Here is a 55,607-nt window from a genome sequence, read left to right as displayed (position 1 = left end):
CGCGGAGGATGCGCAGGCGCATTTCGGGTGGATGGCGATGTTCGTCGCGCTGGACATGCCCGCTTCCAGCGCATCGACGCAGGCGCGTCTCGGCTGGACGCCCACGGGGCCGACGCTCATCGCCGATCTCGACGAAGCGCGTTACATCGAGCAGCCTTCATGAGTCTCCCGGGAGCCGGCGCCGTGACCGCCGTGCGCGCCGATTGTCGCCGACGTTTATGATCGATCGGGCAAGAGCCTCCTTTCCAACACCCGTTCGAGCGCGAAATCATGAGCGATATTCCTTACCGCAGCGCCCTCATCATCGGCGCCGGGCCCGGCATCAGCGGCTCCCTCACCCGACGCCTGCGCGCGGAAAACATTCCGGTCGTCATCGCCGCGCGCCGTATCGACAAACTGTCCTCGCTGGTCGATGAAACGGGGGCCATCGCCCTGCCCGTCGATGCAGCCGAGGCCGGCCAGATCGACGCGCTCTTCGCCGAGACGGAAGCGCGCATCGGTGCGCCTGAAATCGTGATCTACAACGCCAGCGGCCGTCTGCGCGGACCGATCGCCGAACTCGATGCCGCGGAGGTCGAACGCGCCGTCGCCATATCGGCGCTGGGCGCGTTCTACACGGTGCAACAGGCGGCGCGGCGCATGGTGCCCGCAGGCAAGGGCGCGATCCTGCTGACGGGCGCCACGGCCGGCGTCAAAGGATTTGCGCTGTCCGCGCCTTTCGCCATGGGCAAGTTCGCATTGCGAGGACTGGCGCAGAGCGCCGCGCGCGAACTCGCGCCGAAGGGCATTCATGTCGCGCATTTCGTGATCGACGGAAGCGTGCGTGCCGCTCATCATGCCGATGCGTCCGGCACGCCGGACAGCACGCTCGACCCCGATGCGATTGCGCAAAGCTATATCGACGTGCTGCGTCAGCACCGCAGCGCATGGACCTGGGAAATGGAGCTGCGGCCCTGGGTCGAGAAGTTCTGAAGCGATCTCGTTCGCACACGCGAGACGCAGAACACGATTCTGTTTGCCGGATACCGACAGGCCTCGAATGACTTGTCTTCGTGAAGCCGACATATCGCTTGGCATCGGCGCTTCGACAATCGGTCTAAAATCGCATGTGTATCGCGGATTCCCCTTTATCGACAAGGCATTAGGTTAACCGAGCAGATCTTCTACACCCGCCTGGCACGGCTCTCGCAAATGTAGCTGCGAGCGCAACGATTGGTGCTCATCCAACCAACCGAGTGATTAGGAGATTCATCATGCTGAAGATCGACAACCTGGCCGTTAGCAAAGAACTCGACCGTGCCGAAATGGGCGCCATCGTGGGCGGTACGAGCATCTTCCAGAACAACGGCATCAACTCCAACTTCCAGGGCGGCGGCGTCTCCTTCGCCAGCCCGCAGACCAATGTCGCGCCGGTCACGCAAGTGGATGCCTCGACGCACACCGACGTCGACGTGACCAACGTCACGAAGTCGCTCGCCAGCGTGGGCAGCCTGCTCCAAGGCGTGAAGCTCTAAAGCCATCGCTTCGAAGGGAGAAGGGGCGGGGTACCTCCGTCTCCTCTCTCCAGCCGCCGCAGGATTTCGCGCTGCGCACGAAACACCGCCTCGCAAGGCGGTGTTTTCTTGTTCGGGGCATCTTAAAGCGGCGTCGCCTGATCGAGCACCGACGCAAGGATCATCGCCCCCGCATTGCACGGGACCGGCCGCGGATTCGGCGCATAGACCGCATCGCCCGGACGGATCGCGCAACCGCTCATCGCGCACACGCCCGCGTTGCGCGCGCGCATCGCTCGCCACACCTGATCGCCGTAGCAGCAGTGCGTGGCGTCGCGCCATTCGATCGTGACCGTGGTGGTCGAGGGACGCTCGATCAGCTTCACGGCGACGCGACGGTCACCGGCCTGAGCGACTGGACGCCCGAGCAACGGCGCCTCGATGCGCGCGCCTTCATGCAATGAAGTCAATTGAAAGATCGTTTGGGTCCACGGATCGAGGGCGATTGCGGCTTCAGCCATGTTTCGGCTCCTTGTAAGGATTGCTTGGATGAGTTCGCTCAGGATTTCGGCGTGGCGCCGACAAGACCGTCAACGCGATGACTCAAAGTTAATCAGCCGGAAACAACCCGCCTAGCCGTACATACGGTTGAAGACCTCGCCCAATGGTTGCGTCAACCTATATCAAGGTTTGATTCGCGCCGACTCGACGCTACCGTTCATCTGCTCAAGGCGCTCGGCCAAACGGACATCGCGAAGAGCCAACACCTTCGTATGAGCGCGTCAGCCGCCGGAATGACGGGCCTCATTCGCGCGGCGGATCCGATGCACTCCGACGCCCTCTCGATCGACACATCCGCCATGCGAACGTCTAGCCGACGCAACGTTGGTTGGTGGCCGCCCGTTCCTTCGTAGGTGTAGTCGCCGGGCGAGCGAGCCGATAAATCTCCGTCAGGGTCGCGATACGGAGATGGACCAACAAGCATCGCACGATGCGACGGCTCTCCGCCCGGTAAAGGAGTTCGACATTCCTACTTGTTTCGGATAGCCAATCATTCATCGAAGGAGTTCACCATGAAGAAGCATCTCGTTTGCCTCACCCTCGCCGCCGCCACGCTTGCCGCTCCGGCGTTGGCATTCGCTCAGTCGAACGGACCGGTCACGCGTGCGCAAGTGCGCGCCGATCTCGTCGCCGTCGAAAAGGCCGGCTATGACCCGGCGCTCGCAAGCGATCCGTACTACCCGTCCGATATTCAGTCAGCGGAAGCGAAGGTCGCCGCGCAGCAAGGCGGCAGCATCGCGGCGCAAGCATATGGCGGCACGCGGAGCGGCACGGGCGCATCGGGCGTATCGAAGCACGCCGCGACGAAGAATTCGTGCGTCGGTCCGATCGACTTCTGTCAGCCGTACTTCGGCCGTTGATCCACCTACCCGGATCGCTGATCCCTCATTCGCCCAAGCGGCGCTTTTCATGAAGCGTATCTTGCAAGCAGCCTCGGCTGGAGCGCTGGTACCACGAGCGCGCGCACAGCCACATGACGGTCATCCCGGGCGCGAGCCATTCCGTGTATGAATCGAAGCCCAGGCAGGTCGCGGCGGTCATCGAAGATGCCGCGAAGCATGCGGTGCAGTAAGAGAAGCCATCGCGCGCGGCTCTCGTGCAGGGTGCACGGCAGCCGCGCGCATTCGTCTGCGTTTTGAAGTCACGCCGGGCCGCCGGACGTTCTTGCCGTTTCTCTCGTCAATGTCATATATATTGGTTGGCCGCGCATGTCGCAATGACGCCGCCGCGCAAGGCATGAACGATCAGACGGAGAAAGCGATGGTTCGTCTCGTGATGATTCTTCTCGGCGTCGATTATTTGCGCACCCGCTGGCGCACCGTGCTGACGCTCGGGTTGCTCAGCATCGCGCTCGGCGCGGTCGTCTTCACGGATGCGCTCGACGGCGCCCTCTATTTCCCGATCATGCCCTTTGCGCTGCTGATGCTGCTCGAAGGGCTCGCCACACTGGCTGTAGCGTGGACCGGCATGGGCGGGCAGCGCACGCTGCGCTACGTAAAAGGCACGACCTTCTGCCTGTCGGCGATGCTCGTGCTGATCGGCGGCGAGCACGGCAACTTCGCGCTTTCGCTCATCTTCGGCACGCTCTTTCTCGTCGATGGCACGCTGCAGATCATCTCGGCGCGCGTGGTCCGCTTTCGCAGATGGCGCCTCGCGACGGCGGGCGGCGTGCTCGAAATCGCCATCGCCATCTTCTTCTATCAGCCCTATCCCGATCATTACGCGGGTACTGTCGCGTACTGCGTCGCGTTCGGACTCTTCTTCGGCGGCTGGAACATGATCCTGCTCGCGACGCGCGTGCGGCGCATGGCGGCGAATCCCGCTGTCGAAGGCGCCGCGAAGGCGGCCATGCAGAATGCGAATGATTCGACGCACGCGCCGCCGGCCGTCGCCGGCGTCGTCTTCGACGGGCCGCCCGCACCCGACGAAGCCGCGTTGACCGTGCACGTATGGACGCCGGTCGGATCGGCGAGAGCGCAGCCAAGGCGGCAGTTGATCGTCGATCGCTACATCGCCGCCGTGGACAGGAACGGAACCATCTCCACGGGCCACGCGGCGCTGGAAACGCCCGAAGGCGTCTATATCAGCCTTTATCCGGCGATCGAGATCGACCGTTCGCCGAACGAGTTCTCGCGCACGCTTCGCGCGACGCGCGAGAACGACGTTCCCGGCCTCTTCCAGCCCGACTATGCGACCGAATCGAGGACATGGTGTCCATCGACGCAGCAGGTCCGCATCCGCAACTACGATCCGGAACGGCTCGCGCGCTTCTGGGACGCATATCGCCGCGATACGACCTACAACCTCACGTATCGCAACTGCTCGAGCAGCGTGGCGCGGGCCCTGGAAGCGGCCATCGAGGGCGCGTCGGCACGCGTGTGGGGCAAGGGCGGAGGATGGAAGCCGCTGGTGCGCATCATGGCGACGCCTGAACTCTGGGTCGCCGCGCAAGTGCGCAAGCGCGCCGCCACGATGGCATGGACGCCGGGCCTCACGCTCGACTATGCGCGCGCGCTCAGCATGCTCGCGGACCCGCGTCCATCGGGCTGGGTGAAGATGGCGCGCATCGCCGTGGCGACGATGTATCGCTCGCGGCAACGCTGGCGCGCCGAGGAGCATGCCGCGGCGCAAGCGCGCGAGACGGCTGCGGGCACGATGGAGCGAGGTTCGCGCTGAACCGCCCTCACACCCTGCGCATCACTTCGCTCAATGGAGCGCGGCTCGTCCTGAAACCGTCGACGGGATGTCCCGGCTCACCTTTCTTTCGTCGCCGATGCCGAAGTGCGGCTTGAGCGCTTCGAGATCGGATGGCCACTACTCGTGGCGGTTCCCGAAGCGTGCACAGCCGGTGCGTGCTCTCACTGATCGCTCACTTTCTCCGCAGCCTTGCGCGAACGACCGGCGCGAGAGGTCGATTTGCGTGAGGGCTTCGCGGGCTTGGTCTGTGCAACTGCTTCCTCTATCGGCGCACTTGCTTCCGAATCTGGCGGCGCATCGACCGGTGACGGAGATTGCTTCGCGGCCGTCTTGCGCGTGCGACGCGGCGCGGTCGATTTTCTCTTCTTCGATTCACTCGGCACTTCAGGCGTCTCCCGTTCCGCGACGACCTGCGGTTCCTGTGCAGCCGCCTGCGCCGGCTGCCACGCGGCCCTGCGGTCTGCGTTCTCCGTCCCCTCGCTTTCTTTCGATGCCGCCGGCGTCTCGCCATGCCTGACATCCACCGCGCTCGTCATCACGGAGCGAAAAACGAACGCGCCGGATTTATCATCGCGTCCGACTTCGAGAAGACCGCGCGATTGCGCTTCATCGAGCAGATTGCCGAATGCCCTGAAGCCATAGTGCGCCTCGCTGAAGCCGGGCTTGCGCCGCTTGATCGCGCTCTTGAGCACCGAAGCCCAGATCTTGCCGCTCTCGCCGCGCTCCGAAGCGAGCGCCTCGAAGGTTTCGACCGCGATGGCAATCGCCTGGGACTTGCGCGCTTCCATCTCCTGCTTCGGCTGACGGTCTTCTTCGGGTGCGCGCTTCGCTTCGCGCGCGTCACGCTTGGCAATCGCGCGTTGCTGCTCGCGCACGAGATCGTCGTAAAAGATGAATTCGTCGCAATTGGCGACAAGCAGGTCGGAAGTCGAGTTCTTCACGCCCACGCCGATCACCTTCTTCGCGTTCTCGCGCAGCTTCGACACGAGCGGCGAGAAATCGGAGTCTCCGCTGATGATGACGAAGGTATCGACATGCGATTTCGTGTAGCAGAGATCGAGCGCATCGACGACGAGACGGATATCGGCCGAGTTCTTCCCCGACTGGCGCACGTGCGGAATTTCGATCATTTCGAAACTGGCTTCGTGCATCGAGGCCTTGAAGCCCTTGTAGCGGTCCCAGTCGCAATAGGCTTTCTTGACGACGATGCTTCCCTTCAGCAGCAGGCGTTCGAGCACGGGTCGGATGTCGAATTTCTCGTACTTTGCATCGCGAACGCCCAAGGCGACGTTCTCGAAATCACAGAACAACGCCATGCTGACGCTTTCCTGGGGTGCAGCCATAAGGGTTCTCCGGCCTGTGCGGCACATTTTGCAATGTGCACATGATAGCTTGCCGGCGCCGCCGCTCCCGCCTGCGACTCGTCAAATCCAGAGATCGTTCGGCACCGTGCGATCGCTCCGGGCATCGCCGGTATTCACGACGCCGCGCGGCTCGATCAGCAGTATCTTCACTTCGCCCGCCGCATACGGCTTGTGCTCCACCCCCTTCGGCACGATGCCGAGCTCGCCCGCGCGAAGATGCATCGCGCCATCGCGAAAGTCGATGCGCAATTCGCCTTCGAGGACGATGAAGGTCTCGTCGGTGTCGGCGTGACGGTGCCAGATGAAGTCACCTTCGACGCGCGCGACCTTGAACTGGTAGTCGTTCATTTCGGCGATCACGCGCTGTTGCCAGAAGCCGTCGATCTGGCGCGCCTTGTCGAGCGGATCGATCGCGATGCGCTGGCCGCGTGTGGATGGACCTGATGTCATGATGTGGCTCCGTAACCGTGACGATGAAGGAAGCCGAGGCTAACGCCCGCCCGGCGCGCGCGTCTTGAACGATCGTGCAGACGCTGAGCGCGGACCGACGCCGCGCGCGATCGTCCGCCAGCGCGCCGGCGGCATGCCGTAGGCGCGCGTGAACTGCCGCGTCATATGACTCTGATCGGCAAAGCCCGCGAGTGTACGGCCGATCGCGTAGGTGTCGTGCCGGTGCATGCCGTACGCCTTGCCGCCGAACCAGGCCTCGATCCGCTCGATGCCTTCGCCCGGCTGGGCGCGCCGCACCCAGTCCGATGCGGTCCCTTTCTTGCGATCGCTCATTTCGACTTCCGCTCCCGCGCTTTCTTCATGGGGCCAATACTAGCCGAAGCGCACCGTCATCGTGCATCGGAAGTTCCGTCTCAAGCTGCGCCTCATCGGGCCGATAGGCAAAATAGCAGCCCCTGAACCAAGGATCCGGGCAATGAAACGATTTACCTTATCGATGACCTGTCTCTTGGCACTCAGCCTCGCGCCGCACGCCGACGACGCCCGTGCGCAACTCGCGTACACGACTTCGTGGATCGGCAACACCTTCGGTTTCGGCGACGGCAAATGGATGCAGCAGGACATCCAGGCGCTGCATGTCGCATCCGACGGCACTGTCTACACCAACTCGCCGTGGGACGAGAGCGGCGCCGAGATCGCAGCGTACCGCAACGGCGACCGCGTCACGGTCGCGGGCGCGACGCACGGCTGGGGCGCGGCGGGCGGCGATGCAGTGACGTCCAATGGCAGCTATGTTTACGCCGCGATGTCGATCGGCAATCAGGGCGGCGGCCTCGTCGGCGCGGACTATCCGCCCAACGGCCATACGTGGTTCGGCATCACGCGGCGCGCGCTCGGCAATATCGCGCAGGGCGCGCCGTTCGCGGGCGGCGTGGGCAACAGCGCGAACGCGACGAAGAACAGCTTCCTGATCGTCGATACGGTTCCCGCCGGCGCCGACGCCGGCATACGCGGGCTCGCGGCCAGCGACAGCGAGCTTTTCGTCTCCGATCAATATGCGAATCGCATCGTCGTGTTCGATGCGAATACGATGCGCCGCAAGCGTTCGTTCGATGTCGCGTCGCCCGGACGCATCGCGCTCGACGCGGACGGCTCCTTGTGGGCGATCGTCGGCGCGCTGACGGGGCAGCCGGCCGTCGCTCACTATTCCGCGACGGGCGCGCTGCTCGGCGGCGCGCCGGTCCTGCCGAACGGCACGGTGCCCGCGGACATCGCGATATCGCCGTCGGGCGACCTGTATATCGCCGATATCGGCCCGGGCCAGCAGATCCTGCCCTACAAAAAGACGGCCACTTCGGCGCTCCAGGCCGCGACGCCTGTCGGCACGCTGAACGGCGTGAACCACGCGCCCGCCGGCGCGATCGATGCGGGGCGCTTCAACTTCATCACCGGCATCGGCTTCGATTCCGCGGGCAATCTTTATGTCGGCCAGAACGGCGCGGGACCGCGCGGACTGAACTCGGCTTCGGTCGGCTCCGGCGCGGTGCTGCAGGCGTTCAGGGGCACGTCGCGATCCTTGCTGTGGGAGCTCGACGGCCTCGTGTTCGTCGATGGCGCGGACTTCGATCCGGGCGCGCCGGACACCGTCTACACAGGCTCGAAAATCTTCACGATGGACTGGACGAAGCCGCCCGGCAAGCAGTGGACCTACACCGCCTACACGGTCGATCGCTTCACCTATCCCGACGATCCGCCGCTGCACATCGGACGCGGCGTGCGCGGCGAGCCGATGGTGCGGCGCCTGAACGGCAACCGCCCCTATCTGTACACGCTCGATCCGTATTCGCACGAGCTTTACGTGCATCGCTTCGACGCGGCGCACGGCAGCATCGCGATTCCGTCGGGCATGTTCGCGGAGACCTTCATTTCCGGCGGTTTTCCCGCGAATCAGCCGAGCTCGGGCGAATGGATGTGGCGCGACATCAACGGCGACGGCCGCCTCGGCGGCAACGAATTCACCGGCAATCCATCGACGGGCAGCACGGTCGGCAACAGCTTCATCTGGGTCGATTCGGCGGGCGGCGTCTGGTTCGGCACGCCGACGAGCGGCATCCGCCAGATGCCGGTTCAGGGCTTCGATGCGCCCGGCAACCCGATCTATTCGTACGCCGCGTCGAAGACCTACCCGATGCCCGCGCCGTTTACGCGCATCGGACGCGTGCTGTACGTGGCCGAGACGGACACGATGTACGTCTCCGGCTTCACGCAGGCGGTCCCTTACGATGCGGCCCGCTGGAAGGAAGCCGGTCCGTATCTCGCGCGCTACGACAACTGGAGCACGGGCGCGCCGGTCATGACATATGTGATCGCGCTGCCGTGGAACACGGCGGGCAGTCCACCCGTGACGACGGTCGGCGTCGCGACGGCGGGCGACTATCTCTTCGTCGCGGAGCTCTATACGCAGAAAGTGGACGTGTACGACGCGCGCACCGGCGCGCCGGTCGGCGCCATGACGCCGGGCGCGAACGTCGGCGGCACGAGCGGTTATGTGGATGTGGAACTGGGCATCAGCGCGACGCGCCGCGCGAACGGCGAGTACGTCGTTCTCGTGGAAGACGACGCCCGCGCGAAGATCCTGATGTACCGGTGGACGCCGTGAAGCGCGGCGCTACGCTTTTGCGTATCGCGCGGCGAGCGTGGCGAGATCGCGGCGGACCCACTCGGCGTCGGCCGCGAATTTTTCGTCCGACATGCCGGGCTGGCGAAACAGCGTGAGCGCCACTTCCGCGCCCGCGCCGTTCTGAAAGACGCGCAGCGGCACGTACACCTGATCGCCGCCCGGAAGATCGACGCGATGATCCATGACCCCGAACGCGTTGTAGCCGGTGAAGCGGATCGTCACCTCGCCTTCGGGGCCGCGAGCGCGCCAGTGATCGCCGTGGTCTTCGAGCGTCGACTGCGCGAGTCCCGATGCCCAGGTCGGGAAGACTTCGGGATGCCAGATCGCGTCGTAGAGCTCGCGCCAGTCGCGGTCGATCGACGCGCCGATGGTCATCGTTTCCATGGTCACGAAGCCGTCAGCCTTCGATCTTCGACATGACCGCCGTGGCCGGATCGTAGCGATAGCCCTTTTGCGCGAGCTGCTGCGACATCTTGTCTCCGATCAGCTTCTGCTGCGCCTCGCGAAGGACCAGCTCGTGATCCGGCTTCAGCCGCTCCAGCTCGACCGCGAGCCTGCGCATGAGCGCGACTTCTCCGGTGCTGCGGGCATCGATGAACAGTATCTTCTCGTTGGCGACGTCGAGGCGCTGGCGCAAATCCTTCGCGTAGGTCACCCACTGCTCGGCGTTGGCGCGCAGCTCGTCATAGGACTTCGAATGCGCCTTGGCCTGCGCCGAAATCTGACGCTGCAGCGAGGCGATCTCGGATTCCGCGCTCTGCCCCTGCTCGACGAGGCGCTTCGCGAGCTCGGTCGCGTTTTTCTCCGCCGCCTCGGCGCGTTCGCGCAGGCCGCTGGCATCGTTCGTTGCGCGCGCCAGCTCGGCGCTTTCCGCGGCTCTTTCCTCGGTCATCCGGTTGAGCTGCGTGCGCGCTTCCTCCAGCTCGGCGGTCATGCGACTCACCTGATCGCGCTGCGCCGATGCTTCCTCGCCGCGCGCCGCCGATGTCTCGCGTTCCGAAGCCAGCGCGGCGCGCGCTTCGTTCAACTCGGCTTCCAGCGCGGCGATGCGCGACAGGGTTTCGCTCGCCCGCGCCTCGGCGGCCTCCGCGCGCGAATTCGCGGCGCTCGCATCCTGCGACCAGCGCTGCGCTTCCTTCGACTTCTCCTGCGACGCCTGGCTCAGCGCCGCGTGTTCTTGCCGCGCCTGATCGCGCTCCTGAGCCACGCGCGCGAGTTCGTCGTCCTTGCCCGAGATCAACGTCTGCAGGTTCGCGTGCTCCTGCCGCGCCTGCTCCCGCTCCTGAGCCACGCGCGCGAGTTCCTCGTCCTTGCCCGAGATCAACGTCTGCAAGTTCGCGTGCTCCTGCCGCGCCTGATCCCGCTCCTGAGCCACACGCGCGAGTTCGTCGTCCTTGCCTGAAACCAACGTCTGCAAGTTCGCGTGCTCCTGCCGCGCCTGATCCCGCTCCTGAGCCACGCGCGCGAGTTCCTCGTCCTTGCCCGAGACCGCCGCTTGCAACTGCTCATGCTCGCGTCGAGCCTGATCGCGTTCCTGCGTGATGCGGGCGATCTCTTCGTCCTTGCCCGCCAGCGACGCGGTCAAGGTCTCGCTGGTCTGCCGCTGCTCCTCGAGCGATGCCTTCACGGCTTGCAGTTGCGATTGTTCCGTCGACGCGCGCGCCTCGATGGCCTGCACGCGCGCGGTGGCTTCCGCGAATTCCTCCCGCAGGCGCGCGACCGTTTCCTCGGAAGTGCGCAGCTTTGTCGTGAGTTCGTCCAGTTCCTGACGATGCTTCGCGGCTTCGTCGCCGGTCTTCTGGAATTCGGCGAGCGCCTCGTCGCGCTCCGAGAGTGCCGTCGCGAGCCGCTGCGTCACGACTGAAAGACGCTGACCGGACAATCGCTCGGTTTCATCCCGTGAAACCGTCCAGAGCCGCCGCGCGACGTTCACGAGCGTCTCGGCGAGGTCGTCGGGCAGCCCGCTCGGAACCTGCTGCTGCGGCATGGCGGGCTGACGCGTCTCGCGCCATCGCTGCAAAGCCGCCGCAACGGCGACGATCGAAGCGCCGCGCGCCTCCGCCCAAACGGTCATGGGGGAAACCTTGCGGCCTTCTTCGGTCAGGCGATCGGCAATCGAAGCGATCTGCTCGTCAGTGATGATGTCTACGTCGTTGGGCATAAGCGCCTCGAAAATCAGTGGCGTCGCACGCAAAAAAGCTGCGATACGTTGTTACATTTGGCGGAATCCGCGCCGGGCGGAAATGGATGATACCGATTTTCCGCGTCATCTTTCACGGCACGTCACATGCCGCGCCCGAAGGGGTTTGCCGACGTGAGTGTATCGCCTGTGCCGCCGCCGGTTCGAGGCCGGATTTGTTGCGCCGAAAACGCATCGAGCCTGAACGGCGCTTCCCGTTCAGGCTCGATGGCACGCGAAGCGAGACGCTTACGGCCTGGCGAAAACCGGGCCGAGACCGATGACGTCCGTATCCGCCGAACGCGCGCCCGAGACCGACGCGCCGTCCGTCGACACGCCATAAGCCGAAATGCCCTTCTCCGCGTTCACACGCGCCTGAGCGGCCTGGATGTTGTTCGGATACTGCGTCTGATCGCTCGCGGGGTTGTAGCCGGCCTTTTGCAGTTCGACCAGTTGCGCGCGCACTTCGGCGCGGGTGACAGGCGGGTTCGATTGCGCGAACGACAGGGCCGGAAGCGCGACAGCGGCGGCGACGATGAGCGATTGGATGACTTTCATGATTTCTACCTCCAGAGAATGTGATGGAAGGCCGTCTTGGTGATCCGGTGTGTGTTCCGGATCGCTCGGGCTTGGAGGTATTAAAACCGCGGGACGTATCTGGGTTGTTTCGGCGAACGCCGGTTATGAAACGCCGTGTGTCGGCCGCCGATGCGGATACATTGCGATACAAGCGGGCGGCCGATCAACGCGCCCCTGTCGCGCGCTGAAACAGTCCGCCGGAGAAATATCGGGGCAGGCAGCTTCAGGCAGCGACACCCGCCGCGCTCGTCGCCCCCTTTCCCCGGCTCACCGCCGCCAGCGCCGCCAGACTGATCACCGCCGTGAACATCATGTAGAAGCTCGGCGCGGCCTTGCTGCCCGTCGCGCTCAGAAGCCAGATGATGATCGCCGGCGTGAATCCGCCGAACACCGTGACGCCGATGTTGTAGCCGATCGACATGCCCGTCGCGCGCGTCGACACCGGGAAGATCTCCGACATCAGCGCAGGCAGCGCGCCGAAGTACATCGCCTTGAGCAGCGCAAGCCACGCGACGAGCGCGAACAGCGCCGGCACCGACACATGCGACACGACGTAGGCGAACGCCGGATAACCCGTCACGAACAGCAGCAACGCCGCCGTGGACATCTGCTTCACGCGGCCGATCCTGTCGGAGAGATGGCCCGCGAACGGCGTGACGAACGTCAGCATCAAGCCGCCCACCATGCTCGCCGCGAAGCCCGTCGATGCATCGAGATGCAGCTCGCGGATCGCGAACGTCGGCACGTACTGCAGCAGGTAGTTCACCGCCGTCGACACCGTCAGCGCGCCGATCGACACGAGCAGCAAGGCCTTCTGCCGCGCGAATACGTCGCGGATCGGCGTGGCCGTGTGCTGCGCTTCGGTGTAGTCGGCGGCGTCTTCCAGATAGCGCCGCAGGAACAGGCCTGCCGGCCCGATCAGCAAGCCGAAGAAGAAGGGAATGCGCCAGCCCCATGCCGCGAGCTCCGCGCCGGGCATCAGCCGGGCGAGCGCGAAACCGAAGAGCGACGCGAGCAAGGTCGCCAGGCCCTGCGTCGCGAATTGCCAGCTCGCCAGGAGGCCGCGCCGGTCGGGTGCATGCTCGATGAGCATCGCCGTCGACGCACCGAACTCGCCGCCCGCCGAAAAGCCCTGAATCAGCCGCGCGATGAACACACCCGCCGGCGCGATCAACCCGATCGACGCATACGGCGGAATCACCGCGATGATCGCCGTGCCGATCATCATCAGCCCGACCGACATCATCAGCGCCGCCTTGCGCCCGCGCTTGTCCGCGTACGCGCCGAGCACCATGCCGCCGAGCGGGCGCACCAGATACGACGCGCCGAACGAGCCGAAGGTGAGCAGCATCGACGCCGTCTCGTTCGCGGCCGGGAAGAAGTTCTTCGCGATATACACGGCGAAGAACGCATAGATCGCGATGTCGAACCATTCGAGCGCGTTGCCGACCGAAGTCGCGAGCACGATCTGCGTCAGGCTCAGGGGCTTTTTCTTCATGATGTCCGCGTATGAGTGAAGTCGCTTGTCAACGGGCATGGCGCGCAGCGACGATCGCCGCGCCCATCTCGCCCAGATCCCACCACAGGCCCGCCATCACGCCGAGCGCTTCGCGCATGACCGGCGCAAGCACGTGCTCGTTCGGCGCGTGCTGGTTGCAGGCGGGATACGAATGCGGCACCCACAGCGTCGGCAGGCCGAGCGTCTTCGCGAAGACATCGTTGGGCACGGTACCGCCCAGGTTCGGCAGCAGCGCGGGCTTCTTGCCGGTGGTGGCACGCATCGAATCGAGCGCCCAGTGCACCCAGGGATCGTCGAGATCGAGACGCGTCGCGGGCGTGCCGCGCGTCGCCTTCACCGTCACTTCGGTGAAGCCGTGTTCCGCGAAGTGGCGCTCCAGATGCGTCTGCAGGTTCTCCCAGTCCGTGCCGACCACGAAGCGCAACTGGCACACGGCTTTCGCGACGGGCGGAATCGCGTTGACGGGCGCGTCGGCGTTGCCGGATTTCATGGCGAGCACTTCGAGCGCGTTCCAGCCGATCACGCGTTCGGTCGGCGTGAGTCCCGGCTCGCCCCAGGCCGGATCGATCTCGGGCGAGCTTTCGTCGCGGCCGAGTTCGATATCGGCGAGCGCCTCGCGCACCGCGTCCGGGATCGGCGGCGGCCGCAGTCCTTCGACCGCGATGCGCCCGTTGCGATCGACGAGGCTCGCGACGGCATGCGACAGCACGACGGCGGGATTGCGCAGCACGCCGCCCCAGTTGCCCGAGTGATGGCCGCCTTCGCGCAGGTTCACGGTCAGCTCGAACGGCACGCCTCCGCGCGAGCCGAGAAAGAGCGTGGGACGCTCCGCGGACACGCGCGGCCCGTCGGAGGCGATGAACACGTCCGCCGCGAGTGCGTCCGCCTGCGAGGCGCAGACTTCGTTCAGGCCCGGCGAGCCGATTTCCTCGCCGGTCTCGAAGATCACCTTCACGTTGAAGCCGAGCTTGTCCTCACGCGCCTGCAAAACCGCCGCCAGCGCGACGAAGTTGACGGAGTGCTGGCCCTTGTTGTCGGCGGTGCCGCGGCCGTACCAGCGGTCTTCGTCGACGACGATCTCCCACGGCTTCAGGCCCGCGCGCCACTGCTCGTCGTAGCCGCGCACGACATCGCCGTGGCCGTACGTCAGCACGGTCGGCAGGTCGCCGGACTCATGGCGTTCGGCGATCAGAAACGGCGGCCCGCCCGCGACGGGATTCTCCACGACGCGCGCCGTGAAGCCGAGACGCGCGAGCGTATCGCTCACTTCGTCGGTGAGATAGGCGTTCAACGCGGCATTCGGCCCGTTCTGGCTCTCGGTGCGAAACGCGACGCGGCGCTGCAAATCCGCGAAAAACGCGCCCGAATCGAATGCCTGGCAAGCAATGGCGATGGCGGTTTCGCGAGTGTTCTGGGGTTCTTTCACGACGTCTCCGGAAGATGTATCGCTGCAACTCCGGCCCAGTCTAGAAACACCAAAAATTCGCGACAATTTCAATATTTGCGACTAGCATTGCCAAAAAGGCAAGACTCGGGGAAGCATCGTGCTGCATGGAATCGCACTCAGATACTTCGTGGAGGTCGCGCGCGCGGGCTCGCTCGCGGCGGCGTCCGAACAGCTTCATGTGGCGGTTTCGGCCATCAGCCGGCAGATCGCGAAGCTGGAGGAGCAAGCCGGCACGCCGCTGTTCGAGCGCATGCCGCGCGGCATGATCCTGACGGAAGCGGGCGAACTGCTCGTGCAGCACGCCCGCCGCGCGCTGATGGACGGCGACGCGGTGCTCGACGAGATATCGGAGATGCATGCGCTCAAGCGCGGCAACGTGCGCATCGGCTGCACGGAGGGCTTCACGCGCTGCTTTCTGCCGAGCGTGATGGCGGCGCATTATCGCGAGCATCCGCACACGCGCTTCGCGATGCGTTCAGGCTCGCCCGCGCAGGTCGAGCATTGGGTGGCGAGCGGCGAAGTCGATGTGGGGCTCGCGTTCTCGACGTCGACATCGACGGCGCTCAGCGTCGAATACAGCGTGAAGGCGCCCGTGTGCGCGCTGCTGCCGCCGACGCATCCGCTCGCGGGCAAGGAAAACGTCACGCTCGACGACATCCTTCAGTATCCGACCGCCGTGCTGGATCGCGGCACCACCGTGCGCCACCTGATCGACTGGTGCTGCTCGGCGCGCGGCGTGCATCTGGAGCCGGTCCTGACGAGCAACAACTCCAGCGCGATGCATCACTTCGCCGCGCTCACCGGCGCGATCACGCTCGGCAGCGCGGTCGCGCTCGAAGGCGACCCCGGCCCGCCGACGCTCGTCGCCACGCCCATCGACGAACCCTTGCTGAACGAGCGCCTGCTGCAGGTCACGGTGATGCGCGAACGCCGCCTGCCGCCCGCCGTCGGCCAGTTTCTGAGCACGCTGACGAATGCGCTGCGCGCGAGTCTCGCAAAGCCGGCGACGCGCGCAAGGAAGAAAAAGCGCTAGCGCGTCATTGCGTGGCGACCCGCCAGGTCGTGCCTGCGGCATCGCGAAAGCCGCCCCGGAAGTCGTCGTCACGCTTGCGCGCGGGCGCCTGCACGGCTTGCGCGCCGTGCTGCATCGCGCGGTCGCAGACGGCCTGCGCATCGCGCACATAGACGTGAATGTGCGGACCCTGCGATTGCTGAACGGTCGCGCCGCCGCCGATCATCACGATGCTGTCGTCGATGCGCACTTCCGCATGCATCGGCGATCCGTCGGGGCGGTCGAAGCGGCGCACCAATGCGCCATCGAAGACGCGTTCGAGAAAGCGGATGATGCTTTCCGCGTCCTCGCAAATGAGGTACGGACTGACGGATGGATAAGTCGCGGGCTTCCATTCGCTCATGAGATCCCTCGTGATGATCGTGGCCAGGCCAGCCGGAGTATAGGAATCCCGCGACGGCTTCAAACGCCTTCCGCCACATCCACGTCATCGAGCTTCTTCGACGCGGCCTTCGGCATCTCGGCCGTCGGCTTCGGTGCGGGCTCGTAACGATGCACGTCATGCGTGACGAAGCCCAGGTCGTGGCTCGGAATCTCGAACCACTCCGGATGCCCGAACGAGCGGCGGATGTCTTCGAGACCGCTTGCCCAGTGCTCGTCCATCGTGTCGTTGCTGAACTCGTAGTCCTTGTAGTGCCCTTCGAAGAACTTGTTCTTGTAGATGAGATGCACGACGTTCACCGCGCCGCCGTCCGCCACCTTCTGCGCCTCGCGCAACAGCGGATGCGAGCGCCGCACCTTCTCGGGAACGTGCTCGAGCAGCTCCTTGATGAGCCGCGCATGCTTCTGGTTGTGCGAAACGAAATCGGTGATCGCGCGCGTTCGGCTCGAATACTGGATGTCCTTCGTGCGCTCGCTCACGTCGAGAAAATCGCCCGGCAGCGTGCCGCGCGCGCTCCACAGATCGACCTGGAACACGAGCGTGTCCCGGTGCTGGCTCTCGCGGATGATCTCCGTCAGCGGCGTATTCGACACGAGGCCGCCGTCCCAGTAGAACTCGCCGTCGATCTCGACCGCCGGAAAGCCCGGCGGCAACGCGCCCGACGCCATGAAGTGCTCGGGCCTGAGACGCGTCTTCGTGTTGTCGAAGTAGACGAGATTGCCAGTGCGCACGTTCACCGCTCCCACCGACACGCGCATGGCGCCATCGTTGATGCGGTCGAAATCCGCGAATTGCAGCAGCGTCGAGCGCAGCGCGGAAGTATCGTAATAGCTCACTTCGCTCGGCCGCTTGCTCTTCGTGTTCGGAACGAGACCGGGCACTTGCACGCGCGGCGAGAAGAAGCCCTTCTGCCCTTCCGTCAGCGCGCGCGCCGCCGCCCACATGCTCGAGAACTTGCGCCCGAGATTGGCGAAGCCGAACGCCGCGGGCAAGAACGCGCCGACGTGGCCGATCAGGTCCGCCGGCTGGCAGATCGTGTTCCAGAAACCGCGCAGCGCGGCCACGCGGTTCTCGGGCGCATTGCCCGCGATGATCGCGGTATTCAGCGCGCCGATGGAAATGCCCGACGTCCACGTCGGTTCGACGCCGACTTCGCCCAGGCCTTCGAACACGCCGGCCTGATAGGAACCCAGCGCGCCGCCGCCTTGCAGCACGAGGCAAACCTCATCGTAGTCCGGCAGCGCGATGTGATTCGCCTGCGTGAGTGTGTTGCGTTGACTGCGGCGCATGGATTCTCCTTATTGCATGAACCAGCCATGGCTCACGACGACGGACTGGCCGGTCAGCGCGTTCGACTCGAAGCCCGCGAGGAATGCCACGGTGTTCGCGACATCGGCGACGGTCGTGAATTCGCCGTCGACCGTTTCCTTCAGCATCACATTCTTCACGACCTCTTCTTCGGAAATGCCGAGCGCCTTCGCCTGCTCGGGAATCTGTTTCTCGACGAGCGGCGTGCGCACGAAGCCGGGGCACACCACGTTGGCGCGCACGCCGCGCGGGCCGCCTTCCTTCGCGACGACGCGCGCGAGGCCCAGCAAGCCGTGTTTCGCCGTGACATACGCCGACTTCAGCTTCGACGCCTCATGCGAGTGCACCGAGCCCATGTAGATGATCGAGCCGCCCTTGCCCGATGCGTACATGTGCTTGATCGCGGCTTTCGTCGTGAGGAACGCGCCGTCCAGATGGATGGCGAGCATCTTCTTCCAGTCGGAAAACGCGTACTCCTCGATCGGCGCGACGATCTGAATGCCCGCGTTCGACACGAGCACGTCGATGCCGCCCAGCTTCGCGACCGTCTCTTCGATGCCAGCGTTCACGGCGTCTTCGTTGGTCACGTCCATCGCGACGGCGATCGCCTTCGCGCCCGTTTCGACGATGCTGTCCGCGACCTTCTGCGCATTCGCGAGATTCAGGTCGGCGATCACGACGGCCGCGCCATCGGCCGCGAGCTTGCGCGCGGTCTGTTCGCCGATGCCGCTCGCTGCGCCCGTCACGAGCGCGACTTTTCCTTGCAGTGCCATTTGCTTGTTCCTTTAGTGATGTTATTGATTGACCGCGAGCCTGAGCTCATCCGCGGGTGCGAGATAGTCGTAGGCGACTTCCCCGATATCGAGCGTGAGATTCGCGATGACATGCCGCGCGCCGACCACCTTGCGCACCGGCAGGTCCGCGATCGGCGCGAGCGCATGCGCGTGCAGTTCGAGCGCGGCCGGGCCTTCCCATGCGCCAAGCACGCTCACGTCGCGCAGAAAGAAGCGCACCAGTTCGCACACGCGCGCGGTGCCGTCCACATGCGGCAGAACCTTGAGCAGATAGTTCGGCGTATCCGCGAGCTTCTTGCGCTCCGCTTCGAGATCGAGCGGGCGGTACTTGTAGCCCATCGTGCCGGTCGCGATGCGCTGCGTACCGTAATCGAGCGTGCCGAGCAGCGTGTCCTTGCCGTCGACGGACAGACGCGGCGACGCCAGCTTCTTCGGAAAGCCCCAGATTTCACGGCCGCCCGCGATCGGACCTTCGTCGTCGAGGTACATCGCGTGCGTATAGCTGGCCTTGTTCCCGTCCGGATCGATGACGGAGATCACCTGGCCGCTTTCGGTGTAGTCGCCGAAACCGGATGAATCCGGCATGCGGATGAATTCGTAATGCACGAGACCGCTGTCCACTTCCAGCGGCTCGGGAACCACCGCGCGCAATGCGTCGAGATCCGTCTCGTAGGAGATGATGAAGTACTCGCGATTGAGAAAGCGGAACGGCGGGCGCGGGTAGGCGGGATTGTGCACAGGCATGGCGAAGGCATTCCTGCGGATGTCGTCTTCTTTCACTTTTTCGTCCCTGAGTTGAGAACAGGCACGATAGTAGATGGAGTCGATGACATTTGTCGCGGACCCCAGGCACCGCAAACCCGCCTATCGAAGCAGTGCGAAGCGACAAATATCCCGCCGGTTCAAGGCCTTAGTCAAGCGCACTGACGAATTGCATTTTTTTGTGCAATATACTGTTGCCGCAGCGGACCGCTGCGGGATAGAAAGCGCGACAGTTGCGCGCGGGTTCGATCGCACGCGCCCGATCGGGCCGGTTGTCCCCTGGCTGCAGACAGGTTTCCGGTCTTGTATTCTTGGGGTGCAAAGCGGCGGGCTGTGGGCTGCTTTGCCTTTTCAGGCCATCTCCTCAAAGCGAGTCTCCGATGAAAACGTCCTTGAAGAAGTCTCTCGTGCTTTTGGTGCTGGCGGCTTTCGCGGCGCCGACCCTGTCGTACGCGGCTGCAGAGTATCCGGACAACAAGCCGCGTCCCGCGTATCACAAGAAAGGGCAAAAGCACAAGCACAGCAAGAAGTCCGCGACGCCGCCCGCCACGCAGTCGCAGTAAAACGCCCTTTTCGTCTCTTTTTGTCTTTTCGTATAAAGCACGCGCGCGCGCTTGCGGGCGCGCGTGCTTTTCCGTTCGTGCCGCTCGCCGCACTATTCGCGCGCGATGTGCCGGCTCACGAAGAGCAGCGCCAGCGCAGTTCGGCGCGTTGTCGATGCAGGAAGCGGCGGGTTGTCGCGCGTGCTTCCTCTAACCGTTGCCCTGCCAGCAGAGCCCGTCCAGCGCCACGAAGCGCCACTGCCCAAGCTCGGGATCGAACAACGCCACCTTCGCGCCTTTCGCCGCCAGCGCAATGGCCCGCAGCGGGTTGACGTTGAATCCTGCCGAAATTGCCACGCTCATGTCCTTACCCGCAGACACCATCGCCCGATACGACGCCGCCATGCCGATGCCGGCCGGTACGCAGAGCGCCCGCAAAAAAACCCAAGTCAATAGTGTGAAGGCGATGCCCTTCCACATCATTCATTTAATCCCATGGATTCGTGTTTTATCAACCAATACAGCTCATCACATAATCCACTATCGATTCAACGATCGGTGCAACCAACTGGTAGTGGCGCAGAAGGAAGAGCACTACCATTCCAACCGCAATAACCCACGTGACAACGGTGTCTGCCGTGCTCCAGCCGCTGGGCGGAAGCAGCATGATAACCGCCCATACTGATGCGCACATGCCGAGGCGGGGCCCAAGATCGGGTTGTACCCGTATTCCTTCTTCCACGGCACCGCCACCGGATCGCGCTCTTTCGTGGCCACATTCAATGCGATACCCCGCTCATGCGGCAACGCGATAAGCTGTGCGCCCTGGCCGAAATGAGCCATCCGTGCCGCCAGCGCCTGGAGCACCCAGCGTGCCACCGGGGCCTGCGGACCAATGGCAGAGTCAAGCGCATGTGCTTCCACACTCAGGCCGGATTCCCTCAGGGCTCCAAGGGTTGCGTGCCGCGCGAGGCCCTTCAGGCTGCTATGCCAGAAGTGGCGAATGCGTGTACGCGGCACCTGTTCTGAATCCAGCAGCAACACAAGTGCCTTGCCCGCTTCGTCCGCATCCGCGACGGTCTGGCGCAACAGCCAGGCTTGGCATTTCTGGTCCGGCTTTGCCCGCATGAGCGCTGGCATGCCAAACAGTAGCGCCACGGCTGCTTCCGAAACGTCCGGTTTAACGTCCGCGCTTTCGTCATTCAGATGCCACGCCACCACGACGCGGTACTTCGGCGCTATGTCCAGCGAATGGTAGGGCCAGTAATTGGCTTTGCCCTCGAACCACGTGTCCGCAAACCCGACATCCCTGCTGTTATCCAGCCACCGCACAACAGGCTTGCCTGGCAGGCCGATCCGCGCCCAAACCGCCTGAAGGTTAAGAGACGATTCAGCCTGCTCGCACTGGATCACAATCTCGAATGAATCGCTTTTCGCCGCCAGCGCAAGCCGTGCGGCGAGCGGTGTCAATAGTTTTTCAATTACCGCGTGTTCACGCGAGGCGGCATCGGCTCCCTCGATGCTGGCGAGACGCATGACCTTTCCGGGATTCTCTGGCGGCTCGCCTTCGAGTTTCAGCATGCGCTCGGCAAGGTCCGCCTCAGGCGTGAGAATCACGCTGTCGAGCACGGCCATGCCTGCACGGCTTTGCCGCTGCCAGGTGGTTATCTGGTGCCAGCGTGACCTGTTATGCGCCGCGGCCTGCGTCGCTGGAATGTCATATGCCAGCAGCCACACAAGGCAACTGAGTGTCGTCCAGCAGAAAAACGGAATGGCTACTGCATCGTGTATGAATTTGTCCCAGGGCATAGAACCCTTTGGCAAGTCAGGCACGACCACGGCAAGGGCCACGCCCTCAACAAACACGTACAGCAAGAGAAAGAACCAGATGGACGGCGGATCCGGTGCCTTCCATTCAGACGCGAACTGCCGGTTCCAGTTAAAACTCATCCAGCCTCCGGTTACTCAGCTGTCCATTCATGCTGCGAGGCAAGCAGTCTGGGTTTCGGGTTGCAGGCACACAGGCACAAGTCGTCCTCCAGCGCGGGCACCTTGCCGTACCACATCTGCTCGAAGCGCTCGCCGTTGCGGCCAATCGTGCCGGTGGTGCCGCACGCAGGGCAGATTACGGGTGCGCCGATATAGCCCATTCTGCGTCCGTTGTAGCCGGTGCCGTTGATGCCATCGGCCACGGTCCCGCGCGCAGTGGTGCGGTCGCCTTCGTAAATATGAGCGCCCATCTCAGGCTCCCACCCATTCCCAATCGGTGGCATCGCCGGCACCCTTCACGGCCGGCATCGTCTGCCCATGCCGCATCGTGACGATGCCCGCCAGATCGTAACGATAGCCCGTGCCCCATCCCTCGCGAATGCGAGGCAGCCAGCGACCGCTACGCGGGCATACCGCCCCCGGCTTGCAGAACTGCCGGGTTTCTTCGATGGTCTCGAACGAATACTGCGTGACCGGCGTCGGCGCGCTGCCTTCCCACAGCCACTGCACGGGACCGTCAAAACTGATGCCGTTACCGTTCTCCATCAGCATCTTTACCCTGTCGGTCGTTGCAACGGCTCCTGTCTTGAACGGCACGAGCTGGAGGCTGCGGTGCGTGCTGGAGTTCGTGCGGACAGCACGGTAAAGGCCGTCTTCCGCGAACGTCTCGCCGGGCTTTACTGGCTGCCAAGACATTTCCTGGCGGTGTGTTGCCTCCCACTGCTCGCGCTCCTGCGGGGTCGAGGGATAGTCGCGGTCGAAGGTGACGCGAGTCGGATTCTTGTAGTCGGAATGAAAATCGACGCGCACCAGACTGGACTGGATTCCAACGACCTCAATATCCATGAATGTACCGGCGTTCAAATTATATTCGCCAGCAGAAAATTTTTCGATGGAATCAGTTTTTAGCTTGATCACAATAGAGCCGCGTGGCGCAAGATTAGCTTCTCCATCAGGAAATTGCTCTGGATTGACCAGAGACTGACCAGCCAACGCAAGAGCAAATTTATCTTTTGGAGAATTAACCTGCGAACCATTTACACCCAAAATAGCCATGCGCCTTCCCATTCTGACATCCCACTTATCAGGCGTCTTGAACTTGATCGGGTAGTCACCGCTATTCGTAAACCTCACGGACACTAAAAATCCGTCCTTTTCACGATCAACCGAAGCAAGCGAGAGGTCAAGCTTCACAAGCTTTTTCCCGTCCTGAATCCCCGCATTTGTGAGCGAGTCCACCAAATCAGCAATCTTGCTTGCAACGTCACGACTAAAATCCCTGACGTAGCTGCTTCTCATCTCCCCACCACATTTCGCTGTGTAAAGGTCGGAGATCGGCACACCACTTGTAGTGTCCTTCGAGGAGCAGAGTAATTCCGCAAGTTTCCTAGCACCTCTCAAGTTCTGGTTCATCAATTTCAGTTCATATATACCGACCCCATTGATATTCCGATCCAACGAGGAGTCACCGATCTGAACCCTTAAAATCTCACCCGAGACGGATATTGAATTGTTCCCATAGGTGTTGATGCTGCCATCCGCAGCACCATTCGTTGTATAGCTAAATTGCATCTCCTGCTTCTCCGGGTTCACAGTCTCAGCATGGGCATTGCTTCCAAGCAGGAAAAAGCAGAACGCCGCATTGCCCAAATAGGTAATCCATGAACTACGCGTCATAGCCGACCCTCCACAATTTGTTCGTCGCAAGAGAAAACTGACGCCGTACATATTCAAGATAATAGGGGCTAATAGTTGCGCGACCTTTATCTAATGGCGTCGTAGCGCCATAACCCATTAGATTTGACTGTGAGCGTCCTTGCCACGCGAGAATTCCCGTTTTCGCATCGACCAGCGAAAAATCGATGTGCTCGTTCTTGATATATGACTCGTGGAGCCAGCCACCCTGGTCGTAGTATTCATCCGGGAAATTGAAATAGTGTCCGCACTCATGTGCTTCGACATTCGCCATTGGATAATCGTGTATTACCTGATTTATGTCTTGCCACTTTTGCCGCTCCCCCCATGAAGATGTGTCCGCTCGAAGGACGGAGGGGTACAGATGGAGGGCAACGTGTTCACTGAATCCGCTAATGGGCACACCCCTGATCGACACGCGAAGATCAACTTTGAAATTGACCTTCACACGGCAGCCGCACGCCGCACCCTTGGAGCATCCGTCCAGGATCAGCTTGTAGTTCCCCTGATTCAGCACGGCCTCGATGCGGCCAGTCAGCGCTCTGACATCGAACTTTGGCCCGACCGCATCGCGATAGTCCATCTTGACACCCTTGCGTACAGAGCCGGCTGTCATTGTCGAATGCTGGGAAAAATCGTAAGGAACCGTTTGGTCATCAGCCGTAAGATCACGCTTTCCAATTCCATCGACCGGAAACAGTTCCATCGGAACAAGCATTACACGCACCGTGCATGTAATCGCCTTGTCCTGCTCGCTGTACGCAAACTCGAAATTCGAATATCTGGAACCACCGCCTCGATACTGCGTCGTTTTATCGTCGCTCATCCATGGCGTCCGGTTATCCAACATCCCCCAATACGATTTGGCTTCGATATGCGCCTTCACGTCGGCCCTCAGATCCGAAATTTTCCAGTCGCAAGGAACAGCGTTCACCAGCTTGATCGGATCCGGCGTCACCACGGTTTGCTTCTGGTCGTCAGGACTGTTCAGTGTGACCTTGGCTTTGGGGATGTCGGTATCCACGTTCGACGGCTTGCCATCAAACGGAGAAAAATCAGACGCCTCCGGCGGCACAGCCCCGCCAGAGAGGCGCGAGAACAAGTCGCCAAACGGCGACGGCGCGACCCCGCCCGCATCAGGTGCAGGCGCTACCGTTCCCCCGCTCCCCGACGCGATCATCTCGGGCGCGGGAGCCGGCGGCGGCACAAAGGCAGGGTTGGTACGCCAGACCTCGCAACCCGTCGTATACGGCACGAACTGCGGCGAGAACGCCGCGCCGCTCAAGTCCATCTGCGCGGGCCCGCTCCCCTTTACGCCAGCCGTGCGGTACAGCACCCCACCGCGCGAACCAATCTCGACGCCGCCCCCGTTGATTTTCACGTAGGTGCCGTTCACGTTCAGGACGATTTCCTTCGCGGCCTTCACATGAACCACGTTGTTGACCGATTCCACCGTCATGTCGTCCTGTGAGGCAAGCTGCATGCGCCCGCGCTGGGCCTGCACGATGACTGCGCCCGCCGCCGCAATCAGGCTCATGCCTTTCTGCGTGAACAGCGAAACCATATCGTGCGCGGCCACCGTAAAGCGCTTCCAGACGCTCCAGCTCGCGTCGCCCTTGGCGATGCCCATGATGTTTTCGCCGGCGACGAATTGCACGCTCTTGCCGCTCACCACGCCAGCCGACACCGGCGTGGTCACCAGTACACCGGACTGCTCAAGCTTGTAGAGCGCCTTGTTCACGGCGTGCTGACTGCCGATATCGGCCGCTTCGGCCTTCGACGCCTGAGCCGAAGACGCCAGTGCCTTAGCCAGCGCCAACGCATCCTCAAGCAGCGCAACAGTCTCCTGCATGTCGAGCTGCTTGCCGGACGCGCCGTTTCGCGCATAGGCCGACACCATCACGCCACCCCCGCCGCGCAGTGCCGCAGGCCCATCCGATCTCAATTCGGCTCCGCTCCCTCGCTCGCTCTGGCCGCGATCGACCATGTGGCCGAGATTGAGTTGCGTCTTGCCATGCTCGGTAGCCACCTTGATGTGCTCGCGCCCCTGCCGGTCATCCATCTCCAGCGTGTTGTTCGAGCGCGTGCGGATCGTGTTACGCGTGCCCCAGGGCGCGCCCGCGACGATCGGGTCCGTGTGCTGCGCGGTATGCAGCACGTGACTAATGAAGGGCAGGTCCACGCAGCCCCACAGAAAGCTCACGCCGACCACTGTGCCCTCGACGAGCCCGAAGTGGAAGCCCGTCTGGTCCGCTCCCGCGAACGGCTTCGCGAGCCGCATCGGGCAGCTTTGCAGACCCGGCACGCGCGTGTCGCGGTCCAGATGAAGATCGACAATGTATTCGCCCTGCCGGTCCAGGTAGGGGTCTTTCCAGCCGCCCGACGACGCGATCGTGCCGGTGACGACCCCGTGGACTTTGGGCCACGTTTCTTCCTTCAGCGGCAGGCGATACTGGCGATCGGATGGAATCGCGTCGAACTTCACGTGATACGGCTTCTTGCGCGATGCGCCACACGTCGCCCGCACCACCACCAATCCGTACTTCGCCTCGGGCAGGTCGCGATTCGACAGTTTCAACACACAGCCGGCCGCCAGGTCCAGCATGTCGCATTCGCCGCGATACTCGAGCTGGGCGGCCAACGCCGCCTCGCGCCGCAGCTGCGCCTCTTCCTTCGCCTCGTCCTCGCCCTGGTTCGGCGTCCCCCACGTGTACGCCTCGCCATACGTGGTGCGGTCCTCCAGGATCGGGCTGACCGCCTCGATCGGCTCCGACACCGGACTCTCCGTGCTGAACGTGCGCACCGTGTAGGCGGCCGGCAACGTCTTCGCGCACATCTCCAGCTTGCTGACCGACTCGACGCCGCTGGTTTCCAGCCCACTGTAAGGCCGATACGCGACCGTAAGACGGTCAGGCTCCCGCCGGTAGTGCGCATAGTCGTTGCAAAAGCGCACCTGCTCGCAGTGCTCCCCTTCCTCGCACACGAACCAGATCCCCGAGCGCTGGCACAGCCGCGTGATGAACGCCAGGTCGTCTTCGCCCCACTGCATGACGAAGCTGCGCTTGCGATAGGTCCGCTCCAGCTGGAACTGGAAGTCGGCGAAGATCTGGTTGAACGCGTGCTCCCGCAAGATCTGCCCGATGATCTCGGGGATCGTCATGTTCAGGAAGAACCGGCACTTTGGCGCGTTGCGCAGCAGCGCCAGGCGCGACTCCAGCACGATCTCGTACAACGACTGATCGCGGTTTGTGTCCTTCAGCGCGAAGCGCGTCACCACGCCCTGCACGCGTCGCGCGCTTTCCGGCTGACTCCAGCGCTCGCGCGGCGGCGGCTGGATCACGAGCGCGCCGATGTGATTCAGGAATTCGCTGCGCGACAGGTCGTGTCGGGGATGAGTGAACTGGATCGTGTACTTCGTCGGCTCGCCGATGCCGCGCGTGCCTTCGAACTCGTAGATGTCGGCCAGCGCCGCGGCGGGCGCGCCCTTGAGATCCAGGCTGTAGAACGGGTGGATGTCGACGCCAGCGCGCGCGGACGCGTCCGAAATGGCTGTGCTCACAGTCAACCAGTCTCCCTCTCAATCGTTGGCGGAATATCCAACGGAATCCTAAACGATTGGGGACCAGCTCATCTGGATTTGACAACAATTCACATTCTGCCATTGATGAACCCAAGCCGATCCATCCGCGGCTGCTAGTTCGCTCGAAGGACGAGAGGCCGTTGATAACGTGACTTTCCGGCTCGCGGCATGTTAGATGGATCTATCGGCACTGGGCTGGTTACAAGGACTTTCTGAAAGTGAGAGGTTTTCCGCGTTGCAACGGAAAATGCCGTACGGAAAGCAGCAATTCCGACACGCCCCAAACGGAAGACGCGCGCGCATGGCGTCGAGGCGCGCCGCATCGATGTGTCCGCGCGTGGCCATCACTTCCAGCGCCTGCAGCACAGGAGTCGCGCCGTATATCGACGCCGCCTTCGCATCCGCGTCGAGCTCCAGGGCGGCGGCGCGTTTCGCCCCATGTGCCCGCCGCATCCTCCAGCAAGCGAAGAAGGCAAGCACGAAGCCGAAGCCCGGCACGCTCACGCGCCACAGCTCTTCGTCGGGCAAGGTCGTGAACATGACGCACGGGACCGACATGAGCGCGGCTACCACGAGCGCGGTCCGGACGAAGTCGAGCAGCATCGTCTTGCGCTGCGTGGCGTGCCCGACTTCGTGCGCAATGACAATGCGCAGCAGCGGCTCCGGCAAGGCCAGCGTGCTCCTGTCGATCTCGATGCAGTTGGACAGCGCTTCATAGCACGGCCCGCCCGAGGTCTTCACGAAGCGCACGCGCGGCGGCGCGACGCGCAGCGCGGCGGCATCAGCGGCCACGAGCGACCGGATCCGGTCTTCTTCCGCGGGGAGCCCGTTCATCGTGCGAGCGCTCGTCCAAGGTCGATCATTGCGCGGGACGGTCGGTCCATGCGCTGCGCGCCTCCCCGAGCCCTTCGAGCGCGAACTTCGTCGGTGATGAACCAGACGGGCGGGTCGTTCGATGATGCGGACATTGCGGTTCTCCATGGAAAACGCGCGGCATGTCGATCATTTTGATCGAAGCGCGCGAAAAATGTTGGGATCGGAATGGGCCGGAGAGCGGCTCGGACACCATGTTGCAGCAATCGGAGCGATCACCCAGCGTGCACCGGGCTTCAAACGGTGCGGGCACGCAAGCAAACAGCGCGCCTGCGCCACTCCGCCCAGTCGCGCCATACGCGGCGTCGCAGATTGCCGCATGCGTGCAAGCCGATGTCGCTCTGGTGCTACACGGGTGTGCTTTCCCGTCCTTATAGTGAGCCGTCGATTCCGCGCAATCATTCGAGGCCAAGAGCGTGAGCACTAAAGAACTGGGCAGCACGAGTCGGGCCGACGAACGCGATACATGCGATGCGCGCGATGCTTCCGGCGATAGCGGGCTTCCCTTTGGCCGCATCGTTTCTTCGATTGCGAGCCTGCTGCTCGGGTTCGCGCTGCTCGTCATGGGCAACGGGCTGCTCGGCACGCTCGTGGCGTTGCGCATGGTTCAGGCGCATTTCCCTTCCTCGACGATCGGATTCGTTCAGGCCGCCTACTACACCGGCTTCATGCTGGGCGCATGGCGCGGCTCGGCGCTGATCGCGCGCGTCGGGCATCATCGCGCGTTCGCCGCATTCGCCGCGCTCGCGGCATGCAGCGCGCTCGGTTACGCGCTCGGCACGGCGCCGCCCGTCTGGATGACGCTGCGCTTCATGACGGGGCTCTCGCTCGTCGGCATCTTCGCCGTGATGGAAAGCTGGCTCAACGGCGTCGCGCCCAACGCGATCCGTGGACGCGTGTTCTCGGTCTATCTGATCACGACGTATCTGTGCGTGGGCGCGGGGCAGTTTCTCATCGGCCTCGCGAATCCGAACGGCTTCGAGCTGTTCAGTCTCGTCGCGTGTCTCTTTGCGCTGTCGCTTGTGCCCGCGAGTCTCGCACGCGTCTCCGTCGCCGATATCGACGAACGGCCCGCGCCCGCCGGCCCGCTCGAATCCCCGCCGAAATCGAAGTTCCAGGCGCTGCCGACGCTCTGGCGGAACGCACCGCTCGCGCTCTGGGGATGCTTCGCGGCCGGTCTCCTCAACAGCGCGTTCTACGCGCTCTATCCGGTGTACATGCGCGGCGCGGGCTATTCCGTCGAAGAGATATCGAGCTTCATGGGCGTGGCGCTGATCGTCGCGCTGTTGCCGCAATGGCCGCTTGCACATCTTTCGGACCGGATCGATCGCAAGCGCATCATCCTCGCGATCGCTTCCATGCTCACGCTCGCGAGCACGACGCTCTTCGTGTTTCATGGCGCGGCGCTCGTCCAGCCCCTCGCCTATCTCCACGTCAGCCTGATCTTCACCGTGTACGGCGTAGCCGTCGCGCATGCGAACGACAGGATCTCGTCGCGACAGCGCGTGGCGGTGAGTGCGGGCTTGCTCCTGACCTTCGCGCTCGGTGGAAGCATCGGGCCGATCGCTGCATCGTTCGTGATGGGCCGCGTGGGCCCTTCGGGCATCTATCTCTTCACGATGATCGTCACCGCCGCGCTCGCGACGCTTGCCTTTCGCAGCGTCCGCGCCCGTCGCGGCGCAGCCTCGCGGTGACAAACGCGGACAACCTGCGCATTCTCCTACATCGCTGATTCAAAAACAAAATTTCGAGTCACTCCGGCGTCATGCCGCTTTTGTGACAAACAATGTCGGCTCGATGTCAGCCATATGACCCCGCTCCGCTCTATCGTGTAGGCCACGGCAGCACCCAAACATAAACATGGCTCTCAAGAGCTCAGGAGACATAGTGGAAACCCTTGCCTTCATCTGGGACAACCTGGCGAGCATCGCCAGGATGACCGGCGAGCACGTCGAGATCGTCGGAGTGGGTGTCGGACTCGCGATCACGGTCAACGAACGGCTCGCGAAGATCGTGCTGTATGTCGCCGCGATCATCATGACCATTCCCTCGGTCGCGCTCTTCCTCTACTCGCAGTTGCCGATCGTGCGCAACACCTACACCGCGATCACCAACATCGACCCGGCGTTGCGTGAGGCCGCGCGCGGCATGGGCATGACGACCGGCGCGCGCCTGCGCAAGGTCGAGCTTCCGATCGCGCTGCCGATCATCATGGCCGGCGTGCGCATGGCGGTGGTGATCAACGTGGGCATCGCGGCGATCGCGGCGTATATCGGCGCGGGCGGGCTCGGCAAGCTCATCAGCCGCGGCATCTCGCAATCGGACCCGCGCCAGTTGATCGCGGACGCGATCCTCGTGAGCGTGCTCGCCATCGCGGCGGATATCGGTCTTTCCTGGGTTCAGCGGCTTCCTCACGCCCAAGGGCCTTCGCGCTCCTTCCCGCGCGGCCGATCTCGCGCTGCGCCTCGGCGCCATGACAGGCTTTCGCAAACAAACCGGACACGCGCAATAAATCATGATCAAGCTCTCCAACCAAGCGCCGCTGCACGATTCACTGGGGAGCGCTCAAGGAGCTCGCCGACGAATTTCCCTCGCTCGACGTGAGCCGCGATCTCTACTGCATCGAGGGCGACCGCCTGACATGCAGCGGCGGGACTGCCGCTATCGACATGATGCTCGAGCTGATCGCGCGCCAGCACGGGCATCCGCTTGCGGCGGAAGTCGCGGACCAGTTCATCCACACGCGCATGCGCACCGCGCAGGAGAGCCAGAAGATGGCGATTCAGTGGCGCTACGGCGTGGAGGACAGGCGCATCGTGCATGCGGTCACGCTGATGGAACAGAACATCGAGCGCCCCATTCCGATGAAGACGATCGCCTCGCTCGCGGGCATCTCGCCGCGCACGTTCGAGCGCATGTGGATCAGGCACTTCAACGTGCGGCCGTCGCAGTTCTATCTGGAATTGCGGCTCAAGGCGGCGCAGAAGCTGATACGCGAATCGTCGCTTTCACTGCTCGACGTCGCGATGCATTGCGGTTTTGCGAGCGCGTCGCATCTCGGGCGCTGCTACAAGCAGTTCTTTTCGAGGACGCCCGGACAGGAGCGCGCCGCGAGCGAAGTGCGCTGAAGCCGCTTCCCGTCTTCGCCCGCCTCTATCCCGCATCGCCCGCGCTGATCGCGGACTGCATGCTCTTCAATAGCTTCGTCAGATAGCGAAGCAGACCGGCCGTATCCCCGAATTCGACGAAACCGGGCTTGACGCCGTCGCTGAACAGCAGCGTGCCGTCGAGTGTGTGATCGACGATCAGGCCGCCATACGCGGCGTGCGGCATGTATTCGTCGGCGGCGATGCTGAAGGTGTTGCCGTTCACGGCGGCATCGCGCAGACGCATCAGGAACTGCACCTCAGGCGCGCGCGAAACCGACAGGCGATGAATATCAAAGTATTCGGCGACCGCGAGAATCGCATTCGTGCAAGGAACGATCATCGCGAAGGCGATACGCTTCTCGACTGTGTCGAACGACGGCCACGCCAGCGCATCTTCCGGCGCAGGGCTCCTGGTCGGCGTGCCGTCTTCGCTGTGCGCGTGCGCTTCCGGATGCGAGCGCTTGCGGGCCAGCAGCGGCTGCGCCTTCGCGAGGTCGGGCGCGGGCGCGCCGCGCTCGATCCAGTCGGACAGGAGGCTGGCGTGAGCGCAGAGCATCGTCAGTTGCGCTTCGATGAAGGCAACGCCGAGTCTGCATGCGTCTGGAGTTTTGCTGGCGGGCATGCTGCCTCCTCTCTGCAGATCGCTCGAATGGAGCGGATTCCGCTCATGTTGCAATAAGCGCGCCTGTTCGAAGGTCGTTGGTGGGTATGACCGTTAGTTGCGCGCGGAACACAAAAAACAAGCGATCTTCGTGCTGGAAAGCGGCTTCAACAGCGACAACGGCACGCTCGGCCAGGGCGGCGCGGAATTCGGCCGTCAGGCGTACGTCGGTCTCTCGAAGAACGAATTTGCTCGCTCACGTTCGGCCGTCAGCGCTCGTTCTCGACCGACTATCTCGGCGGCAACTACGCGTATCACATCAACGATCTCGATTACCTGACCTCGAGCCGCATCAACAATTCGGTCAAGTTCAGCAGCGCGAATTTCTACGGCGTGACCTTCGGCGCGATGTACGGCTTCTCGAACCCGACCAGCTTCGCGGGCTCGCCCACGACGACGGTTGGCGGCACGACGACGCAAGGCTCATCGAGCGCCTACAGCTTCGGCTTGAACTAGGCGCAAGGTCCGTTCGGTATCGGCTCGGCGTCGTCGTTCATCGGCAATGCGGGTGCGAACACGCGGTTCGTGACCCGCGTCGGTCTGCGTCACAAGTTCTGATCGAAGGCTGATCGCGCCCGCGTTGCAGCTCCTGGCCGAAGCGGTGTCACAGGAGCCGCTAGCGCGGGCGGTTCGACGCGGCGCGCTCATAGCGCGCGAGAAACATATCGGCGGCCGCTTCCGCCACTTTCTTCTGCTCGTTCTTCGTCAACGGCGGCTGGCCCATCGTCACTTGCGGCCAGAAGGCGAAACCCTTCACGATCCCATGAAGCTGCTGCCCGGCGAAGACCGGGTCGGCGACCGAGAGACGGCCATCCGCCGCAGCTTTCCTGATCCACACCGTCAGATCTTCTTCGCGCTGACCGATGCGCGCCACCATGTCCCGCGCGCGCTCGGGCGAATGGATGCCGGCCGCGATCGCGACGCGCGCCAGCGACAGAAAAGCCTCGTCGTTCATGAGACGCAGCTTGCGTGAGAGCAAGGCCAGCAACTGCGCGCGCAGCGGCTCGTCCGCGCTGTACGCGGGCGCATCGCCCGTTTCGCTCGCATCCCAGAGCTGATGCAGGATCGCCGCGAACAGCGCCTCCTTGCTCGGAAAATGGTTGTAGACCGTGCGCTTCGAGACGCCCGCGCTCGCGGCAATGCGGTCCATGCTGGTCGCGTCATAGCCCGCGGCGATGAACTCCTCCACGGCCGCATTCACGATGGCGGCGCGCTTGCGGTCAGTCAGGCGCTGAGGAATATCGTTCGAATCCATCTCCATATTTTACACCGAGCGGTTTACTTTTTTCTCAAAATTAAACTACACTGTACAGTCTACTTCTCGCTTCGGGTTCACGACACATGACTTCGTTTGCCGATCGCATCAGCCGTGCCCTGGGTCTCGCCGCCGCGGAACGCGGCCGTAAGTTGTCGAGCGCGTCGCCGCAGCATGACGGCGAACGCTTTCGCAACGTGAAGCCGCGTCCGGTCGAAGGCTTCGGCAAGACCTTGCGCATCGCGTGGAACGTGCTTTTCAAAAAGCCGGTCGGAACGGCGCCGGCGCAGGCGCCCGTCGTCGATACGCTCACGCGTGCGCAACTCGACGCCGCGCCCGATCGCAGCCTCTATCGCCTCGGTCATTCGACGCTGCTTTTCAAGCTGCGCGGCGAATTCTGGCTGACCGACCCCGTCTTCGGCGAGCGTGCTTCGCCATTCAAGCGGCTCGGGCCGAAGCGCTTTCATGCGCCGCCCATCGCGCTCGAAGCCCTGCCGCCCTTGCGCGGCGTGGTCCTCTCTCACGATCATTACGATCATCTCGACCGCGACACCGTGCTCGCGCTCGCGGCGACGACGCAAGTCTTCCTCACGCCGCTCGGCGTCGGCGACCGGCTGATCGAATGGGGCATCGATGCCGCGAAGGTGCGCCGGCTCGACTGGTGGCAGAGCGTGGAGATCGACGGTCTTTCGTTCACCGCGACGCCCGCGCAGCACTTTTCCGGCCGCAGCCTCTTCGACGGCAACAGCACGCTGTGGGCGTCGTGGGCCATCGTCGACGACGACTTGCGCGTTTTCTTCAGCGGCGACACCGGTTACTTCGACGGCTTCAGGACGATCGGCGAGCGCCTCGGCCCGTTCGACGTCACCTTCATCGAAACCGGCGCATACGATGCGCAATGGCCCTACGTCCACATGCAGCCCGAGGAAACCGTGCAGGCTCACGTCGATGTGCGGGGACGCTGGCTCGTGCCGATTCACAACGGCACGTTCGATCTCGCGATGCACCCGTGGCAGGAACCGTTCGAGCGCGTGACCGGACTCGCGCTTGCACGCGGCGTCACGCTGGCGACCCCGCGCATGGGCGAACGGCTCGATCTGTCGGCGCCGCATCGCGGCGAGCGCTGGTGGCGCGAAGTCGCCGAGGCGCCGAAGCCGTCTTCGTGGCGCTTCTGCGCATCGCGCGCCGAAGGGCTCGAGTAACGCGCTCCGTTGTACGGAACGGCTGGCTCCGTTCGATTGACACCAGGTTTTCGCGCGCCATAGGCTGCGGCATCAATCGAACGAACCGAACGGAGACAGCCATGACCACGCTCGTCGCGCAACTCGCGCGCTTCGCCACCCAGACGCGCTTCGAGGACATTCCCGCCAACGTCGTTCAGGAAGCCAAGCGCCTCGTGCTCGATTCGCTCGGCTGCGCGCTGGCAGGCGCGGACAATCCCAAGGGCCATATCGGCATCGAGTACGGGCGGCTGATGGGCGGCCAGGGCAATGCGACGATCATCGGCACGACCGATCGCGTGTCGATCTTCGGCGCAGCCTTCGCGAACGGCGAGCTCATCAACGCGCTCGACATGGACGCGGTGCTCCCGCCCGGCCACGTCACGCCTTATGTGCTGCCCGGCGCGCTCGCGCTGGGTGAAACGCTCGGCGCGTCGGGCAAGGACATGATCCGCTCGATCGCCGTTGCGCACGAAATGTCGTGGCGTCTCGGCAAGGCGATGGACTATCTGCGCGACACGCAGGACGGCAAGGTCTCGCCGCCGCCCGTGTTCGGCTACAGCAGCACGATTTTCGGCGCGACTGCCGCGATCGGCATGCTGCAGCGTCAATCCGCCGATGTGCTCGCGCATTCTCTCGGCGTCGCGGGCAGCATCGCGCCGGTGCATTCGCAGATTCCGTTCTTTCGGCACGCGCCCAGCACCACGATCAAGTACCTGATGGCCGGCGTGCTCGTGCAATCCGCAATGACCGCCGCGCACATGGGCCAGCTGGGCCATCGCGGCGATCTTCACCTTCTCGACGACGCCGAGCACGGTTTTCCCCGCTTCATCGGCACGCGCCGCTGGGAGCCGGACAACATCACACGGGAGCTGGGCACGCGCTGGGGCTTCGTCGGCGAGCAGGCGTACAAGCCTTATCCGCATTGCCGCATTCTTCATGCGCCGCTGGATTGCGTGCGCGAGATCGTCGAGAAGCACGACTTGCGGCCCGATGAAATCGACAACATCAACGTGCTCGTCGAAGGCTTCGTCGAGCAGCCGGTGTGGCTCAACAAGGACATCCGTCACGTGCACGATGCGCAGTTCAGCATCGCGCACGGCATCGCAATGGGCGCACACCATCTGACGCCGGGGCGCGACTGGCAAGACCCGCAGAACGTGTTCAGCCCGTCCGTGCTCGCGTTGATGGAGAAGGTCACGCACGAGGTGCATCCCGACTATGTGAAGGCGCTCACCGCGCACGGCAGCGCGCGTCCGACCAAGGTCGAGATTCGCGCGCGCGGAAAGACCTTCGCCGCCGAGCGGCTCTATCCGAAGGGCAGTCCGTCGCCGGATCCTGCAAGCCTCATGACGACCGAGGAGCTCGTGCAGAAGTTCTGCCACAACGCCGAACGCGTGCTCAGTCCGCGCGCAATCGATGGCGTCGTCAACGCCGTGCTCGATCTCGACCAGACACGCAACTTCGCGGAGGTCATGATTCGAGTCGCGCGCGATCGCCGCTAGGCGGATTTGTCGAAGAGCTTCAGCACGCCGTCGAGGCCGGTCAGTTCCCAGTCCGGCCTTTGCCCCATTTCCTCGAACGTGTTGCCGCTGCGATTGATCCACGCCGTCGGAAAGCCGAAGTAGCGCGCGCCCGTCGCGTCCCACGCATTCGACGAGATGAAGAGAATCGCCGCACGGGAAAGGCCGAATGCCGCTTCCGCGAGTTCGTATGCACGATCGTGCGGCTTGTAGATACGCACCGGATCGACGCTCAGCAGATGATCGAAACGATCGCGCAATCCCGCATTGCCGACCACCGAACCGATCGAATGCGGCGATCCGTTCGACAACACCGCGAGCTTCAGGCCGCGTTCCCCCAGCCGCAAAAGCGTATCCGGCACTTCCGGAAACGGCCGCAGCTTCAGATACGCATCGCACAGCGCGGCTCTTGTCTCATCGTTCAGGTCGAGCTTCAAATGGCGGCACGTATAACGCAATGCATCTTCCGTCGCCTGCTCGAACGTCACATAGCGGTTCATGAGACTGCGCAGCCAGGTGTATTCGAGCTGCTTCTGCCGCCAGATCGCGCTGATCTCGCGCCCTCGTCCCGGAAAACGCTGCTCGCATTGATCGACGACCGAGTGCACGTCGAACAACGTGCCGTAGAGGTCGAATGCAATCGCCTCGATGTGATTCATGCTGCCTCCTTCTCGTGAACAACGCAAACGAATCGGGACGGCTCAGCCGCCCTTTCCTTCCTTCAGCCGCGCGCGATGCGCGGCAACCTTCGCGCGATTGCCGCATATCGCCATGCTGCACCAGCGGCGCGCATGTCCGCGCGTGTAATCGGCGAAGAGCAACGTGCACTTCGGGCCCTCGCACGCCTTGACGTAAGTGAAATCCTCTTCGCAGACGAGCTTCGCCAGCGCCTCGACGATCGGCATCAGCAGCGATTCGGCCGTCGGGTAGCGGCGCTGCATCGCGAAGGCGAGCCCGCTCGCCGAGCTCGCGTCCGCGACGAGCAAGCCGTGTTGTTCATCGCGCTGTAGCACGCTGTTCAGCGGCTCGAGCTCGCTCAAATCCCCGGCCGTCAGCGCACGCCCTTTTTTCTTCTGCACGAACGCCCTGAACCATTCGCGCAGGCCGCGCGCCTTCGCCGCGACCTTGTCCAGCTCGGCGGGCGGCCCGGACCTGAGCAAGCGCGTCGCGCAAGCGAAGGAGATCGACGCCGTGCTCGATCTCGTCGGCAACAGCACGACCCTCGATTCGCTCGCCATGCTGCGTCGCGGCGGGCGCGCATGTCTCGCGGGCTGGCTCGGCGGGCTCGCGCCGAGCCCGGACTTCAATCCGCTGCTGCAAATGTCGAGCGGCGTGTATCTGACCTTCTTCGGCAGCTTCGTGTTCGGCACGCCGGGCTTTCCGCTGTCGGACGTGCCGCTGCAAGCCATCGCGGCAGATGTCGCGGCGGGCCGGCTCGACGCGAAGCCTTCACGCGTGCTTTCCTTCGACGAGATTCACGAAGCGCACCGCGTGATGGAAGCCAACGAAGCGAACGGCAAGATGGTCGTCGTTCATTGAAACGGGAGAGATGACACGTCCACGAAAGCAGCCATCGTCACGGGCGCGAGTCAGGGCATCGGGCGTTCGACCGCGATCCGTCTCAACAGCGTACTGCCGCGCCCGGTGATGACCGGCCGCCAACGCTCGTATGCGGCGAGGTCAAATCCGTGTGATCAGATCCTGCGGCGCGCGCGTCGCGCGTTCGGGTTCACGCCGATCATTGCGAGCACCGGGCGCGCCGCGCCTTCGAGCAGCGCGCGCTGCGGATTGACGCGCGCGAGCACGCGCAAACCCATCAGCGAAGCGAGCAGCGTCTTCGCCATATCGGCGGTGTCGAGGTCCGACGAAATCGTCCCGTCCTTCTGCCCAGCGCTCACGCAACGCTGGAAGAAGCCTTCGATATCTTTCAGCACCCCATTCAATGCGCGATGAAACTGCTTGTCGTGCGGCGCGAGTTCCATGGCGGAGTTCACGATGAGACAGCCCTTGCGATGCGGGTCGCCTACCGAAAGCTGGATGATTTCGTCGAAGAAGGCCCCGATCGCATCGCGCGGCGGCATGTGATGCTCGAAGCGCCGCACGCGGTCCCGAAAGCCACGTTCCACGTAACGTTCGAGCGCACGCTCGTAGAGCGTGCGCTTGTCGCCGAACGCGTTGTAGAGGCTCGCGGACGTGAGACCCATCGTCGTCGCGAGATCGCGCACGGAAGTTGCCTCGTAGCCGTGCGACCAGAATTGCGCCATGGCCGCATCGAGCGCGGCTTCCTCGTCGAACTCACGCGGACGCGGCATGCCCGGACTCCCTCTTCACGCCGTCTTCGGGTAGTTGGATGGAAAGAGCGCCCGTTTCGTCTCTTCGTCATTGACTGTCTTGAACGCATGCTTCCTGCTGACCGCCCGCGCCCGTTCGACAGCCGGCCGCGCATCGATTTGCGCGAACCAGCGCTTCAGTTCCGGGTAGGGACCAAGCGGATCGTCGCTGTTCTTGAACACGCGCGATGCGCGATCGAGCCAGCCCCACGCGGACATGTCCGCGATCGTGTAGCCGTCGCCAACGATGAATTCGCGGCCCTTCAGCCTGTCGTCGAGCACCTGATAGTGGCGGTCCGCCTCGCGCCGATAGCGGTTCACGGCATAGTCGAGCCCTTGCGGCGCCGCGTACTGGAAGTGCACCGCCTGCCCCGAGAACGGCCCGAGGCCGCTCGCGATGAACATCAGCCACGAAAGCAGTTGCGGGCGGTCTTCGGGCGCGCCCGCGAACTGCCCCGTCTTCTCGGCAAGGTAGAGCAGGATCGCGGTGGAATCGAACACGACCGCCGGCTTGCCGCCGGGCCCTTGCGTATCGACGATGGCGGGCACCTTTCCGTTCGGGTTGATCGCGCGGAACGCGGGCAAATGCTGCTCGCCCTTGCTGGTATCCACGGGTTTCAGCTCGTAAGGCAGACCCGATTCCTCGAGAAACAGCGCGATCTTCGCGGGGTTGGGCGTCGGATGGAAGTAGAACTCGATCATGCGGGTCGTCTCCGTATCATGGCGTTGCCGCGTCATTTTAGATCGATCGATCCATAATGCGCAATCACGGATACGGAGTGCGAGCGCTGCCTATTGCGCCGCCCCGGGCAGCTTCGCCGACGGAAACTCGGGCGCGCGCTTCGCCCGCATCGCTCCTATGCCTTCGCGCGCATCCGGGCCCAGAAAGCCGAGCATTTCCAGCACGAGCGAGTTGTCGAAGATCGGGCCGGCCATGCGCATCCAGTTGCTGAGCGACTTCTTGGTGCCGCTGATCGCGGTCTGGCTGCCGCGCGCCAGTTGCGCGGCCACTTCGAGCACGCGTCCGAGCACGCGGGCTCGCGGCGCGCACAGGCTCACGAGCCCGATGCGCTCGGCCTCGCGCCCGCCGATGAAATCGGCCGTCATCAGGTAATACTTCGCCTTCGCGACGCCGCACAGCAACGGCCATACGATCGCAGCATGATCGCCCGCGCCCACGGCGGTGCCGTTGATCGCCGAAATGCAGTTGGTCCGGGTTGCGGTGCGAGTACGATGCTCGCGACGCACCGGCATATCGTCAACGACACGCCGACGAGCGTTCCGTACTCTGAACCCTTGCAAACGCGCGGCGTTGACCGTAACGTCGGCGCGAGCCACGATTCATTCCGAGCCATCGATCATGCGTATCGCGCCCCTTCCTCCCCTGCAATGTCTCGTCGCCTTCGAAGCGGCCGTCCGGCACGCCAGCTTCACGAAGGCCGCCGCCGAGCTTCATCTCACGCAAAGCGCGATCAGCCGGCAGATCCAGCAGCTCGAGGAGTTTCTCGGCCGCTCGCTTTTCGTGCGCGAGCATCGATCGCTGCGGCTCACGATCGCGGGCGAACGGTATGCAAGCCAGGTGCAGTCGATCCTTTCGCATTGCGCCGAAGCAACGCACGACGTGATGAAGCATCACGGCGACATGGCGCTCACGCTCGCGTGCTCGTCGGGCGTCGCGGTGCTGTGGCTCACCCCGCTTCTGCCGGGCTTTCGCGCCGCCCATCCGAACGTGACGCTGCGACTCATCGTGCGCGACGGCCTCGCGTCGATGACACCCGCGGAGTTCGACGTAGGCGTCTATTACGTGCGCCAGCAGATCGCCGCGAACCTGAGCGCGCGCCGTCTCTACGACGAGGAGGTTTTTCCCGTCTGCTCGCCCGCGTATCTCGCGGGCCGCACGCTCGCTCTCGCCGATCTCGCGCGCGAAACCCTGCTCGTGATGGAAGACGGCCAGCGCCAGTGGATGTCGTGGTCCGAACTTTTTCGCCAGCACGGCATCGAGATGCCCAAGTCGGCGCGCACGATCACCATCAATCACTATCCGCAACTCGTGCAGATGGCGATACTCGGCCAGGGCATCGCGCTCGGCTGGAAGCATATGATCGATCCGTGCATCGAGCAAGGACTGCTCATGCGCGTGACACATGAATCGGCGAGCCACGGCGGCGGCTACTACGTGATCTGGCCGAACGACCGCGCCCAAAACCAGGCGGCGCGTCTTTTCACGCGCTGGATTTTTGAAAAAGCAGGCGAGCAGCAGAATTCCGAATGAGCGTTTCGCATGCGCCCAGCGCATGCGTGCATGCGAATCTTTCGTTTCAGAAAAAAATCTTCCCGTACTTAGCATGTGGTCATGCAACCGGAGACTCATTTCTGAAGGAGGATCGCCCGATGCAAGGAACCCTGTCATCACGCGCCACGTCGTCCGCGCCCTCGTCCGAGACGCAGCGGCGCCGCGCCATCGTCGCCACGGTGCTCGGCAACGGGCTCGAATGGTTCGACTTTACCGTCTTCAGCTTCTTCGCGGTCACCATCGCCAAGCTGTTCTTCCCGACCGGGAACGAGCTGAGCTCGGTGCTGCTCACCGTCGCGACCTTCGGCGTGGGCTTCTTCATGCGACCCGTGGGCGGCATCGTGCTCGGCATCTATGCGGACAAGGTCGGACGCAAGGCGGCGCTCTCCCTCACGATCCTGTTGATGGCGTTCGGCACGGCGCTCATCGGTCTTGCGCCGACTTACGATCAGGCGGGCATCTTCGCGCCGCTCATCATCGTCGTCGCACGGCTCTTGCAGGGCTTTTCCGCGGGCGGCGAGATGGGCGGCGCGACGGCCTTCCTCACCGAATACGCTCCGCCAGAAAAACGTGCGTTCTATTCCAGCTGGATTCAGTCGAGCATCGGCTTCGCGGTGCTGCTCGGTGCGGCGACCGGCGCCTTCGTGACATCCTCGCTCGACGTCAGCGCGCTCAACAGCTGGGGCTGGCGCCTGCCGTTCCTGCTCGGCATCATCGTGGGCCCGGTCGGCTACTTCATCCGCAGCCATATCGACGAGACGCCCGCATTCGCCGCCGTGAGCGACGAAGCAAAGCCGAAGTCGCCGCTCGCCGAAGTGTTGTCGAGCTTCCCGCGCGAAACCTTCGCAAGCTTCTCGATGGTGATTCTCTGGACGGTCTGCACGTATGTGCTGCTCTTCTACATGCCGACGTATTCCGTGCGCACGCTCCATCTGCCGCAATCGACCGGTCTCACCGCCGGCATGATCGGCGGCGTCATGATCATGTGCTTCTCGCCCGTGATCGGCGCACTCGCCGACAGGCACGGCCGCCGCCCGTTCCTCTCCGGCGCGGCGATTGCGATCCTCGTGCTCACCTGGCCGATGTTCGCGTGGATCAACGCCGCGCCCGGCCTCGCCTCGCTGCTCGTGTTCCAGGCGGTGTTCGGTGTGCTGATCGCGGCCTACACCGGCCCGATTCTCGCCGCCTTCGCCGAACTCTTTCCGACCAAGGTGCTTTCCACCGGCCTTTCCGTCGCCTACAACTTCGCGGTCACGATCTTCGGCGGCTTCGCGCCGTTCCTCATCACCTGGCTCATCGCCCGGACCGGCAGCAACATGGCGCCCGCGATCTACGTGATGATCGCCGCGGCGATCAGCTTCGCGGGCACGCGCTTCATCAAGGACGTGAAGCAGCGCGTCTGAGTCATCCAAAGGTAATTGCAATGACAACCATCGTTATCCAGGGCGGCAACGTGCTCGATCTCGAGCGCGGCGAGCTGCTTGAGCATCATCACGTCGTGATCGAGGGCGAGCGCATCGTCGAAGTGACGGACCGGATCGTCGATCTGCCCAATGCACGCGTGATCGATGCGAAGGACAAAACCGTGATGCCGGGCTTCATCGACTGTCACGTGCACGTGCTCGCCTCCAACGCGAACCTCGGCGCAAACGCCGCGCAGCCGAACATTCTCGCCGCCATCCGCGCGCTGCCGATTCTCGAAGCCATGCTCTCGCGCGGCTTCACGAGCGTACGCGACGCGGGCGGCGCGGACTGGGCGCTGATGCAGGCGGTCGAAACCGGCCTCGTGCCGGGACCGCGCATCTTCCCTTCGGGCAAGGCGCTGTCGCAGACGGGCGGTCACGGCGACTTCCGTCCGCGCAACGACGTCCTCGAGCCATGCTCGTGCTGCTTTCGCGCCGGTGCGATCGCACGCGTGGTCGACGGCGTCGATGCCGTGCGGCTCGCCGTGCGCGAGGAAATCCAGAAGGGCGCGACGCAGATCAAGATCATGGCTTCGGGCGGCGTCGCCTCGCCGACGGACCCCATCAACAACACGCAATACTCGGAAGACGAGATTCGCGCGATCGTGGCGGAAGCCGAAGCGGCCAATACCTACGTGATGGCGCACGCCTACACGGGCCGCGCGATCGCGCGCGCGGTGCGCTGCGGCGTGCGCACGATCGAGCACGGCAATCTCGTCGACGAAGCGGCGGCGAACGTCATGCGCGAGCACGGCGCGTTCGTGGTGCCGACGCTCGTGACCTACGATGCCCTCGCGAAGCACGGCGCGCAGTACGGCATGCCGCCCGAATCGGTGGCCAAGGTCGCATCGGTGCAACGGGCCGGACGCGAGTCGCTCGAAATCTACGCGCGCGCCGGCGTGCCGATGGGCTTCGGCTCGGACCTGCTCGGCGAAATGCACGAGTTCCAGTCAGGCGAATTCCGCATTCGCGCGGAAGTGCTCGGCAATCTCGAAGCGCTGCGTTCCGCGACGACGGTCGCCGCCGAGATCGTCGGGCTGAAGGGGAAGCTCGGCGCGATCGTCGCGGGCGCGACCGCGGACGTACTCGTCGTCGACGGCAATCCGCTGAAGGACATCGATGCGGTGTCGGGCAACGGCGAGCGCATCCAGGTCGTGCTGCAGGCGGGCAAGGTGGTGAAAGAGCACTGAGCCGCCTGCAGCGGCGTCACGATGATGACGGCGCGGGCTCGTCCGCCCGCGCCCGTAGTTGCGCGACGAGCGTTGCAGGCAACTCGATGCCATCGCGCTCCGAGCGCGCGGCCACATCATCCCGCCGATACCCCGGCAAGCGCACGCCTTCATCGACGAGCATCAGCTCGACGAGCGTCTCGATGCGTTCGAGATAGGCGCCGTGTCCGGCGAGCGCGCCCGGATCGATGATCCAGAACAGATGGCCGACGCGCGAACGCTTGCCTTCGGCCGTCAGGAACGACCCCGCTTCCGCGCCGAATTGCGCACCGGCCAGCGCCGCCGCGAGCAGCTCGACCATGAGCGCCAGCATCGCGCCCTTGGCGCCGCCGAAGGGCAGCATCATGCCGTTGAGCGCGGCGTGGGCGTCGGTGGTCGGCTCGCCGTCCGCGGTCGTCGCCCAACCCTCAGGAATCGGCTTGCCGTCGCGCGCGGCGACCATGATCTTGCCGCGCGCCACCTGCGAGAGCGACAGGTCGATCATCAGCGGCTTGCCGTTCGCCCGCGGAAACACGGCGGCGATCGGGTTCGTGCCGAACAGGGGGCGCGAGCCGCCCCATGCGGGCATGGAGCCGGGCGCGTTGCTGAACGCGAGCCCGACCAGGCCCGCTTCGCCCACTGCTTCGAGATGGTACGCGCCCGCGCCGAAGTGATGACTGCGCGTGACGCTCGCCGCCGCCGTCCCGAACGTGCGCGCACGTTCGATGCCCGTCGCGATCGCAAGCTCGCACGCGGCGAATGCGAGGCCATCGGCGGCATCGACGAGAAACGCCGCGCCCTTGTCGCGCACGATGTGCGGCACCGCGGCCGGATCGACACGGCCGTTGCGCAGTTGCGCGAGATACATCGGCAGACGCGCGACGCCGTGCGATGCGAGACCGCGCATATCGGCATAGACGAGCGCCCTGGCCGCCGCCCCGGCGGTCGCTTCGGTCGAACCTGCCGCGAGCAACGCAGCGCGTGCAAGCTGATGAAGCGCTTCGGGCGTCAGCGTCTCTTGATCCAGACTGCTCATTTGTGCATGTCCTGCATGGCTTGATGCGGCGCGGGCTCGATCATCAGGCGCACCTCTTCCTCCCGTGCGCCGCGTGGATCGGCGAGCACCGCGCGCGCCGTCTCCACGTCGAACACACCTTCCCAGCGCGCGACGACGAGCGTCGCGACTGCATTGCCGATCATGTTGACGATCGCGCGGATCTCGTTGAGCACGCGGTCGATGCCGATGATGAGCGTGATGCCCGCAACCGGAATGATGTCGTGAGACGACAGTGTAGCCGTTAGCGCGACGAGCGCCGCACCCGCGACGCCCGCACCGCCCTTCGACGTGACGAGCAGGATCGCCAGAAGCCCGATTTGCTGCATCAGCGTGAGATGCGTATTCGTCGCCTGCGCGATGAAGAGCGAGGTCATCGTGAGATAGATCGCGGCGCCGTCCAGGTTGAACGAATAGCCCGTCGGCAGCACCAGACCCACGACCGACTTCGGACAGCCCAAACGTTCGAGCTTTTCCATCAGACGCGGCAGGACGGACTCGGTCGTCGAGGTGCCGAGCACGATCAGCAGCTCCTCACGCAGATACTTGAGCAGCGGCCAGAGCCCGACGCCCGCCCATCGGCATGCGGTGCCAAGCACGATCGCGACGAAGAGAATGCTCGTCACGTAGAAGCACAGGATCAGCAAGCCCAGCTGCTGCAATGCGCCGATGCCGTACTTGCCGACCGTGAACGCGATCGCGCCGAATGCGCCCAGCGGCGCCAGGCGCATGATCATCTCGACGATGCGCATCAGCGCGTCGCCGAACTGCTCGATGCCTTGCGAAAGGAACTTGCTGCGCTCGGACATGAGCGACAACGCGACGCCGAAGAGCACCGAGAAGAGCAGCACCTGCAACAGATCGCCGCGCGCGAATGCGCCCACCACCGAGTTCGGCACGATCTCTTCGAGGAAGCTCTTTTTCCCGGCCGAATGCGCCTCGGTGACGAAATGCGAGACCGCGCCCGGATCGAGCGTCTTCGGGTCGATGTCGAGACCCGCGCCCGGATGCACGAGGTTCGCGACGACGAGGCCGATCACGAGCGCGATCGTCGTCACCACTTCGAAGTAGAGAATCGTCTTGAAGCCGACGCGGCCGACCTGCTTCAGACTCTCCATCCGCGCGATGCCGATGGACACCGTGCAGAAGATCAGGAGCGTGATGAGCATCTTGATCAGGCGGATGAAGGTATCGCCGAGCGGCTTGAACTGCACGCCGAGTTTCGGGGCGAAATAGCCGACGAGAATGCCGGCTGCCAGGCCGATCAGGACCTGGACGTAGAGATGCTTGAGCACGCGCAAGATGGTGTCTCCTCCACTCGCTGCTGCCAGATGACAAACGGGCGCGCGGGCCCGGCTCGTCTGCCGCTTCTTCGGCGGCTTGCGAGCCGGCGCGCGCACCGGACGGGGACTTCTGTCTGCCTCTTGCTTCTACGATCCTGCTTGCTTTACCGCGGCCGAGGCGTCACGCGCTTTCGAACAGGCGCGTCATCACGAACTCGCGATGGCCCAGCACTTCCGCCGCGGTCCAGCGGCCGTTCGCGGTGGCGAGCATGCATTCGAGCAGCTTGTCGCCGGTTTCGTCGAGGTTCTGCTCTCGTTGCAACAGACCCGATACGTCGACGTCGATGTGCTCGCCCATCGTGCGCACCGTGCGCGGATTCGCGCAGATCTTGATGACCGGCACGATCGCGTTGCCGATCACGTTGCCTTGTCCCGTGGGGAAGAAGTGCACCGCGAAGCCCGAGGCCGCGCACAGCGTGACCATTTCCGCCGCGGCAGATGACGAATCCATGAACCACAGGCCCGAATGCGTCGGCGTTTCGGCCTTGTCGAGCACGCCGTCGACCATGCACTTCTTGCCGATCTTCTGGATGTTGCCCAACGCCTTCTCCTCGATGGTCGTGAGGCCGCCCGCGATATTGCCCTTGGTCGGCTGCGACTCGGAGAGGTCGTCGGTCTTCCAGCGGTTGATCATGTCCTGATAGCGGTCGAACATGAACTGGAAGCGCTCGCGCACGCCGTCGTTCGCGCAGCGGGCCGCGACGATCTGCTCGCCGCCCGTGAGTTCCGAGGTCTCGCCGAACACGAGCGTGTTGCCGAGACCATAGAGCTTGTCGAACGCATTGCCGACCGTGGGGTTCGCGCCGCAGCCGGAGGTCGTGTCCGATTCACCGCATTTGGTGGAAACCCACAGTTCGCTGATCGGACACTCTTCGCGTTCGAGCGCGGTCGCGTATTGCACCATCTCCTTCGCGGCCTTCGATGCGCGCATGATCGTGTCGTGGTCGCCGTGCAGCTCGATGCCGAATCCCATCACCGGCTTGCCCGACTTCGCAATGCCATCCACCACGCGCTTGGTCCAGCCCTCCTCGATGCCGATCACGACCACCGCCGCGACGTTCGGGTTGCTGCCCGCGCCGATCAGCGTGCGGAAGTGCAGGTCGAGGTCCGCGCCGAATTGCAGGCGGCCATACGGATGCGGCACGGCCATCGTGCCCTTGATCGCGTTCTCGACGGCCAGCGCCGCCGCGTTGGACAGATCGTCCACCGGCAGGATGATGACATGGTTGCGCACGCCGACGCGGCCGTTTTCACGGCGATAGCCGCGGAAGGTGGTGTCCAGTTGAATCACGCTCATGATGTCTCTCTCGATGTGGGGTGGAAGAACGCGGGGCGAATCTGACGATCACCAGCGCTTCGTCTTGATGTTGTGCACGTGCGCGTGTTCGCCCGCCGTGATGGGCGCGACCACCTTGCCGATATCGACGCCGTACTTGAACACCGTGTCGCCCACGTTCATGTCCTTCAGCGCCACCTTGTGACCGATGGGAATGTCCTGCTTCGCGTTGACCGTGACGATCTCGTCCTCGTCCATGATCCATGCATTCAGCTGCGACCCCGCCTTGATGCCCTCCACCACCGCGACGCCGACCGTGTCCTTCGCCTCGTGCAGCACGATGTGAATCGTCTTGCGTTCGCCCGCATTGGACTTGTTCGCCGCACCGCTTGCTCCTGCTGTCGCGTAACTCATGTGCTCCTCCTGGTTAGTGAGATCGTCGGCGAGTTCGTCAGCGCCTCCGTTGGAATGCATACTAGGCCGGCATCTCATCCATGTCAACTAACTCATCTATATGTGTTACATGATTCATTGCGGGAGGTACAATCGGTTCATTCGAAAATTCGCTTCAAAAACGATGAGAGGGAGGCGTGATGAGCGCGGTCACGGCCATGCCGAGTGCCCTGGGCGGCACGCGGTACAAGGAAGTCAAAGAGGGCATGCTGGCGGCGCTGTCCGCACAGGAATGGAAAGGCGGCGAGGCGATTCCTTCGGAAAAGCGCCTGGCGGAGCGCTTCGGCGTGTCGATCGGCACGCTGCGCAAGGCCATCGACGAGTTGTGCGCCGAGAACATCCTGATCCGTCATCAGGGGCTAGGCACGTTCGTCGCGATGCACCGGCGCGACCGCCATTTCTTTCGCTATTTCCGCGTGGTGCGGCGCGACGGCGAGCGCAGCTATCCCGTGGTCACGCTCGTCAACTTCAAGAAGGGCAAGGCGACGCGTGTGATCGCGGCGAAGCTCGGCATCGCGGAAGGAACGCGCGTCTTCATATTCACGAATGCGCTCGCGCTTCACGAGAAGGTCGTGATGGTCGAGTCGATCACGCTGCCCGAGACGATTTTCCCGACGCTCAGCGAGGCGATGCTGCGCGACCGGCCGAACACTCTCTACAACTTCTATCAGGACGCGTTCGGCATCAACGTGGTGGGCACCGACGAGCACGTGCGCGTATCGCTTGCGAGCGAGCTCGAAGGCACCTTGCTCGCACTGCCAGCGGGTGCGCCGGTGCTCGAAGTGGAGCGGGTCGCGTACTCGTATAACCAGAAACCGGTAGAGTATCGGCTCTCGCACGTCAACACCGCGGAGTATGAATACGTCGGGAGTGTGTTGACGACCAAGGAATGAATCGTCGTGTATCGCTCTTCATGAGGCCCTGAACGCCAACTGCACGGACGAGACCCTGAAAAGCGAAAATCAGCGCGAGGTCACGGCGGCGCAGCAGAAGCTTGCCGAACGGGAGCGCGAAGAAGATCGCCGAGCGTCAGCGCAAGGTCGATGAAGCCCATGCAGACCTGGAGCGTGCACAAACCGAAGCAAACGAGTAAGGTTGCTGCTTCCCGCCTGTTCGATCCATCACGCCGATGCAGCCGACCGACCTCGACTTCTTCACGCTTCTCGACGAAAGCTACGCACGCTTGCTCAAGACGCCCCTGATTCCCGAACACATGACTCCCGCCGAAGGCGCGCGCTGGCTCTACGAAGACGCGCCCTTCGGCATCCTCGCGCACGACACGCAATCCGACCCCGTGTTCGTCTACGGCAACCTGCGCGCGCAACGCCTCTTCGGTTATACGTGGAACCAGCTGACCGCCTTGCCGTCGCGCCTCTCGGCCGAAGCGCCCGAGCGCAGCGAGCGTCAGGCGTTTCTCGAACAGGTGACGCGCGAAGGCTACGTCACCGGCTATCGCGGCATTCGCGTCAGGAAATCGGGCGAGCGCTTCTGGATCGAACGCGCGACCGTATGGCAATTGTTCGATCGCGACGGCGTCCATCGCGGACAAGCGGCGATGATCCCGCACGTCAGCGACCTGGCCTGAAGCCTGCCGCGGCAGATCAACGCACGACGAGCCGACGAATCACCTCGCGAAGCGGCGTCGTGCCTTTGACGATATCGTCGCGGCGGCCTTCGAAATCGATCCAGCCTTCGTTGAAACCGTCGAGCATCTGAATGCGCGGCATCGGGTCCTTCATGCCCTGGCTCCGGAACAGCGCGTCCCAGGTCTCGCGCGGCACCGCCTGCATGCACACCGGCTTGCCGAGCACCTCCGAGAATGCGGCGGCGATATCATCGGGGCTCGTGCGCTGCGGCCCCTCCAGTTCGACGATGCGCGCGCCCCTCCACGCTTCCTGCAGGAGCTTCGCGGCGAGCCGGCCGATGTCGTCGGTCGCGACCATCGGAATCGCGCGATCGAGCGGTTGCAGAAACGATTGAACGATGCCGTCGTTACGCGCGGAATCGACATCCCACGCGCAGTTCTCCATAAACCAGCCGGGACGCAGGAAGGTCACCGGAATCGATTGCTTGCGAAGCGCCTCCTCCAGCAGCGTGCGCTGCGTCAGAAGACTCGTCTGCGTGGCTTGGGCGCCGATCGTCGACAGGCACACGATCCTGCGCGGCTTCGCGCGCGTCACGGCCGCGACGATCGCATCGATCACTTCGCGCGCCTCCGGAAATCCCGGCGCGGGATCGAACTCCGAAGGCGGAAGAATGAACACGCCCTCCGCGCCTTCGAAGGCGCGGGCGAGCGCACCGGCGTCGGTCATATCGGCGAGCGCGATCTCGCAGCCGCGCACAGCCCAGGACGCGCCCTTCTTCTCGTCGCGCACGACGGCGCGCACGGGCCTGCTTTCCCGCAACAGCGCGTTGCCGAGCGCGCCGCCCACTTGTCCGGTGATTCCAGTGATGACGTACATGATTCGACTCCCTGTGCAATTCGTTTGACGGCGTTTGATGGCGTCCCTCATCGTCGAAGGACTTCGTGCATCGCTGCGATGGAATGCATGTTAGGGCTCGGGTGTTATCGAAAAAATGACTTGCCTGTCATGAGATTCATGACTCGCAGTCAGGAATCACGTGCGTTCGATTCACCGGCGCAAGGCCGTGCAATAGGTTCATCCTATGCCCGGCACATGAAACTGGTATTTCCACTCCGCGGAACATTTCCCTAAAGTCTCCGTGTAGAGCAGAGTGGGTGCTTTGGCGCCATATTCTGGTCCCATGCAACGCAGTTGCGATCGAACACGGATTCGCTGGATGCAGCATCCGGCAACGGAGACAACTCAATGGACGACCCGTTCGCGTCATTCAGAAAACGCACGGAAAGCGCGGCCGATTTCGTCGCGCCGACTTCCGTCGCGGCGCTCGCCGCCACCCTCGACCACGATGCCGCGCCGGGCGAAGGCGCCGCGCTTCCTCCCTTGTGGCACTGGATCTTCTTCAGGCCGACCGTCAGACAATCGCTGATCGCGGAGGACGGCCATCCGAAAAAAGGCGGCTTCCTGCCCGATCTGGGCTTGCCGCGCCGCATGTGGGCCGGCGGGCGCCTGCGCTTTCCAGCGCCGGTAATCGTCGGCAAGAGCATCACGCGCGATTCGAGCATTCTCGACATCAAGAAGAAGCACGGACGTACCGGCAAGCTCGGCTTCGTGACGGTCGGGCATCGCATTTGCTCGGGCGATGTCACCGCGATCGAGGAAGAGCACGACATCGTGTATCGCGCGCCGGCCGCGCCCGGCATGCCCGCGCCCGCGCCGACCGCCGCGCCTCGCGATGCGCAATGGCAGCGCGATATCGTGCCCGATGAAACCTTGCTTCTGCGTTATTCCGCGCTGACTTTCAACGCGCATCGCATCCATTACGACAAGCCCTACGTGACGCAGGTAGAGGGCTATCCGGGTCTCGTCGTGCACGGGCCGCTCATCGCCACCCTGTTGATGGATCTGCTGCGCCGCCAGTTGCCCGATGCGGCCGTCGTCGATTTCTCCTTCAAGGCGCAGCGCCCCTGCTTCGCGGGGAATACGCTGCATCTGTGCGGACGGCCATCGGCGGACGGCAAGACCGTCGAGTTGTGGTCGAAGGATCACGAAGGCTGGCTCGGCATGACCGCGCGCGCCACGCTCGCCTGACGATACGAATCCACTGCGAATAGATCATGATCGAAACCACTCCCGACGCTTACCAGGACATCCGCGAGGCCGTGCGCGATCTCTGCGCGCAATTCTCCAACGAATACTTTCGCAAGATCGACGAGGCGCGCGGGTATCCCGAAGCATTCGTCGATGCGCTCACGAAGGCGGGATGGCTCGCCGCACTGATTCCGCAGGAGTACGGCGGCTCTGGGCTCGGCCTGACCGAAGCCTCGGTCATCATGGAAGAGATCAACCGTTCGGGCGGCAACTCGGGCGCGTGTCACGGCCAGATGTACAACATGGGCACGTTGTTGCGCCACGGGTCGGCGGAGCAGAAGAATCGCTATCTGCCGAAGATCGCATCGGGCGAGCTGCGCCTGCAATCGATGGGCGTGACCGAGCCGACGACCGGCACCGATACGACGAAGATCAAGACCACGGCCGAAAAGAAGGGCGACCGCTACGTGATCAACGGCCAGAAGGTGTGGATCTCGCGCGTCCAGCATTCCGACCTGATGATCCTGCTCGCGCGCACCACGCCGCTCGCGGACGTGAAGAAGAAGAGCGAAGGCATGTCGATCTTCATCGTCGATCTGCGCGAAGCAGTCGGCCACGGCCTCACGGTCCAGCCGATCCTCAACATGGTGAATCACGAAACCAACGAGCTCTTCTTCGACAATCTCGAGATTCCCGCCGAGAACCTCATCGGCGAGGAAGGGATGGGCTTCAAATACATTCTCGACGGCCTGAACGCGGAGCGCACGCTGATCGCGGCGGAATGCATCGGCGACGGCTACTGGTTCATCGACCGGGTCTCGCAGTATGTGAAGGACCGCGTCGTGTTCGGGCGTCCCATCGGTCAGAATCAGGGCGTGCAGTTTCCCATCGCGCGCGCCTATGTCAACGTCGAAGCGGCGAACCTGATGCGCTTCAAGGCCTGCGAGCTTTTCGACGCGCACAGGCATTGCGGCGCGCAGGCGAACATGGCCAAGCTTCTGGCCGCCGATGCCTCGTGGGAAGCGGCCAACGCCTGCCTGCAATTTCACGGCGGCTTCGGCTTCGCGGCCGAGTACGATGTCGAGCGCAAGTTCCGCGAGACGCGTCTCTATCAGGTCGCGCCCATTTCGACCAACCTGATTCTTTCGTACGTAGCCGAGCACATTCTCGGTCTGCCGCGCTCGTTCTGAAGGAGGCCGATCATGCGTCCGCTCCAAGGCATCAAGGTCGTCACGTTCGAGCATGCAATCGCCGCGCCCTTCTGCACGCGTCAGCTCGCCGATCTCGGCGCGCGCGTGATCAAGATCGAGCGGCCCGGAACCGGTGATTTCGCCCGCAACTATGACGAGCGCGTATCGGGACTGGCGTCGCACTTCGTGTGGACCAATCGATCGAAGGAAAGCCTTACGCTGGATGTGAAGCATCCTGAGGCGCTCGAGGTCGTGCACAAGCTGCTCGACGATGCCGACGTGTTCGTGCAGAATCTCGCGCCCGGCGCGACGCAGCGGCTCGGTCTCGATTACGACACGTTGAAGGAACGCTATCCGCGCCTGATCGTGTGCGATATCTCGGGCTACGGTTCCGATGGCCCGATGCGCGACAAGAAGGCCTATGACCTGCTGATTCAAAGCGAATCGGGGTTCCTCAGCATCACGGGCTCAGAAGGCGAACCCGCCAAGGCAGGCTGTTCGATCGCCGATATTGCCGCCGGCATGTATGGTTATACGAACATCCTCACCGCGCTCATCGAACGCGGGAAAACCGGGCGCGGCAAGCGCATCGACGTCTCCATGCTCGAAAGCATGGTCGAGTGGATGAGCTACCCCCTCTACTACGCAATCGACGGGCAGACGCCACCGCCGCAGGCGGGCGCTTCGCACGCGACCATCTTCCCCTATGGCCCGTTCCGGGCGGGCGATGGCAAGACGGTCATGCTCGGCTTGCAGAACGAGCGCGAATGGAAGAAGTTCTGCGAAACCGTGATCCGCCAGCCCGGGCTTCAGAGCGACGAGCGCTTCTGTACGAACAGCCGCCGTACGCAGCATCGCGAGGCGTTGACGCACATCATTCTCGATGCGTTCGAACCGTTGACGACGGCGCAGGTCATCGAACGGCTGGAGGAAGCCGGCATCGCCAATGCGCGCATGAACGACATACACGACGTCTGGCAGCACGAGCAGCTCGAAGCGCGAAGCCGCTGGACTCGCGTCGATACGCCGGCGGGCGTGATTCCCGCGCTCTTTCCGCCGGGCCTCGCGGCTTCCGACGAACCGCGCATGGACGCCGTGCCCGCGCTGGGCCAGCACACCGAAGCGATCCTGCGGGAACTCGGTCTGGATACCGACGCCATCGATCGCATGCGCGCCGCGAACGCGATCTAGGCTCGGTACGACCCTTCACATCGGCGCGCGCTCGCGCATCGTCACGCCCTGCCAGCTGTCGCGCTCGATCTGTTCCGCGATCAATTGGATCAATGTCTCACGGACCGCGACCGTCGCCGAATTCATCGGCGCGCCATTGGGCCAGCAGATGCTCGCCGGCCGCCTGATGATCGGATCGACGATTCTGCGCATCTTCGGCAGGCGATCCCCGTTCCACTGCGCCACCGCCGACGAAGGCAGGATGGTGCAGGCCCTGCCCGAATGCGCTATCAGCAGGAGCGACGGCAACGAATCGATGTCCGCGACGATATTCAGCTCGACCTTCTCGCTCGCGAACGTGCGCTCGATCAGGAGCCGCAATCCGTTCGACGCGCCCGGCGCCACCAGCTTCACACCCGCGAGCTTCGCGAGCGGGCATGTGGATGAGCGCGGCGAAATACCGCCGCCCGGTTCGCCGAGCAGATAGAGCGTTTCATCGAGCACGGGCAATGCGGTAATGCCCGGCGTATCCGATTCGCGAAAGAGGATTCCGAGATCGAGCCGGCCATTCGCGAGCAGCTCGTTGAGATAGCCGCTCATGCTCTCGAAGAATTGCAGGCGGATGCCGGGATACTGGTCCTGTATGCGCTCGAACAGCGGCACCGCGAGGACGGAGGCCATCGTCGTCGGCAAGCCGACCGCGACTGTGCCGGACTCCGCGCCCGCGCCTTTCGTCACTTCCTGCTTGAGCTGCTCCATCTGCCGCAGCACGAGACGTGCATGCCGATAGAGCGCATCGCCTTCGGCGGTAGGCGTCACGCCGTGATTACTGCGCAAGAGGAGCGTCACGCCCAGTTCTTCTTCGAGCCGCGCCATTTGCTGGCTGAGCGATGGTTGCGCGACATAGAGCTTTTCCGCTGCCTTGCCGAGACTGCCGTAGTCGACGATGCTGACGAAGTAGCGTAGCTGGCGAACGTCCATGAGAGGTTGCGAGTGGCGATGACGGGCGCGCGCGTCGATGTTGTGGCGCCGGTCGCCTATTCTATTACTCGCCGCCTCGCATGGAGCGTCGGTGTTGCGTGATTCGGGCGCGCACGCCTTCGAGTATGGTCTGCGCGCGCAGCACGACGGGCCGGTCCACCATCTTTCCATCGACGGCAATCGCGGCGCCCTTCGCATTCGAAAATGCGTCGAGCACGCGCTTCGCCCAGGCAAGTTCGGAGTCGCTCGGCGCATAGCATGCGTTGACCGTTGCAACCTGTCTTGGATGAATGCACAGCTTGCCCGCGAAGCCGCGCCGCTTGCCATTCAGCGTTTCGGCGTTCAATGCGTGCTCGTCGTCGATGGCGGGCGTGACGCCGTCGATGGGCGGACGAATGCCCGCCACCTTCGAGATCATCACGAGATTCGCGCGAAACGGGTCGAGGACGTCGTCATCGGTCGCCATGTTCATGTCGGCGCAGAAATCCAGTGTGCCGAACATCAGTTGCTGCACGAACGGCGCTTTCGCGATTTCGAGCGCGTTGAACATGCCCTTCGCGCTTTCGATCAAGGGAAAGACCGGCAATCTGCTCTTGGTCCGCGAGACGAGCGCGATGACGTCCGCCGCGCTTTCGGCCTTGGGCAGCACGATGCCCGCCACGCCGCGCAGCTTGCCGAGTTCGGCGTCGCGCTCGAACCAGGGCGTATCGCATGCATTCACGCGGATCATGACGGGCCGCTCCGGCGAGAGCCATGCGGCCGCGGCGTCGCGCGCCTCGTCCTTGCTCGCGGGCGCGACGGCATCTTCCAGATCGACGATGACCGCGTCGGCGCCGCTGTCCAGCGCCTTTGCGAAGCGTTCGGGACGGTTGCCGGGAACGAACAGGAACGAGCGGTATTGAGCGGGGTTCGGCATGGCGGGGGCTCGCGTCACAGCTCGTTCGCCAGTTCGGGAACGACCGCGAACAGATCGCCGACGAGACCGTAATCGGCCACGCTGAAGATCGGCGCTTCGGGGTCTTTGTTGATCGCGACGATCACCTTCGAGTCTTTCATGCCGGCCAGGTGCTGGATCGCACCGGAGATGCCGACCGCCACGTACAACTGCGGCGCGACGATCTTGCCGGTCTGGCCCACTTGATAATCGTTCGGCACGTAGCCCGCGTCGACCGCCGCGCGCGATGCGCCCAGCGCCGCGCCCAGCTTGTCGGCCAGCGGCTCCAGCGTCTTCGTGTAGTTCTCGCCGCTGCCCAGACCACGCCCGCCCGACACGATGATGTTCGCGCTCGTCAACTCCGGACGGTCCAGCTTCGTCACTTCGCGGCTCACGAACTGCGAGATGCCCGCGTCGGCTGCGGCTTCGATCTTCTCGATTGGCGCGCTGCCGCCTTCGGCCGC

At 63.8% G+C, this 55,607-nt stretch carries 54 protein-coding genes and 5 pseudogenes (1 of these 59 running past the window's edge); 25 read left to right on the top strand and 34 right to left on the bottom strand.

Annotation, left to right across the window (positions count from 1 at the left end; genetic code table 11):
• The 3 genes from AWB83_RS19600 to AWB83_RS19590 form a co-directional block, all read left to right on the top strand.
• A protein-coding gene (locus tag AWB83_RS19600) for an SDR family oxidoreductase (protein WP_087047387.1) crosses the window boundary here: on the top strand, positions 1-163 show its 3' portion. The gene continues 737 nt to the left of window position 1, outside the view; the window shows 163 of its 900 coding nt (coding positions 738-900); its start codon lies beyond the left edge, outside the window; the stop codon is at positions 161-163.
• Between the two features lie 107 nt (positions 164-270).
• Complete coding sequence (locus AWB83_RS19595) at positions 271-972, top strand: SDR family NAD(P)-dependent oxidoreductase (RefSeq protein WP_087047277.1); 702 nt, start codon at positions 271-273, stop codon at positions 970-972.
• A 281-nt stretch (positions 973-1,253) separates the two neighbouring features.
• Complete coding sequence (locus AWB83_RS19590; protein ID WP_087047276.1) at positions 1,254-1,514, top strand: hypothetical protein; 261 nt, start codon at positions 1,254-1,256, stop codon at positions 1,512-1,514.
• A 122-nt stretch (positions 1,515-1,636) separates the two neighbouring features.
• Here AWB83_RS19590 and AWB83_RS19585 read toward each other — a convergent pair whose 3' ends face one another.
• Positions 1,637-2,014: a DUF3331 domain-containing protein gene (locus tag AWB83_RS19585; RefSeq protein WP_087047275.1), complete on the bottom strand. Its 378-nt coding sequence runs from the start codon at positions 2,012-2,014 to the stop codon at positions 1,637-1,639.
• A 552-nt stretch (positions 2,015-2,566) separates the two neighbouring features.
• On the opposite strand from AWB83_RS19585, the gene AWB83_RS19580 reads away from it, so the two are divergent.
• The 3 genes and pseudogenes from AWB83_RS19580 (at position 2,567) to AWB83_RS19570 (ending at position 4,730) form a co-directional block, all read left to right on the top strand.
• Entirely contained in the window at positions 2,567-2,914 is a 348-nt protein-coding gene (locus AWB83_RS19580) for a DUF4148 domain-containing protein (protein ID WP_087047274.1), read from the top strand.
• Between the two features lie 71 nt (positions 2,915-2,985).
• Positions 2,986-3,126: pseudogene (locus AWB83_RS19575) on the top strand (alpha/beta hydrolase); the annotation flags it as partial.
• A gap of 188 nt (positions 3,127-3,314) precedes the next feature.
• Positions 3,315-4,730 carry an HdeD family acid-resistance protein gene (locus AWB83_RS19570; protein ID WP_087047386.1) on the top strand — a complete coding sequence of 472 codons (1,416 nt, stop codon included), beginning with the start codon at positions 3,315-3,317 and terminating at the stop codon, positions 4,728-4,730.
• 182 nt (positions 4,731-4,912) lie between these two features.
• Here the strand turns inward: AWB83_RS19570 and AWB83_RS19565 are convergent, their stop codons facing one another.
• The 3 genes and pseudogenes from AWB83_RS19565 to AWB83_RS19555 all read right to left on the bottom strand — a co-directional run.
• Positions 4,913-6,094 carry an NYN domain-containing protein gene (locus AWB83_RS19565; protein WP_087047273.1) on the bottom strand — a complete coding sequence of 394 codons (1,182 nt, stop codon included), beginning with the start codon at positions 6,092-6,094 and terminating at the stop codon, positions 4,913-4,915.
• A gap of 81 nt (positions 6,095-6,175) precedes the next feature.
• Positions 6,176-6,565, bottom strand: coding sequence for a cupin domain-containing protein (locus AWB83_RS19560; protein ID WP_087047272.1), 390 nt, complete (start codon positions 6,563-6,565; stop codon positions 6,176-6,178).
• 183 nt (positions 6,566-6,748) lie between these two features.
• Positions 6,749-6,898, bottom strand: a pseudogene (locus AWB83_RS19555) (AraC family transcriptional regulator); the annotation flags it as partial.
• A 142-nt stretch (positions 6,899-7,040) separates the two neighbouring features.
• Here AWB83_RS19555 and AWB83_RS19550 point away from each other — a divergent pair.
• The gene (locus tag AWB83_RS19550; protein WP_087047271.1) at positions 7,041-9,224 is read left to right on the top strand and encodes an NHL repeat-containing protein; all 2,184 of its coding nucleotides are present in this window, start codon (positions 7,041-7,043) and stop codon (positions 9,222-9,224) included.
• 9 nt (positions 9,225-9,233) lie between these two features.
• Here the strand turns inward: AWB83_RS19550 and AWB83_RS19545 are convergent, their stop codons facing one another.
• The 5 genes from AWB83_RS19545 to AWB83_RS19525 form a co-directional block, all read right to left on the bottom strand.
• On the bottom strand, positions 9,234-9,629 hold the full coding sequence (locus tag AWB83_RS19545; protein ID WP_087047270.1) for an SRPBCC family protein: 396 nt from the start codon (positions 9,627-9,629) through the stop codon (positions 9,234-9,236).
• A 13-nt stretch (positions 9,630-9,642) separates the two neighbouring features.
• Positions 9,643-11,406 carry a DNA-binding protein gene (locus AWB83_RS19540; protein WP_087047269.1) on the bottom strand — a complete coding sequence of 588 codons (1,764 nt, stop codon included), beginning with the start codon at positions 11,404-11,406 and terminating at the stop codon, positions 9,643-9,645.
• A 267-nt stretch (positions 11,407-11,673) separates the two neighbouring features.
• On the bottom strand, positions 11,674-11,982 hold the full coding sequence (locus AWB83_RS19535) for a DUF4148 domain-containing protein (protein WP_087047268.1): 309 nt from the start codon (positions 11,980-11,982) through the stop codon (positions 11,674-11,676).
• A 244-nt stretch (positions 11,983-12,226) separates the two neighbouring features.
• Positions 12,227-13,504 (bottom strand): MFS transporter, encoded by a 1,278-nt coding sequence (locus AWB83_RS19530; protein ID WP_087047385.1) that lies wholly within the window; start codon positions 13,502-13,504, stop codon positions 12,227-12,229.
• A gap of 25 nt (positions 13,505-13,529) precedes the next feature.
• Positions 13,530-14,948: a M20 family metallopeptidase gene (locus AWB83_RS19525; RefSeq protein ID WP_087047267.1), complete on the bottom strand. Its 1,419-nt coding sequence runs from the start codon at positions 14,946-14,948 to the stop codon at positions 13,530-13,532.
• 118 nt (positions 14,949-15,066) lie between these two features.
• Here AWB83_RS19525 and AWB83_RS19520 point away from each other — a divergent pair, with 118 nt between their 5' ends.
• On the top strand, positions 15,067-16,002 hold the full coding sequence (locus AWB83_RS19520; RefSeq protein ID WP_087047266.1) for a LysR family transcriptional regulator: 936 nt from the start codon (positions 15,067-15,069) through the stop codon (positions 16,000-16,002).
• Between the two features lie 4 nt (positions 16,003-16,006).
• On the opposite strand, the gene AWB83_RS19515 is transcribed toward AWB83_RS19520, so the two are convergent.
• From AWB83_RS19515 to AWB83_RS19500, 4 genes are read right to left on the bottom strand one after another with little or no spacing between them, the layout of a single operon-like run.
• Positions 16,007-16,384 (bottom strand): VOC family protein, encoded by a 378-nt coding sequence (locus AWB83_RS19515; RefSeq protein ID WP_087047265.1) that lies wholly within the window; start codon positions 16,382-16,384, stop codon positions 16,007-16,009.
• Positions 16,385-16,443: 59 nt separating this feature from the next.
• Positions 16,444-17,712 carry a DUF3734 domain-containing protein gene (locus tag AWB83_RS19510; protein ID WP_087047264.1) on the bottom strand — a complete coding sequence of 423 codons (1,269 nt, stop codon included), beginning with the start codon at positions 17,710-17,712 and terminating at the stop codon, positions 16,444-16,446.
• A gap of 9 nt (positions 17,713-17,721) precedes the next feature.
• A complete protein-coding gene (locus tag AWB83_RS19505) occupies positions 17,722-18,504 on the bottom strand; it encodes a 3-hydroxybutyrate dehydrogenase (RefSeq protein ID WP_087047263.1) in 783 nt (260 codons plus the stop codon).
• Positions 18,505-18,525: 21 nt separating this feature from the next.
• Positions 18,526-19,305, bottom strand: a complete 780-nt coding sequence (locus tag AWB83_RS19500) for an acetoacetate decarboxylase (RefSeq protein ID WP_087047262.1) — start codon at positions 19,303-19,305, stop codon at positions 18,526-18,528.
• Between the two features lie 362 nt (positions 19,306-19,667).
• Here AWB83_RS19500 and AWB83_RS19495 point away from each other — a divergent pair, with 362 nt between their 5' ends.
• On the top strand, positions 19,668-19,850 hold the full coding sequence (locus AWB83_RS19495) for a hypothetical protein (RefSeq protein WP_087047261.1): 183 nt from the start codon (positions 19,668-19,670) through the stop codon (positions 19,848-19,850).
• 189 nt (positions 19,851-20,039) lie between these two features.
• Here AWB83_RS19495 and AWB83_RS19490 read toward each other — a convergent pair whose 3' ends face one another.
• The 6 genes from AWB83_RS19490 to AWB83_RS19465 form a co-directional block, all read right to left on the bottom strand.
• Entirely contained in the window at positions 20,040-20,312 is a 273-nt protein-coding gene (locus tag AWB83_RS19490; RefSeq protein ID WP_087047260.1) for a hypothetical protein, read from the bottom strand.
• Between the two features lie 111 nt (positions 20,313-20,423).
• Entirely contained in the window at positions 20,424-21,779 is a 1,356-nt protein-coding gene (locus AWB83_RS19485) for a KPHS_23130 family T6SS system protein (protein ID WP_087047259.1), read from the bottom strand.
• Between the two features lie 11 nt (positions 21,780-21,790).
• A complete protein-coding gene (locus tag AWB83_RS19480; RefSeq protein ID WP_087047258.1) occupies positions 21,791-22,069 on the bottom strand; it encodes a PAAR domain-containing protein in 279 nt (92 codons plus the stop codon).
• Position 22,070: 1 nt separating this feature from the next.
• Entirely contained in the window at positions 22,071-23,495 is a 1,425-nt protein-coding gene (locus AWB83_RS19475; protein WP_087047257.1) for a hypothetical protein, read from the bottom strand.
• Positions 23,485-27,078 (bottom strand): type VI secretion system Vgr family protein, encoded by a 3,594-nt coding sequence (locus AWB83_RS19470; RefSeq protein ID WP_087047256.1) that lies wholly within the window; start codon positions 27,076-27,078, stop codon positions 23,485-23,487. The genes AWB83_RS19475 and AWB83_RS19470 overlap by 11 nt, the downstream gene beginning before the upstream one ends.
• Positions 27,079-27,264: 186 nt before the next feature.
• Entirely contained in the window at positions 27,265-27,927 is a 663-nt protein-coding gene (locus AWB83_RS19465) for a hypothetical protein (protein WP_244197805.1), read from the bottom strand.
• Between the two features lie 455 nt (positions 27,928-28,382).
• Here AWB83_RS19465 and AWB83_RS19460 point away from each other — a divergent pair, with 455 nt between their 5' ends.
• From AWB83_RS19460 to AWB83_RS19450, 3 genes and pseudogenes are all read left to right on the top strand, one after another.
• A complete protein-coding gene (locus tag AWB83_RS19460) occupies positions 28,383-29,660 on the top strand; it encodes an MFS transporter (RefSeq protein ID WP_087047255.1) in 1,278 nt (425 codons plus the stop codon).
• Positions 29,661-29,853: 193 nt separating this feature from the next.
• Positions 29,854-30,478, top strand: a pseudogene (locus AWB83_RS19455) (ABC transporter permease).
• 88 nt (positions 30,479-30,566) lie between these two features.
• Entirely contained in the window at positions 30,567-31,094 is a 528-nt protein-coding gene (locus tag AWB83_RS19450) for a GlxA family transcriptional regulator (RefSeq protein WP_244197804.1), read from the top strand.
• 25 nt (positions 31,095-31,119) lie between these two features.
• Here AWB83_RS19450 and AWB83_RS19445 read toward each other — a convergent pair whose 3' ends face one another.
• Complete coding sequence (locus tag AWB83_RS19445) at positions 31,120-31,737, bottom strand: hypothetical protein (protein ID WP_087047254.1); 618 nt, start codon at positions 31,735-31,737, stop codon at positions 31,120-31,122.
• A 118-nt stretch (positions 31,738-31,855) separates the two neighbouring features.
• Here AWB83_RS19445 and AWB83_RS19440 point away from each other — a divergent pair.
• Positions 31,856-32,229 (top strand): annotated as a pseudogene (locus AWB83_RS19440) (porin); the annotation flags it as partial.
• 163 nt (positions 32,230-32,392) lie between these two features.
• Here AWB83_RS19440 and AWB83_RS19435 read toward each other — a convergent pair.
• Entirely contained in the window at positions 32,393-33,031 is a 639-nt protein-coding gene (locus AWB83_RS19435) for a TetR/AcrR family transcriptional regulator (RefSeq protein WP_087047384.1), read from the bottom strand.
• 86 nt (positions 33,032-33,117) lie between these two features.
• Between AWB83_RS19435 and AWB83_RS19430 the strand changes: the two genes are divergently transcribed.
• Both AWB83_RS19430 and AWB83_RS19425 read left to right on the top strand, forming a co-directional pair.
• A complete protein-coding gene (locus tag AWB83_RS19430) occupies positions 33,118-34,233 on the top strand; it encodes an MBL fold metallo-hydrolase (RefSeq protein WP_087047253.1) in 1,116 nt (371 codons plus the stop codon).
• Positions 34,234-34,334: 101 nt separating this feature from the next.
• Entirely contained in the window at positions 34,335-35,756 is a 1,422-nt protein-coding gene (locus AWB83_RS19425; protein ID WP_087047252.1) for an MmgE/PrpD family protein, read from the top strand.
• On the opposite strand, the gene AWB83_RS19420 is transcribed toward AWB83_RS19425, so the two are convergent.
• The gene (locus AWB83_RS19420) at positions 35,753-36,433 is read right to left on the bottom strand and encodes a haloacid dehalogenase type II (RefSeq protein ID WP_087047251.1); all 681 of its coding nucleotides are present in this window, start codon (positions 36,431-36,433) and stop codon (positions 35,753-35,755) included. The two genes, AWB83_RS19425 and AWB83_RS19420, sit on opposite strands and share 4 nt — an antisense overlap.
• Before the next feature lie 42 nt (positions 36,434-36,475).
• On the bottom strand, positions 36,476-36,958 hold the full coding sequence (locus tag AWB83_RS19415; protein WP_244197813.1) for a CGNR zinc finger domain-containing protein: 483 nt from the start codon (positions 36,956-36,958) through the stop codon (positions 36,476-36,478).
• Between the two features lie 7 nt (positions 36,959-36,965).
• Here AWB83_RS19415 and AWB83_RS19410 point away from each other — a divergent pair, with 7 nt between their 5' ends.
• Positions 36,966-37,313 carry a zinc-binding dehydrogenase gene (locus AWB83_RS19410; protein ID WP_244197803.1) on the top strand — a complete coding sequence of 116 codons (348 nt, stop codon included), beginning with the start codon at positions 36,966-36,968 and terminating at the stop codon, positions 37,311-37,313.
• A 155-nt stretch (positions 37,314-37,468) separates the two neighbouring features.
• On the opposite strand, the gene AWB83_RS19405 is transcribed toward AWB83_RS19410, so the two are convergent.
• From AWB83_RS19405 to AWB83_RS19395, 3 genes and pseudogenes are all read right to left on the bottom strand, one after another.
• Entirely contained in the window at positions 37,469-38,086 is a 618-nt protein-coding gene (locus AWB83_RS19405) for a TetR/AcrR family transcriptional regulator (protein WP_087047250.1), read from the bottom strand.
• A 15-nt stretch (positions 38,087-38,101) separates the two neighbouring features.
• On the bottom strand, positions 38,102-38,806 hold the full coding sequence (locus tag AWB83_RS19400; protein WP_087047382.1) for a glutathione S-transferase family protein: 705 nt from the start codon (positions 38,804-38,806) through the stop codon (positions 38,102-38,104).
• A 90-nt stretch (positions 38,807-38,896) separates the two neighbouring features.
• Positions 38,897-39,307: pseudogene (locus tag AWB83_RS19395) on the bottom strand (enoyl-CoA hydratase-related protein); the annotation flags it as partial.
• A gap of 157 nt (positions 39,308-39,464) precedes the next feature.
• Here AWB83_RS19395 and AWB83_RS19390 point away from each other — a divergent pair.
• The 3 genes from AWB83_RS19390 to AWB83_RS19380 all read left to right on the top strand — a co-directional run bounded on the left by AWB83_RS19390 (position 39,465) and on the right by AWB83_RS19380 (position 43,050).
• Positions 39,465-40,376, top strand: coding sequence for a LysR substrate-binding domain-containing protein (locus AWB83_RS19390; RefSeq protein WP_087047248.1), 912 nt, complete (start codon positions 39,465-39,467; stop codon positions 40,374-40,376).
• 119 nt (positions 40,377-40,495) lie between these two features.
• Positions 40,496-41,800, top strand: coding sequence for an MFS transporter (locus tag AWB83_RS19385; RefSeq protein WP_087047247.1), 1,305 nt, complete (start codon positions 40,496-40,498; stop codon positions 41,798-41,800).
• A 20-nt stretch (positions 41,801-41,820) separates the two neighbouring features.
• Positions 41,821-43,050 (top strand): metal-dependent hydrolase family protein, encoded by a 1,230-nt coding sequence (locus AWB83_RS19380; RefSeq protein ID WP_087047246.1) that lies wholly within the window; start codon positions 41,821-41,823, stop codon positions 43,048-43,050.
• 16 nt (positions 43,051-43,066) lie between these two features.
• On the opposite strand, the gene AWB83_RS19375 is transcribed toward AWB83_RS19380, so the two are convergent.
• The 4 genes from AWB83_RS19375 to AWB83_RS19360 form a co-directional block, all read right to left on the bottom strand.
• A complete protein-coding gene (locus AWB83_RS19375) occupies positions 43,067-44,104 on the bottom strand; it encodes an Ldh family oxidoreductase (protein ID WP_087047245.1) in 1,038 nt (345 codons plus the stop codon).
• Complete coding sequence (gene dctA, locus AWB83_RS19370; RefSeq protein WP_087047244.1) at positions 44,101-45,423, bottom strand: C4-dicarboxylate transporter DctA; 1,323 nt, start codon at positions 45,421-45,423, stop codon at positions 44,101-44,103. The genes AWB83_RS19375 and dctA overlap by 4 nt, the downstream gene beginning before the upstream one ends.
• A gap of 163 nt (positions 45,424-45,586) precedes the next feature.
• A complete protein-coding gene (locus AWB83_RS19365) occupies positions 45,587-46,762 on the bottom strand; it encodes a UxaA family hydrolase (protein ID WP_087047243.1) in 1,176 nt (391 codons plus the stop codon).
• Between the two features lie 48 nt (positions 46,763-46,810).
• Positions 46,811-47,080, bottom strand: a complete 270-nt coding sequence (locus AWB83_RS19360) for a UxaA family hydrolase (RefSeq protein WP_087047381.1) — start codon at positions 47,078-47,080, stop codon at positions 46,811-46,813.
• A gap of 254 nt (positions 47,081-47,334) precedes the next feature.
• Here AWB83_RS19360 and AWB83_RS19355 point away from each other — a divergent pair, with 254 nt between their 5' ends.
• The 3 genes from AWB83_RS19355 (at position 47,335) to AWB83_RS19350 (ending at position 48,779) form a co-directional block, all read left to right on the top strand.
• On the top strand, positions 47,335-48,087 hold the full coding sequence (locus AWB83_RS19355) for a GntR family transcriptional regulator (RefSeq protein ID WP_087047242.1): 753 nt from the start codon (positions 47,335-47,337) through the stop codon (positions 48,085-48,087).
• 10 nt (positions 48,088-48,097) lie between these two features.
• Positions 48,098-48,241, top strand: a complete 144-nt coding sequence (locus tag AWB83_RS37740; protein WP_374729125.1) for a DUF1090 family protein — start codon at positions 48,098-48,100, stop codon at positions 48,239-48,241.
• Between the two features lie 82 nt (positions 48,242-48,323).
• A complete protein-coding gene (locus AWB83_RS19350; RefSeq protein WP_087047241.1) occupies positions 48,324-48,779 on the top strand; it encodes an MEKHLA domain-containing protein in 456 nt (151 codons plus the stop codon).
• Positions 48,780-48,795: 16 nt separating this feature from the next.
• On the opposite strand, the gene AWB83_RS19345 is transcribed toward AWB83_RS19350, so the two are convergent.
• Complete coding sequence (locus AWB83_RS19345) at positions 48,796-49,656, bottom strand: NmrA family NAD(P)-binding protein (RefSeq protein ID WP_087047240.1); 861 nt, start codon at positions 49,654-49,656, stop codon at positions 48,796-48,798.
• Positions 49,657-50,025: 369 nt separating this feature from the next.
• On the opposite strand from AWB83_RS19345, the gene AWB83_RS19340 reads away from it, so the two are divergent.
• Genes AWB83_RS19340 through AWB83_RS19330 form a run of 3 tightly spaced genes read left to right on the top strand, consistent with a single transcriptional unit; the run spans position 50,026 to position 53,249 of the window.
• Complete coding sequence (locus AWB83_RS19340) at positions 50,026-50,868, top strand: HTD2 family dehydratase (RefSeq protein WP_087047239.1); 843 nt, start codon at positions 50,026-50,028, stop codon at positions 50,866-50,868.
• Between the two features lie 26 nt (positions 50,869-50,894).
• Complete coding sequence (locus AWB83_RS19335; protein WP_087047238.1) at positions 50,895-52,058, top strand: acyl-CoA dehydrogenase family protein; 1,164 nt, start codon at positions 50,895-50,897, stop codon at positions 52,056-52,058.
• 12 nt (positions 52,059-52,070) lie between these two features.
• Complete coding sequence (locus AWB83_RS19330; protein ID WP_087047237.1) at positions 52,071-53,249, top strand: CaiB/BaiF CoA transferase family protein; 1,179 nt, start codon at positions 52,071-52,073, stop codon at positions 53,247-53,249.
• A 15-nt stretch (positions 53,250-53,264) separates the two neighbouring features.
• Here AWB83_RS19330 and AWB83_RS19325 read toward each other — a convergent pair whose 3' ends face one another.
• From AWB83_RS19325 to AWB83_RS19315, 3 genes are all read right to left on the bottom strand, one after another.
• A complete protein-coding gene (locus AWB83_RS19325) occupies positions 53,265-54,209 on the bottom strand; it encodes a LysR substrate-binding domain-containing protein (RefSeq protein ID WP_087047236.1) in 945 nt (314 codons plus the stop codon).
• A 64-nt stretch (positions 54,210-54,273) separates the two neighbouring features.
• The gene (locus AWB83_RS19320; RefSeq protein ID WP_087047235.1) at positions 54,274-55,125 is read right to left on the bottom strand and encodes an HpcH/HpaI aldolase/citrate lyase family protein; all 852 of its coding nucleotides are present in this window, start codon (positions 55,123-55,125) and stop codon (positions 54,274-54,276) included.
• 14 nt (positions 55,126-55,139) lie between these two features.
• On the bottom strand, positions 55,140-55,607 hold a 468-nt coding region (locus AWB83_RS19315), incomplete at its 5' end, for an electron transfer flavoprotein subunit alpha/FixB family protein (protein WP_208636774.1).

This window comes from Caballeronia ptereochthonis, from assembly GCF_001545075.1.
Taxonomy (GTDB): domain Bacteria; phylum Pseudomonadota; class Gammaproteobacteria; order Burkholderiales; family Burkholderiaceae; genus Caballeronia; species Caballeronia ptereochthonis.
This window is presented reverse-complemented; position numbering and strand designations above follow the sequence as displayed.

Bases quoted from the DNA above. Each gene is read 5' to 3' on its own strand.
- AWB83_RS19595 (WP_087047277.1), top strand. From the start codon at position 271: ATGAGCGATATTCCTTACCGCAGCGCCCTCATCATCGGCGCCGGGCCC.
- AWB83_RS19590 (WP_087047276.1), top strand. From the start codon at position 1,254: ATGCTGAAGATCGACAACCTGGCCGTTAGCAAAGAACTCGACCGTGCC.
- AWB83_RS19585 (WP_087047275.1), bottom strand. From the start codon at position 2,014: ATGGCTGAAGCCGCAATCGCCCTCGATCCGTGGACCCAAACGATCTTT.
- AWB83_RS19580 (WP_087047274.1), top strand. From the start codon at position 2,567: ATGAAGAAGCATCTCGTTTGCCTCACCCTCGCCGCCGCCACGCTTGCC.
- AWB83_RS19570 (WP_087047386.1), top strand. From the start codon at position 3,315: ATGGTTCGTCTCGTGATGATTCTTCTCGGCGTCGATTATTTGCGCACC.
- AWB83_RS19565 (WP_087047273.1), bottom strand. From the start codon at position 6,094: ATGGCTGCACCCCAGGAAAGCGTCAGCATGGCGTTGTTCTGTGATTTC.
- AWB83_RS19560 (WP_087047272.1), bottom strand. From the start codon at position 6,565: ATGACATCAGGTCCATCCACACGCGGCCAGCGCATCGCGATCGATCCG.
- AWB83_RS19550 (WP_087047271.1), top strand. From the start codon at position 7,041: ATGAAACGATTTACCTTATCGATGACCTGTCTCTTGGCACTCAGCCTC.
- AWB83_RS19545 (WP_087047270.1), bottom strand. From the start codon at position 9,629: ATGGAAACGATGACCATCGGCGCGTCGATCGACCGCGACTGGCGCGAG.
- AWB83_RS19540 (WP_087047269.1), bottom strand. From the start codon at position 11,406: ATGCCCAACGACGTAGACATCATCACTGACGAGCAGATCGCTTCGATT.
- AWB83_RS19535 (WP_087047268.1), bottom strand. From the start codon at position 11,982: ATGAAAGTCATCCAATCGCTCATCGTCGCCGCCGCTGTCGCGCTTCCG.
- AWB83_RS19515 (WP_087047265.1), bottom strand. From the start codon at position 16,384: ATGAGCGAATGGAAGCCCGCGACTTATCCATCCGTCAGTCCGTACCTC.
- AWB83_RS19510 (WP_087047264.1), bottom strand. From the start codon at position 17,712: ATGCGCCGCAGTCAACGCAACACACTCACGCAGGCGAATCACATCGCG.
- AWB83_RS19505 (WP_087047263.1), bottom strand. From the start codon at position 18,504: ATGGCACTGCAAGGAAAAGTCGCGCTCGTGACGGGCGCAGCGAGCGGC.
- AWB83_RS19495 (WP_087047261.1), top strand. From the start codon at position 19,668: ATGAAAACGTCCTTGAAGAAGTCTCTCGTGCTTTTGGTGCTGGCGGCT.
- AWB83_RS19490 (WP_087047260.1), bottom strand. From the start codon at position 20,312: ATGATGTGGAAGGGCATCGCCTTCACACTATTGACTTGGGTTTTTTTG.
- AWB83_RS19485 (WP_087047259.1), bottom strand. From the start codon at position 21,779: ATGAGTTTTAACTGGAACCGGCAGTTCGCGTCTGAATGGAAGGCACCG.
- AWB83_RS19480 (WP_087047258.1), bottom strand. From the start codon at position 22,069: ATGGGCGCTCATATTTACGAAGGCGACCGCACCACTGCGCGCGGGACC.
- AWB83_RS19475 (WP_087047257.1), bottom strand. From the start codon at position 23,495: ATGACGCGTAGTTCATGGATTACCTATTTGGGCAATGCGGCGTTCTGC.
- AWB83_RS19465 (WP_244197805.1), bottom strand. From the start codon at position 27,927: ATGAACGGGCTCCCCGCGGAAGAAGACCGGATCCGGTCGCTCGTGGCC.
- AWB83_RS19445 (WP_087047254.1), bottom strand. From the start codon at position 31,737: ATGCCCGCCAGCAAAACTCCAGACGCATGCAGACTCGGCGTTGCCTTC.
- AWB83_RS19435 (WP_087047384.1), bottom strand. From the start codon at position 33,031: ATGGATTCGAACGATATTCCTCAGCGCCTGACTGACCGCAAGCGCGCC.
- AWB83_RS19430 (WP_087047253.1), top strand. From the start codon at position 33,118: ATGACTTCGTTTGCCGATCGCATCAGCCGTGCCCTGGGTCTCGCCGCC.
- AWB83_RS19425 (WP_087047252.1), top strand. From the start codon at position 34,335: ATGACCACGCTCGTCGCGCAACTCGCGCGCTTCGCCACCCAGACGCGC.
- AWB83_RS19420 (WP_087047251.1), bottom strand. From the start codon at position 36,433: ATGAATCACATCGAGGCGATTGCATTCGACCTCTACGGCACGTTGTTC.
- AWB83_RS19405 (WP_087047250.1), bottom strand. From the start codon at position 38,086: ATGCCGCGTCCGCGTGAGTTCGACGAGGAAGCCGCGCTCGATGCGGCC.
- AWB83_RS19400 (WP_087047382.1), bottom strand. From the start codon at position 38,806: ATGATCGAGTTCTACTTCCATCCGACGCCCAACCCCGCGAAGATCGCG.
- AWB83_RS19390 (WP_087047248.1), top strand. From the start codon at position 39,465: ATGCGTATCGCGCCCCTTCCTCCCCTGCAATGTCTCGTCGCCTTCGAA.
- AWB83_RS19385 (WP_087047247.1), top strand. From the start codon at position 40,496: ATGCAAGGAACCCTGTCATCACGCGCCACGTCGTCCGCGCCCTCGTCC.
- AWB83_RS19380 (WP_087047246.1), top strand. From the start codon at position 41,821: ATGACAACCATCGTTATCCAGGGCGGCAACGTGCTCGATCTCGAGCGC.
- AWB83_RS19375 (WP_087047245.1), bottom strand. From the start codon at position 44,104: ATGAGCAGTCTGGATCAAGAGACGCTGACGCCCGAAGCGCTTCATCAG.
- AWB83_RS19365 (WP_087047243.1), bottom strand. From the start codon at position 46,762: ATGAGCGTGATTCAACTGGACACCACCTTCCGCGGCTATCGCCGTGAA.
- AWB83_RS19355 (WP_087047242.1), top strand. From the start codon at position 47,335: ATGAGCGCGGTCACGGCCATGCCGAGTGCCCTGGGCGGCACGCGGTAC.
- AWB83_RS19350 (WP_087047241.1), top strand. From the start codon at position 48,324: ATGCAGCCGACCGACCTCGACTTCTTCACGCTTCTCGACGAAAGCTAC.
- AWB83_RS19345 (WP_087047240.1), bottom strand. From the start codon at position 49,656: ATGTACGTCATCACTGGAATCACCGGACAAGTGGGCGGCGCGCTCGGC.
- AWB83_RS19340 (WP_087047239.1), top strand. From the start codon at position 50,026: ATGGACGACCCGTTCGCGTCATTCAGAAAACGCACGGAAAGCGCGGCC.
- AWB83_RS19335 (WP_087047238.1), top strand. From the start codon at position 50,895: ATGATCGAAACCACTCCCGACGCTTACCAGGACATCCGCGAGGCCGTG.
- AWB83_RS19330 (WP_087047237.1), top strand. From the start codon at position 52,071: ATGCGTCCGCTCCAAGGCATCAAGGTCGTCACGTTCGAGCATGCAATC.
- AWB83_RS19325 (WP_087047236.1), bottom strand. From the start codon at position 54,209: ATGGACGTTCGCCAGCTACGCTACTTCGTCAGCATCGTCGACTACGGC.
- AWB83_RS19320 (WP_087047235.1), bottom strand. From the start codon at position 55,125: ATGCCGAACCCCGCTCAATACCGCTCGTTCCTGTTCGTTCCCGGCAAC.